General features: G+C 62.0%; 60 protein-coding genes (2 of these 60 cut by a window edge). 26 read left to right on the top strand and 34 right to left on the bottom strand.

What is annotated here, in order from left to right:
* The 3 genes from AB7813_RS10020 to rpe form a co-directional block, all read right to left on the bottom strand.
* Positions 1-182: the beginning of a response regulator gene (locus tag AB7813_RS10020; protein WP_439064364.1), read on the bottom strand. It extends 568 nt beyond the left edge of the window; only the first 182 of its 750 coding nucleotides appear in the window; it begins with the start codon at positions 180-182; its stop codon lies beyond the left edge, outside the window.
* A 229-nt stretch (positions 183-411) separates the two neighbouring features.
* Positions 412-1200 (bottom strand): DUF2259 domain-containing protein, encoded by a 789-nt coding sequence (locus AB7813_RS10015; RefSeq protein ID WP_439064363.1) that lies wholly within the window; start codon positions 1198-1200, stop codon positions 412-414.
* Positions 1201-1774: 574 nt separating this feature from the next.
* A complete protein-coding gene (rpe, locus tag AB7813_RS10010; RefSeq protein ID WP_175365829.1) occupies positions 1775-2476 on the bottom strand; it encodes a ribulose-phosphate 3-epimerase in 702 nt (233 codons plus the stop codon).
* Between the two features lie 289 nt (positions 2477-2765).
* Here rpe and AB7813_RS10005 point away from each other — a divergent pair, with 289 nt between their 5' ends.
* A complete protein-coding gene (locus AB7813_RS10005; RefSeq protein WP_439083169.1) occupies positions 2766-3515 on the top strand; it encodes an EF-hand domain-containing protein in 750 nt (249 codons plus the stop codon).
* On the opposite strand, the gene AB7813_RS10000 is transcribed toward AB7813_RS10005, so the two are convergent.
* Together AB7813_RS10000 and AB7813_RS09995 are read right to left on the bottom strand one after the other, a co-directional pair.
* A complete protein-coding gene (locus AB7813_RS10000; protein WP_441228081.1) occupies positions 3480-3731 on the bottom strand; it encodes a KTSC domain-containing protein in 252 nt (83 codons plus the stop codon). The genes AB7813_RS10005 and AB7813_RS10000 overlap by 36 nt on opposite strands.
* Before the next feature lie 65 nt (positions 3732-3796).
* Complete coding sequence (locus AB7813_RS09995) at positions 3797-4789, bottom strand: P1 family peptidase (RefSeq protein WP_439064361.1); 993 nt, start codon at positions 4787-4789, stop codon at positions 3797-3799.
* A gap of 138 nt (positions 4790-4927) precedes the next feature.
* Between AB7813_RS09995 and AB7813_RS09990 the strand changes: the two genes are divergently transcribed.
* Positions 4928-5662: a cytochrome c biogenesis CcdA family protein gene (locus tag AB7813_RS09990; RefSeq protein WP_176454598.1), complete on the top strand. Its 735-nt coding sequence runs from the start codon at positions 4928-4930 to the stop codon at positions 5660-5662.
* Between the two features lie 60 nt (positions 5663-5722).
* Here the strand turns inward: AB7813_RS09990 and AB7813_RS09985 are convergent, their stop codons facing one another.
* On the bottom strand, positions 5723-5857 hold the full coding sequence (locus tag AB7813_RS09985; protein WP_439064360.1) for a hypothetical protein: 135 nt from the start codon (positions 5855-5857) through the stop codon (positions 5723-5725).
* A 201-nt stretch (positions 5858-6058) separates the two neighbouring features.
* Here AB7813_RS09985 and AB7813_RS09980 point away from each other — a divergent pair, with 201 nt between their 5' ends.
* Positions 6059-6724: an outer membrane protein gene (locus AB7813_RS09980; protein ID WP_439064359.1), complete on the top strand. Its 666-nt coding sequence runs from the start codon at positions 6059-6061 to the stop codon at positions 6722-6724.
* A 204-nt stretch (positions 6725-6928) separates the two neighbouring features.
* Here the strand turns inward: AB7813_RS09980 and AB7813_RS09975 are convergent, their stop codons facing one another.
* Together AB7813_RS09975 and AB7813_RS09970 are read right to left on the bottom strand one after the other, a co-directional pair.
* The gene (locus AB7813_RS09975; RefSeq protein ID WP_439064358.1) at positions 6929-7591 is read right to left on the bottom strand and encodes a DUF3313 domain-containing protein; all 663 of its coding nucleotides are present in this window, start codon (positions 7589-7591) and stop codon (positions 6929-6931) included.
* Between the two features lie 84 nt (positions 7592-7675).
* Positions 7676-8254 carry a DUF2147 domain-containing protein gene (locus tag AB7813_RS09970; RefSeq protein WP_439083170.1) on the bottom strand — a complete coding sequence of 193 codons (579 nt, stop codon included), beginning with the start codon at positions 8252-8254 and terminating at the stop codon, positions 7676-7678.
* A gap of 221 nt (positions 8255-8475) precedes the next feature.
* Between AB7813_RS09970 and AB7813_RS09965 the strand changes: the two genes are divergently transcribed.
* Positions 8476-9150 (top strand): TetR/AcrR family transcriptional regulator, encoded by a 675-nt coding sequence (locus AB7813_RS09965; RefSeq protein ID WP_068736006.1) that lies wholly within the window; start codon positions 8476-8478, stop codon positions 9148-9150.
* 154 nt (positions 9151-9304) lie between these two features.
* On the opposite strand, the gene AB7813_RS09960 is transcribed toward AB7813_RS09965, so the two are convergent.
* The 6 genes from AB7813_RS09960 to AB7813_RS09935 all read right to left on the bottom strand — a co-directional run bounded on the left by AB7813_RS09960 (position 9305) and on the right by AB7813_RS09935 (position 15699).
* Positions 9305-10420: a branched-chain amino acid ABC transporter substrate-binding protein gene (locus tag AB7813_RS09960; protein ID WP_439064356.1), complete on the bottom strand. Its 1116-nt coding sequence runs from the start codon at positions 10418-10420 to the stop codon at positions 9305-9307.
* 210 nt (positions 10421-10630) lie between these two features.
* Positions 10631-11740, bottom strand: a complete 1110-nt coding sequence (locus AB7813_RS09955) for a branched-chain amino acid ABC transporter substrate-binding protein (RefSeq protein WP_089264999.1) — start codon at positions 11738-11740, stop codon at positions 10631-10633.
* 147 nt (positions 11741-11887) lie between these two features.
* The gene (locus tag AB7813_RS09950) at positions 11888-12610 is read right to left on the bottom strand and encodes an ABC transporter ATP-binding protein (RefSeq protein WP_439064656.1); all 723 of its coding nucleotides are present in this window, start codon (positions 12608-12610) and stop codon (positions 11888-11890) included.
* 11 nt (positions 12611-12621) lie between these two features.
* Positions 12622-13452 carry an ABC transporter ATP-binding protein gene (locus AB7813_RS09945; RefSeq protein ID WP_089264997.1) on the bottom strand — a complete coding sequence of 277 codons (831 nt, stop codon included), beginning with the start codon at positions 13450-13452 and terminating at the stop codon, positions 12622-12624.
* Entirely contained in the window at positions 13449-14771 is a 1323-nt protein-coding gene (livM, locus tag AB7813_RS09940; RefSeq protein ID WP_175365824.1) for a high-affinity branched-chain amino acid ABC transporter permease LivM, read from the bottom strand. Before livM ends, AB7813_RS09945 begins: the two co-directional genes overlap by 4 nt.
* 10 nt (positions 14772-14781) lie before the next feature.
* Positions 14782-15699, bottom strand: coding sequence for an ABC transporter permease subunit (locus AB7813_RS09935; protein WP_089264995.1), 918 nt, complete (start codon positions 15697-15699; stop codon positions 14782-14784).
* 318 nt (positions 15700-16017) lie between these two features.
* Between AB7813_RS09935 and AB7813_RS09930 the strand changes: the two genes are divergently transcribed.
* Complete coding sequence (locus AB7813_RS09930) at positions 16018-16170, top strand: hypothetical protein (protein ID WP_170849538.1); 153 nt, start codon at positions 16018-16020, stop codon at positions 16168-16170.
* Positions 16171-16407: 237 nt separating this feature from the next.
* The gene (locus AB7813_RS09925) at positions 16408-17019 is read left to right on the top strand and encodes a hypothetical protein (RefSeq protein ID WP_439064354.1); all 612 of its coding nucleotides are present in this window, start codon (positions 16408-16410) and stop codon (positions 17017-17019) included.
* A gap of 12 nt (positions 17020-17031) precedes the next feature.
* Here AB7813_RS09925 and AB7813_RS09920 read toward each other — a convergent pair whose 3' ends face one another.
* From AB7813_RS09920 to AB7813_RS09910, 3 genes are read right to left on the bottom strand one after another with little or no spacing between them, the layout of a single operon-like run.
* Entirely contained in the window at positions 17032-17421 is a 390-nt protein-coding gene (locus AB7813_RS09920; protein WP_439064353.1) for a carboxymuconolactone decarboxylase family protein, read from the bottom strand.
* A 13-nt stretch (positions 17422-17434) separates the two neighbouring features.
* Positions 17435-18214 carry a 3-oxoadipate enol-lactonase gene (gene pcaD / locus AB7813_RS09915; RefSeq protein ID WP_439064352.1) on the bottom strand — a complete coding sequence of 260 codons (780 nt, stop codon included), beginning with the start codon at positions 18212-18214 and terminating at the stop codon, positions 17435-17437.
* A 22-nt stretch (positions 18215-18236) separates the two neighbouring features.
* On the bottom strand, positions 18237-19586 hold the full coding sequence (locus tag AB7813_RS09910; RefSeq protein ID WP_231080066.1) for a 3-carboxy-cis,cis-muconate cycloisomerase: 1350 nt from the start codon (positions 19584-19586) through the stop codon (positions 18237-18239).
* A 209-nt stretch (positions 19587-19795) separates the two neighbouring features.
* Here AB7813_RS09910 and AB7813_RS09905 point away from each other — a divergent pair, with 209 nt between their 5' ends.
* From AB7813_RS09905 to AB7813_RS09860, 10 genes are all read left to right on the top strand, one after another.
* Positions 19796-20242 carry an SRPBCC family protein gene (locus tag AB7813_RS09905; RefSeq protein WP_089264991.1) on the top strand — a complete coding sequence of 149 codons (447 nt, stop codon included), beginning with the start codon at positions 19796-19798 and terminating at the stop codon, positions 20240-20242.
* Positions 20243-20413: 171 nt separating this feature from the next.
* The gene (locus tag AB7813_RS09900; RefSeq protein ID WP_089264990.1) at positions 20414-20899 is read left to right on the top strand and encodes a (2Fe-2S)-binding protein; all 486 of its coding nucleotides are present in this window, start codon (positions 20414-20416) and stop codon (positions 20897-20899) included.
* Between the two features lie 46 nt (positions 20900-20945).
* A complete protein-coding gene (locus AB7813_RS09895; RefSeq protein WP_439059060.1) occupies positions 20946-21752 on the top strand; it encodes an FAD binding domain-containing protein in 807 nt (268 codons plus the stop codon).
* A 38-nt stretch (positions 21753-21790) separates the two neighbouring features.
* Complete coding sequence (locus AB7813_RS09890) at positions 21791-22699, top strand: AAA family ATPase (RefSeq protein ID WP_439059059.1); 909 nt, start codon at positions 21791-21793, stop codon at positions 22697-22699.
* A gap of 190 nt (positions 22700-22889) precedes the next feature.
* Positions 22890-24056 carry a vWA domain-containing protein gene (locus AB7813_RS09885; RefSeq protein WP_120292714.1) on the top strand — a complete coding sequence of 389 codons (1167 nt, stop codon included), beginning with the start codon at positions 22890-22892 and terminating at the stop codon, positions 24054-24056.
* Positions 24057-24067: 11 nt separating this feature from the next.
* Positions 24068-24397: an XdhC family protein gene (locus AB7813_RS09880; RefSeq protein WP_068736040.1), complete on the top strand. Its 330-nt coding sequence runs from the start codon at positions 24068-24070 to the stop codon at positions 24395-24397.
* The gene (locus tag AB7813_RS09875; RefSeq protein ID WP_439059057.1) at positions 24394-25110 is read left to right on the top strand and encodes an XdhC family protein; all 717 of its coding nucleotides are present in this window, start codon (positions 24394-24396) and stop codon (positions 25108-25110) included. Before AB7813_RS09880 ends, AB7813_RS09875 begins: the two co-directional genes overlap by 4 nt.
* Positions 25107-26711 carry an NTP transferase domain-containing protein gene (locus AB7813_RS09870; RefSeq protein ID WP_439059056.1) on the top strand — a complete coding sequence of 535 codons (1605 nt, stop codon included), beginning with the start codon at positions 25107-25109 and terminating at the stop codon, positions 26709-26711. Before AB7813_RS09875 ends, AB7813_RS09870 begins: the two co-directional genes overlap by 4 nt.
* A gap of 155 nt (positions 26712-26866) precedes the next feature.
* Positions 26867-27193 (top strand): DUF4189 domain-containing protein, encoded by a 327-nt coding sequence (locus AB7813_RS09865; RefSeq protein ID WP_315844185.1) that lies wholly within the window; start codon positions 26867-26869, stop codon positions 27191-27193.
* A 53-nt stretch (positions 27194-27246) separates the two neighbouring features.
* The gene (locus AB7813_RS09860) at positions 27247-28569 is read left to right on the top strand and encodes an adenylate/guanylate cyclase domain-containing protein (RefSeq protein ID WP_439064351.1); all 1323 of its coding nucleotides are present in this window, start codon (positions 27247-27249) and stop codon (positions 28567-28569) included.
* A gap of 8 nt (positions 28570-28577) precedes the next feature.
* On the opposite strand, the gene bcsS is transcribed toward AB7813_RS09860, so the two are convergent.
* Together bcsS and AB7813_RS09850 are read right to left on the bottom strand one after the other, a co-directional pair.
* The gene (bcsS, locus tag AB7813_RS09855; RefSeq protein ID WP_439083171.1) at positions 28578-29360 is read right to left on the bottom strand and encodes a cellulose biosynthesis protein BcsS; all 783 of its coding nucleotides are present in this window, start codon (positions 29358-29360) and stop codon (positions 28578-28580) included.
* A 193-nt stretch (positions 29361-29553) separates the two neighbouring features.
* Entirely contained in the window at positions 29554-30018 is a 465-nt protein-coding gene (locus AB7813_RS09850; protein WP_439083172.1) for a DUF488 domain-containing protein, read from the bottom strand.
* Positions 30019-30162: 144 nt separating this feature from the next.
* Between AB7813_RS09850 and AB7813_RS09845 the strand changes: the two genes are divergently transcribed.
* Positions 30163-31125 carry a Bug family tripartite tricarboxylate transporter substrate binding protein gene (locus AB7813_RS09845; protein ID WP_170849536.1) on the top strand — a complete coding sequence of 321 codons (963 nt, stop codon included), beginning with the start codon at positions 30163-30165 and terminating at the stop codon, positions 31123-31125.
* 16 nt (positions 31126-31141) lie between these two features.
* Here the strand turns inward: AB7813_RS09845 and AB7813_RS09840 are convergent, their stop codons facing one another.
* Genes AB7813_RS09840 through AB7813_RS09830 form a run of 3 tightly spaced genes read right to left on the bottom strand, consistent with a single transcriptional unit; the run spans position 31142 to position 33277 of the window.
* A complete protein-coding gene (locus AB7813_RS09840) occupies positions 31142-31945 on the bottom strand; it encodes a DUF72 domain-containing protein (protein WP_439083173.1) in 804 nt (267 codons plus the stop codon).
* Between the two features lie 35 nt (positions 31946-31980).
* Positions 31981-32394, bottom strand: a complete 414-nt coding sequence (locus AB7813_RS09835) for a M20/M25/M40 family metallo-hydrolase (RefSeq protein WP_439083174.1) — start codon at positions 32392-32394, stop codon at positions 31981-31983.
* Positions 32345-33277: a M20/M25/M40 family metallo-hydrolase gene (locus AB7813_RS09830; RefSeq protein ID WP_439083175.1), complete on the bottom strand. Its 933-nt coding sequence runs from the start codon at positions 33275-33277 to the stop codon at positions 32345-32347. The genes AB7813_RS09835 and AB7813_RS09830 overlap by 50 nt, the downstream gene beginning before the upstream one ends.
* Before the next feature lie 456 nt (positions 33278-33733).
* Between AB7813_RS09830 and AB7813_RS09825 the strand changes: the two genes are divergently transcribed.
* Positions 33734-34867 (top strand): glycosyltransferase family 2 protein, encoded by a 1134-nt coding sequence (locus AB7813_RS09825; protein WP_120292693.1) that lies wholly within the window; start codon positions 33734-33736, stop codon positions 34865-34867.
* Between the two features lie 7 nt (positions 34868-34874).
* Positions 34875-36383: a glycosyltransferase family 39 protein gene (locus AB7813_RS09820; protein ID WP_439089124.1), complete on the top strand. Its 1509-nt coding sequence runs from the start codon at positions 34875-34877 to the stop codon at positions 36381-36383.
* Positions 36384-36434: 51 nt separating this feature from the next.
* On the opposite strand, the gene AB7813_RS09815 is transcribed toward AB7813_RS09820, so the two are convergent.
* Positions 36435-37811 carry an outer membrane beta-barrel protein gene (locus AB7813_RS09815; RefSeq protein WP_120292689.1) on the bottom strand — a complete coding sequence of 459 codons (1377 nt, stop codon included), beginning with the start codon at positions 37809-37811 and terminating at the stop codon, positions 36435-36437.
* Between the two features lie 370 nt (positions 37812-38181).
* Here AB7813_RS09815 and AB7813_RS09810 point away from each other — a divergent pair, with 370 nt between their 5' ends.
* On the top strand, positions 38182-38631 hold the full coding sequence (locus AB7813_RS09810; protein WP_068736063.1) for a helix-turn-helix transcriptional regulator: 450 nt from the start codon (positions 38182-38184) through the stop codon (positions 38629-38631).
* Here the strand turns inward: AB7813_RS09810 and phhA are convergent.
* A complete protein-coding gene (phhA, locus tag AB7813_RS09805; RefSeq protein WP_439064344.1) occupies positions 38617-39504 on the bottom strand; it encodes a phenylalanine 4-monooxygenase in 888 nt (295 codons plus the stop codon). The genes AB7813_RS09810 and phhA overlap by 15 nt on opposite strands.
* 294 nt (positions 39505-39798) lie before the next feature.
* Between phhA and AB7813_RS09800 the strand changes: the two genes are divergently transcribed.
* Entirely contained in the window at positions 39799-40773 is a 975-nt protein-coding gene (locus tag AB7813_RS09800) for a Bug family tripartite tricarboxylate transporter substrate binding protein (RefSeq protein WP_439064343.1), read from the top strand.
* 110 nt (positions 40774-40883) lie between these two features.
* On the opposite strand, the gene AB7813_RS09795 is transcribed toward AB7813_RS09800, so the two are convergent.
* Both AB7813_RS09795 and AB7813_RS09790 read right to left on the bottom strand, forming a co-directional pair.
* Positions 40884-41348 carry a carboxymuconolactone decarboxylase family protein gene (locus AB7813_RS09795; protein WP_149531031.1) on the bottom strand — a complete coding sequence of 155 codons (465 nt, stop codon included), beginning with the start codon at positions 41346-41348 and terminating at the stop codon, positions 40884-40886.
* 38 nt (positions 41349-41386) lie between these two features.
* Entirely contained in the window at positions 41387-41890 is a 504-nt protein-coding gene (locus AB7813_RS09790) for an RrF2 family transcriptional regulator (protein ID WP_089264972.1), read from the bottom strand.
* Between the two features lie 181 nt (positions 41891-42071).
* Here AB7813_RS09790 and AB7813_RS09785 point away from each other — a divergent pair, with 181 nt between their 5' ends.
* Positions 42072-44621 (top strand): diguanylate cyclase, encoded by a 2550-nt coding sequence (locus tag AB7813_RS09785; RefSeq protein ID WP_439064341.1) that lies wholly within the window; start codon positions 42072-42074, stop codon positions 44619-44621.
* A 167-nt stretch (positions 44622-44788) separates the two neighbouring features.
* On the opposite strand, the gene AB7813_RS09780 is transcribed toward AB7813_RS09785, so the two are convergent.
* Positions 44789-45310 carry a DUF6886 family protein gene (locus tag AB7813_RS09780; protein ID WP_439064654.1) on the bottom strand — a complete coding sequence of 174 codons (522 nt, stop codon included), beginning with the start codon at positions 45308-45310 and terminating at the stop codon, positions 44789-44791.
* A 166-nt stretch (positions 45311-45476) separates the two neighbouring features.
* Here AB7813_RS09780 and AB7813_RS09775 point away from each other — a divergent pair, with 166 nt between their 5' ends.
* Both AB7813_RS09775 and AB7813_RS09770 read left to right on the top strand, forming a co-directional pair.
* The gene (locus AB7813_RS09775) at positions 45477-46178 is read left to right on the top strand and encodes a DUF899 family protein (protein WP_439064340.1); all 702 of its coding nucleotides are present in this window, start codon (positions 45477-45479) and stop codon (positions 46176-46178) included.
* Between the two features lie 476 nt (positions 46179-46654).
* Positions 46655-47791, top strand: a complete 1137-nt coding sequence (locus AB7813_RS09770) for a tlde1 domain-containing protein (RefSeq protein ID WP_439064339.1) — start codon at positions 46655-46657, stop codon at positions 47789-47791.
* A gap of 47 nt (positions 47792-47838) precedes the next feature.
* Here the strand turns inward: AB7813_RS09770 and AB7813_RS09765 are convergent, their stop codons facing one another.
* The 4 genes from AB7813_RS09765 to AB7813_RS09750 all read right to left on the bottom strand — a co-directional run bounded on the left by AB7813_RS09765 (position 47839) and on the right by AB7813_RS09750 (position 49912).
* Positions 47839-48753 carry a tetratricopeptide repeat protein gene (locus AB7813_RS09765; protein ID WP_439059030.1) on the bottom strand — a complete coding sequence of 305 codons (915 nt, stop codon included), beginning with the start codon at positions 48751-48753 and terminating at the stop codon, positions 47839-47841.
* 69 nt (positions 48754-48822) lie between these two features.
* Positions 48823-49098, bottom strand: coding sequence for a DUF1488 domain-containing protein (locus AB7813_RS09760; RefSeq protein ID WP_089264967.1), 276 nt, complete (start codon positions 49096-49098; stop codon positions 48823-48825).
* A 257-nt stretch (positions 49099-49355) separates the two neighbouring features.
* Complete coding sequence (locus AB7813_RS09755; protein WP_068736086.1) at positions 49356-49652, bottom strand: hypothetical protein; 297 nt, start codon at positions 49650-49652, stop codon at positions 49356-49358.
* A complete protein-coding gene (locus tag AB7813_RS09750; protein ID WP_068736091.1) occupies positions 49649-49912 on the bottom strand; it encodes a hypothetical protein in 264 nt (87 codons plus the stop codon). The genes AB7813_RS09755 and AB7813_RS09750 overlap by 4 nt, the downstream gene beginning before the upstream one ends.
* Positions 49913-50189: 277 nt before the next feature.
* Here AB7813_RS09750 and AB7813_RS09745 point away from each other — a divergent pair, with 277 nt between their 5' ends.
* Positions 50190-51017, top strand: a complete 828-nt coding sequence (locus AB7813_RS09745; protein ID WP_120292670.1) for a transglutaminase domain-containing protein — start codon at positions 50190-50192, stop codon at positions 51015-51017.
* Positions 51018-51592: 575 nt separating this feature from the next.
* Here AB7813_RS09745 and AB7813_RS09740 read toward each other — a convergent pair.
* Positions 51593-52345, bottom strand: coding sequence for an SDR family NAD(P)-dependent oxidoreductase (locus tag AB7813_RS09740; RefSeq protein WP_439064335.1), 753 nt, complete (start codon positions 52343-52345; stop codon positions 51593-51595).
* A gap of 83 nt (positions 52346-52428) precedes the next feature.
* Between AB7813_RS09740 and AB7813_RS09735 the strand changes: the two genes are divergently transcribed.
* Complete coding sequence (locus AB7813_RS09735) at positions 52429-52764, top strand: ArsR/SmtB family transcription factor (RefSeq protein ID WP_089264963.1); 336 nt, start codon at positions 52429-52431, stop codon at positions 52762-52764.
* A 291-nt stretch (positions 52765-53055) separates the two neighbouring features.
* Here AB7813_RS09735 and AB7813_RS09730 read toward each other — a convergent pair whose 3' ends face one another.
* Together AB7813_RS09730 and groL are read right to left on the bottom strand one after the other, a co-directional pair.
* The gene (locus AB7813_RS09730; protein ID WP_439064334.1) at positions 53056-53547 is read right to left on the bottom strand and encodes a hypothetical protein; all 492 of its coding nucleotides are present in this window, start codon (positions 53545-53547) and stop codon (positions 53056-53058) included.
* Positions 53548-53699: 152 nt separating this feature from the next.
* A protein-coding gene (gene groL, locus AB7813_RS09725; RefSeq protein ID WP_093756421.1) for a chaperonin GroEL crosses the window boundary here: on the bottom strand, positions 53700-54378 show its end. The gene runs 965 nt beyond the window's last position; 679 of the gene's 1644 nt are visible here — the last part of the coding sequence; its start codon lies off the right edge, out of view; its stop codon occupies positions 53700-53702.

The raw sequence follows: 54378 nt of genomic DNA, 5'->3' as shown, positions 1-54378 counted from the left end.
GCTTTTCGCTTAGCCACTCCTTCAAAGCCGAATAATTTGAACGAGCCCTCTGACATATTGGCAATGAATTCGCGCAGGGCATCTTTGAACCACCAAACGCAAACAATGAAAACCATCGGCCAAGCAAGCGCTCCCGCGAGCTTTGACAAGACATCAACTACTTTGACAAAGCTATCGATCATGGCGCCCCACAAACAAAAAGGCCCTGCATGTCGGGGCAGCTCAATTTTAGGTGGCGTTACGAACGATATCAAGGCTCCTTGCGCAACGGCTATCCACTCGTGAATCCGCCATCGGATAGCTCTGAGAATAATAGGCTCATGGGCGAATTAGCGCAGCGCAATCCGCCAAGGTTTTGCAGCCTCCCACGGACTACGCCTGGGGCCAATCCGCGATCTGTGTTTGCTATAATTACAGCTTCGCCAGCCGCGCCGTGACTGCCGTGAACCTTCTGTTCGGTCCAGCGTGAAAGCCATCAGCGTCCACGGTCTCCACCAGCACCGCCAGCGTCTGCGTGCCGTCCTTGGCCTGGTGATGATAGGCCTCGGCGATCCCGTAGGCGGTGACGCAGCGGCGTCGCTTCGGCAATTGCTTGTCCTGCTGCAGGGTGACCGGTGCGGCGCCGTCGATGCTCAGTTGTAGTGTCATGCCGGTGACGATGACGCTGCCAAAGGTGCCGCGGCCGCCGGCGCCGTAGCATGATGCCTTGCCGAGTGCTTGATCGGAGATCGTCAGAAGCAACTTGCGGCCGTCGGGCAAAGTGATGACCTGCGTGGTGGCGAGCGGCTTCGGGTCCATCTGATAGATGCCGATTTCGTCCAGATCCATCGATGGTTGGCCGGCGAAGCGCGTGCCGGGCTCGGTGATACCAAGCTTGCCCAGCAGCGGCTTGGCCCTGGCCATCAGCTCGGCGCGCACGGCGTCCACCTCGCGCTCGTCATCGTCTTTGGTGCGAAGGGAGAAGGGCGTACCCTTCGCAAAGTCGTCGGTGCGCGTGTCGATCACCTGGATCTCGGCGACGATCTCGGTCGCATCATAGAGCTGCGTATACTGCTCGAAGGCGAAATGCGCGCCGTCCGGCGAGAAGCCGATCACTTTGCGCGCGGCAGCGTCGCCGGCCTGCGCTGTGCCGAGCAAGGCGAGCGACAGCAGGGGAACGAGCAGGAGGCGGCGAAAGCCGGCGATTGAATGCTGTGTCATCCCGGTTGGTCGCGCGACGCGGAGCAAAGTTCATGCGCCTATTGGTCTTCGCAGGTGTTGACAATATTCCTTGAGGGATTATTATCCGAATTGTCCGGTTCGCGAGGGGCGCTTCTAGAGGCGTCTTGAGGTGGAACAGGGATGCGGCGCCTGCGGGCGGGAGGGAGACGTTCCCTCACGCACTCGGGAGGCCTTGGGTCACCGTCCGGCCCCACTACGGGGGTCTGCCACTCATGCTGGCTGGACGTGGCATTGGTGAACGGCGGGAAACCGTCGGGATCAGCGGAGTGCGGAGCTCTGCGCCTTTGCCCGGAAGAACGGTCCCGGGGACAGAAATCGCCCATAGCAGTCGCAGACTGCGTAAACTTGTCTGCGGTGTGGCGCGCCGTGAGGCGTTGCGCGGTTGCAGCTTGCCGGCGTTCCGGTGGAGCGGATCGCGACAGAAACCACCCCTTGCGCCTCACGGCGCGCTGCCACCCCTCATCGTTTGAGGGGGACTGCTCACACCTCGGACGCGCAAGCGCCGCGAGAATGCGAGAGCGTGGCTGTTTGATATGTGAATCGGGAGAAGCGACTACACCATCTCCCCGCGCGCATTCGCGGCCGCCGCGCGGATGCCGTCGATATTGGCCTTGTAGCTTTCCACCGTGCCGCCCTTGAACACGGCCGAGCCGGCGACGAAGGCATTGGCCCCTGCTGCGGCGAGTTGCCCGGCGACTGCAGCGGACACGCCACCGTCAACTTCGATGTCGATCGGACGGCCCGCGGTCATCGCGCGCAGGTCCGAGATCTTGCCGAGCGCGGACGGAATGAAGGCCTGACCGCCGAAGCCGGGATTGACCGACATCACCAGCACGAGGTCGACGAGATCGATCACATATTCGATGGCCGAGAGCGGCGTGCCGGGATTGAGCGAGACGCCGGCCTTCTTGCCGAGATTGCGGATCGCCTGCAGCGTGCGATGCAGATGCGGGCCCGCCTCGGCATGGACGGTGATGTGATCGCAGCCGGCCTTGGCGAAGGCTTCGAGATAGGGATCGCATGGTGCGATCATCAGATGCGCGTCGAAGATCTTTGTCGTGTGCGGGCGCATCGCCTTGATGACGTCGGGGCCGTAGGAAATGTTCGGCACGAAATGGCCGTCCATCACGTCGAGATGCATCCAGTCGGCGCCGGCGGTATCCACGGCGCGGACCTCTTCGCCAAGCCTCGCGAAATCAGCCGCCAGGATGGACGGGGCGATCACCAGCGGGCGGGGCGTGAAGCTCTGGGACATCGGGTTTTCCTGGGGTTTCCTGAACATTTTTGGGCGGCGGCGAATGGACCGCCTCGCGTAACATGGGGCCGGGGGACGGGCAACGCGCCAGCCACGGCCGCGCCATCGACGCGCTGCAGCAGGATAGTCCCGGCACATTCTGCCGCAAGGGCACGATTTGCCGGGAAACGCGCGCGGCCCGCGCGACCAAGCCCGTTGTTTTATCGAACTTTTTTCGCTGGCATGGGGCTTGCTCCGTATTCCCCAGGGAATTCACGCCGCACGCTGCGGCATGATCAGGAATTTGACGATGCTGCCAGCCCTTGCTGCTGCCACCACCGCGATCGATGCGCTGCAGGCACTCACCAGGTCGAAGTCGAAGGCCGCGGCCACCACGACCGGTGTCACCCAGAAGACCGCCAGCCCGTTCGATGTCGCCAGCACGTCGACGGCGGCGAGCGCCACGTCGTCGACGGCAACCTCCGCCACCAGCAGCACGAACAGTTCCTACAAGCTGGCCCCGGGCACCATGAGCACGCTGCTCGATGCCCAGAGCCAGCCCGCGACGGCGGCCTCTTCGGCGAAACGAGCCGACTCGCTGAAAAGACTGATGGGGATGCTCGACAGCGACGGCAGTGGCGGCATCAGCAAGGCGGAGTTCGAGAAGAAACTTGGCGCCGGCGGCACCAACACCGCCAATGCCGACAAGGTATTCGCCGAACTCGACAAGAACGGTGACGGCTCGGTCAATATCGATGAACTGAGCCCGGCGCTGAATGGCGGCAAGGCACATCACGCTGGCGGCGGCGGTATGGGCGGTGGATCTGGTAGTGGCTCTGACACTGCTGGTTCGACCACAACGACCACGGTGAATGCTGATGGCAGCACCACGACGTCTATCGCATATGCGGACGGATCGACGGTGAGTTCGACCACAGCCGTCCCGGCGTCGTCCACGTCATCAACCGCAAGCTCGTCCTATAACGCGATCGAAAAGATGATCGCGCGTCAGGCGCAGCAGATCTCAAACGCGAAGTCGACGCTGGCGATCAGCGCCTGATCTGCGCTCTGATCCCGAACGCGGCAGTTCGCGATAGGCGAAGCGATCACGAATACGGTGATTGAAGAACGCGCCGCGTGACGCCGCGCTGCTGAAGGCCGCGTGAACTTCCGGCGGCACCTGCGCATAAGCATACCGGCGGCCGCTCGTGAAGGTGATGCGTAGTTCGCGGCTCACCGGATCATAAGTGACATATCGAATCGCAGTCGACGGCATCGCAATCCTCCGAATGTCTCCTGAGTAGAAACGATTACCGGAGCGATTGGTTGCGGAACGATGACCTAGTTCCGGTCGCGAAACGCTGGAAGCGCGCCCGGAAACGGCAGTGCTGTCGCTTCATACACGCCGCGCGCGATGGAGCGGGCGATCACATTACCCGCGATCATGCCGAGTTCAGTGAGTCCGACCAGTGGATCGATCGGCTTCTCGCCCGTCGCGGCCGCAAACACGATGTCGCCATCGAGCGGCGCATGCACCGGATAGATTGCGCGCGCAAATCCGGTCTGCGCCATCATGGCGAGACGCCGGGCCTGCGCCTTGGTCAGGATCGCATCGGTAATAACGACGGCAAGCGTCGTGTTCTCGATCGCGGTTGCCGCCGGTCCGCCCTTGATACGCATCGCCAGCACCTCGGGTTTCAACTTGTTCGGCATGCCGTGTCCGCCGAACTCGTTGCCGACTTCGAATGGCGCCGCCCAGAAGTGTGGACCATCGCCGATCGTGACGCTGCCGACCGCATTGACTGCCGCGAGTGCGGCGACGCGCACGCCCGATGGCGTGACGGCGGAGGCCGAGCCGAGGCCGCCCTTGTAGTTGACTGTCGTGGCGCCGAGCCCTGCGCCGACGCTGCCGAGCTTGAAGCCATCGCTGGCCGCCGCTGCGGCGGCATAGCCGAGATCGCGATAGGGCGGGAAGCGGCCCCAGTTCTTGTCGCCGCCATTGAGCAGGTCGAACAAGATCGCGCCCGGCACGATGGGGATGACGGCATTGCCGATCTGGTAGCCGCGGCCTTGTTCGGCGAGCCAGGCCTGCACGCCGCCGCCGGCTTCGAGCCCGAAGGCCGAGCCGCCGGCCAGCGCGAGGCCGTGGATGGCATCCACGGTGTTCACAGGATCGAGCAGGGCGCTTTCGCGCGTGCCCGGTCCGCCGCCGCGGATGTCCACGGAGGCCACGGCCGGTTGGTCGAACAGGATGGCGGTGACGCCGGAGGCCAGTTGGGCGTCGTCCGCGTGGCCGACGCGAACGCCGGCGATATCGGTGAGCAGGTTCTTCATGGCGGTTCCCTCTTGGCCCGACCAGACCGCAGCAAGGCTGCCCGGTCAACCGATCACGCGTGATCACAACAGCCGGAAGTGGCGGGCATTTGATCCATCCCGCTTGCATCCCGTCATGTCAGCGGTGCATCTAGCCGCATGATCTCCGATGTCACGATCCCTGCCGCATTGATTGCCGGCATTGTCTCATTCCTGTCGCCCTGCGTGCTGCCGCTGGTGCCGCCCTATCTCATCTATCTCACGGGCGCGACCATCGAGCACGTCGCCAATGACGAGCAGGAAGCGGCCTCCAGGCGCGCGGTGATGATCTCGGCTGGCATGTTTGTGCTGGGCTTCTCCACGGTGTTCGTGGCGCTCGGCGCCAGCGCCAGCCTGGTCGGCAGCGTGGTCCGCTCCTATGCGGCGGAGCTATCAATCGTTGCCGGCATCCTGATCATCCTGATGGGCCTGCATTTTCTCGGGCTCACGCGCATCGGGCTGCTGATGCGCGAGGGACGTCTGAGCATGCCCAGGCCGGTCGGCCTGTGGGGCGCCTATGTGATGGGTCTGGCTTTCGCGTTTGGCTGGACACCGTGCATCGGACCTATTCTTGCGGCGATCCTGTCGGTGGCGGCGGCAGAAGCAACGGTGACCAAGGGCGCGGGATTGCTCGCGGTTTATTCCCTCGGCCTCGGCATCCCGTTCCTGATCGCGGCTTTCATGGTCGAGCAATTCTCCAGCATGTTCGCGCGCATGAAGAAGCATCTCGTCCATGTCGAGCGCGCCATGGGCGTGTTGATGGTGATCACCGGTATCGCGTTTCTCACCGGCGCCGTGTCGAATGCCAGCATCTGGCTGCTTGAGACGTTTCCCGCGCTGCAGAATTTCGGCTAGGCACATCAATCGCCGAGCCTGTCATCGGTCCCTCGCCATCACGGCGTCCTGCGCACCGTTCTAGACCAGATCCCCGATATCGAATGCCGACAGCGTGCCGAGCTTCGGCGTGGCCGTGCCGTCGGCGTCAGCCTTCCGTCGCGCGTGGGTGCGCGGTGATCGGGAAGCGACGTCTCGTCCGCTGCGGAATGTCATCCATCACGATGCATCGGACGGCTTCGGCGCCAGGCAGGGCTGACGACGCGACCTCCGACCGAATTGAGCTTCGATCATCCGATGCCTTGCATTTCGGCTTGCAGTCTCAGACGGCAGAGATTAATAGTACGATGTAGTTTGATTAATGGCCGGCGGTCATTTTCGAGCTTGGGTGATCAGCAATGTGGGGAGACCGGGTCCATGACCCTCGAAAATTCGATAAACAACTGGAAGACGACTTCTGCTTTGGTCTTGGCGGTTACCATTGCTGCGGGCGCCGTGCATGCGGCGGATCTGCCGTATCGCAAGGCCGATCCGGTTTATGCGCCGGCGCTGCCACCAGCCTTTTCGTGGACCGGCTTCTATGCCGGTGCCAGCGTAGGCGGCGGTTTCAGCGGTACTGACGCTTTCAACAGCTATCTGGGAACGAACGGCAGCAAGGCCGATGGCATCGTTGGCGGCCTTCAGGTCGGCTACAATTATCAGGTCTCGTCGCGGTTCGTGGTCGGCATCGAAAACGACTTCATGGCTTCGGGTCTCAAGACGAGCCGCAATGGCATCAACGAAGTGAGTTTGCCATTCTACGGGACGGGCCGCGGTCGTGCGGGCGTCACGTTCATGGATTCACATCTGCTCGTCTACGGCACCGGCGGCATGGCTTTCGGAGAGGTGAAGGACTCCGGGATCGACAAGATGCGCATTGGCTGGACCGCGGGCGGCGGCGTTGAATGGGCTTTTCGGCAGAACTGGTCGGCCAAGGTCGAATATCTTTACACCGATCTCTACAGGGACCTCAAAAAGGATGACTTGCCGGATCGCACCCAGAAATTCCAAACGATCACCGTCGGTGTGAACTATCATTTCTGATCTGTTCAAGCTGATCCATGGCTGATCGCTGTCAATCTGCATCGAGCCGTGATCTGACCAAGAGCCTGGCTGCGAGGCGGGCTCTTGGTCATCGGCATGTCGTCGTTATCGGGACCCGACGGTTTGTTGGTAACAGATGAGATCGTACGCTCGTTCAACGTTGTTCTGATCACGCGATAGCGACGAAGTCGATACGATGTGGCATCATCTCATTTGTGCGATCAGCGCATCCGCGCCCTGGTCGATCCCGGTTTCTGCCGCGGTCAATGGTCCGACGGTTGCCTTGATGTTGGTCGGCTTCGGATATTGCTTGGTGACGAACGCGCTAAGCAGGCGGGAAGTGGCGGCATCGAAGATCTCGACGGCATAGATGACAGAGCCCGTCATCGATCCCTCGCCATCGCGGGCCGCCTGTACGCCGTTGTAGACGAGGCCTCCGACGTCGATCCGCGACAGGGTGCCGAGCACCGGCGTGGTCTTGACAGCGCCAGTCAGGGTCAGCCTCACACGTAGTGTATTTGGGCCCCGCTGATTTGCGAGCGCGAAGCGGTTGCCCAGCTTCTCCGCGAACCGCGCCTGCATGGTGCGCGCGAGCGACGCCTTGTCTTCTTCGGTCATGTCACCGAATTGCTGGTCCGGACCCCGGTAGATCACGATCGGTTCGATAATAACTTTGTTATAGGAGCGCCAGTCCACAGTGGTGGAGTAGCGATACGGAATACGACCGGACGTATCGGACGGATTCGGTGCCAGTTGGGATGACGAAGCGACATCCGAATAGGGCATCGGCGCTATGCTCGCGCATCCCGCCAAGGCAGCGCAGAACGCGAGGACCGCCAGACGGTCCACCCGCGAGAGTGTGTACATCTCAAGCTCCAGTTTAGATATTTTGGGTGAATGTGATGAAGGCGGCCGCGCCGATGCGACGTGGTATCGGAAGCTCCGCAGCCGCTATTTGCTGGGTCGTGTCGTGGTTGGCGGCTTCGCCTGGGCTGTCTGCATCCACTCTCTATCGGCCTTGGGGCCGTTCGGATCGCCTGTCATGCCCACCAACTGTCCGGGCACGGCATTCGTGGTTTGAGTCCAGGTCTGCGTGGCGCAGAAAATCGACATCATGCAGCCCTTGACCTTCAGGTCGATCGCCTCACGCCTCAGCGAGATCTCGTAGGATTTGCCGTTCTCTGCATTGTAGATCTGGCCTTCAAAGCGCCCCGCCGGGTTGAGCTTCAGGCCCATGATCAATTGGTGACCGAGAACGGGTCGGGATTGCTTCGTCTTGTCCGGATTGTTCAGGTCTTTGAGTGGTTGCCCATTCGCGTCGTTGGGCTCTTTGGCCCAGACGATATAGCCGCAAATCTGCTCCAGCTTCGATCCGCAGCGTTCAATGCGTATGCGCGCGCGGCCATCTTCTGTGAGCCATGTGCCGCTCGGATCGGCTGGTGCTGCCGCGACGGGGCTGACGAGAGCCATCTGGCATATGGCGAGAGCGGTACGCACGACTATTCGGGAAACCAATGTCATCTGTCTCATATCTGGTCCTCGGATCACGAAAAGCGCTGGAGCCCGTATTCCCGCGAGGGCTGCCGCTCTTTCGTTACCTCTACAAGATTAATCAAACGGTACCGTACTATTTATACTCTACCGTGCGCCGTCGCAAGCCTATATGCGGTGAAATCGAATGATCGATTGCGCGGGCCGGGTGGTAAAAGCAGTCGGGAAGCGTGCAGAGAATGCCCGGAGAGAAAGCCAAGATGACTGTTGCCAAGGCCAAGCCGAGCAAAGCCGCGCCACGAAGCAGCGGGCGGCCGACGAAGGAACAGGCCGGGCGCATTACCGACCACATCGTCGAGGTGGCGAGAGGGCTCTTCCTGGAGTCGAGTTTCGAGGCGATCAGCGTCGATCTGATCGCGGCGACAGCGCGGATCTCGAAGCAGACCTTCTATGCCCGCTTTGCCTCCAAGGAGGCGCTGTATGCGGCGGTGATCCGGAAGGGAACGAATGATCTTCTCAAGCCGGCGGTCACCGACTCCAATCGCGACGGTCCGATCGAAGCGACCTTGGTCAAACTCGGACTGGAGCTTTCAAAGCGTGCACTCGCGCCGGCGGCCATCGCGCTGGAACGGCTGGTGATGGCCGAAGCACATCAATTCCCGGAGTTGGCGTCTGCCTATCACGGGACTGGCCTTCACGTGCGAGAGCAGATCGCCGGCATTTTCACCAACGCCATGCGCGACGGACAGATACGATCAGGGGATGCCAGCTTCATCGCCGAGCAGTTCGTCTACGCGGTGGCCGATGGGCCTGTGCGAGCCATGGTCCTCAGCGGCAAGATCGTCAAATCGGAGAAGGAGTTGCGCGAGCGTGTCACCGCCGCCGTCAGGCTGTTTCTGGATGGATGTCGCGATCGTCCTGCGCGGCACAGCTAGATCAGTCCGGACTCCGGCCAGCATGGTGTCCAATGCAGGCATCTGGCTGCTGGAAACGTTTCCAGTGTTGCAGAATTTTGAGTGAGGCTTTCTTTACCTCGCCCCGCCTGGCGAAGCTTCACTTCGCCAGGCGGGGAGAGGTTAGAAAAGCGCCTCAGGTTCCCTTCGCGTCGATCTGGGTGTAGTTGCCCTTGGCGTCCCACTTATAGACGACGTAGTCGATCGCCTTGATGTCGCCCTTGGCGTCAAACGCCATCTTGCCGAGCACGGTGTCCCATTCGCCGGCCTTGATCACATCCATCACCTTCTTGGTGTCGGTGGAGCCGGCCTTGGCAACGGCCTGCGACCAGACCTGGAACGCTGCATAGGTGTAGAGCGTGTAGCCTTCGGGATCGATGTTCTTGGCCTTGAACTTCTCGACGATCGCCTTCGCGGTCGGCTTGTTGCGCGGGTCGGGGCCGAAGGTGAACAGCGTGCCTTCTGCCGCGGGGCCGGTGATGGAGGCGAATTCCTTGTCGTTCATGGCGTCGCCAGCCATCAGCACGGTCTTGAGGCCCTGGTCGCGCATCTGGCGCAAGATCAGACCGGCTTCCTGATGATAGCCGCCGACATAAACCAGATCGATATTGTCGCGCTTCAGACGTGAGACGATCGAGTTAAAATCCTTGTCGCCCTTGTTGTAGCTCTCGAACATCTTTTCGGTGAAGCCGGCCTTGTTGAGTGCCTTCTTGGTCTCGTCGGCGAGACCCTTCCCGTAAGTGGTCTTGTCGTTGAGGATCGCGACGTTCTTGCCCTTGAAGTTCTTGGCAATGTAATCGGCGGCAACGAGGCCCTGCTGGTCGTCACGGCCGCAGACGCGCAGCACATTGGCGAGCTTGCGTTCGGTGAACAGCGGGTTGGTCGAAGCCGGCGTGATCTGCAGCACATTGCCATCGGCATAGGCTTCGGAGGCCGGGATCGACGATGACGAGCAGAAGTGGCCGGCGACGAACGGCACCTTGGAGCTCGCGAACTTTTCGGCGATCGAGCGCGCCTGTTTGGGATCGCAGGCATCGTCACCAACCTGTAGCGCCAGCTTCTTGCCGAGCACGCCGCCAGCGGCGTTGAGATCGGCCACAGCCTGGTCGGCGCCGTTCTTCATCTGGCGGCCGAAGGCCGATTCGCCGCCCGTCATCGGGCCGGCGACCGCGACGTTGATGTCCTGCGCAAAAGCTGCGGTTGAGAGCAGCGACGCGGCAAAGGCCAGGCCGATTACATTCAATGGTTTCATGGGGATGATCCTCGCAAAGAGTTTTCGGCCACAAACGCAATCGGCCGCCCGAACGATAGGATCATTCTCAACTTATTTTGATGCCGAGTCATCGGCAATTTTCGGCCGCAGACAGCCTGCCTGTGACTCCGACTGCGGCAGGTCGTCGCAAGCGCTTTCGCGAGCCGAGCCGCACCTCTGGCTGTGCGCAGAGAGGTGCGGCCTGCAGGCTTATTGCTTCAGTTCGGCGTAGTCGCCCTTGGCGTCCCACTTGTAGACGACATAGTCGATCGCCTTGATGTCGCCCTTGGCGTCGAACGCCAGCTTGCCGAGTACGGTGTCCCATTCGCCGGCCTTGATCGTGTCCATCACCTTCTTGGTGTCTGTGGTGCCGGCCTTGGCGACGGCCTGCGACCAGACCTGGAACGCCGCATAGGTGTAGAGCGTGTAGCCCTCGGGATCGATGTTCTTGGCCTTGAAGCGGTCGACGATCGCCTTGGCGGTCGGCTTGTTGCGCGGGTCGGGGCCGAAGGTGAACAGCGTGCCTTCCGCAGCCGGGCCGGTGATCGAGGCGAACTCCTTGTCGTTGATGGCGTCGCCCGCCATCAGCACCGTCTTGAGGCCCTGATCGCGCATCTGGCGCACGATGAGGCCGGCTTCCTGGTGATAGCCGCCCACGTAAACCAGATCGATATTGTCGCGCTTCAGGCGCGAGACGATAGCATTAAAATCCTTGTCGCCCTTGTTGTAGCTCTCGAACATCTTCTCGGTAACGCCGGCCTTGTTCAGCGCCTTCCTGGTCTCGTCGGCGAGGCCTTTTCCATAGGTCGTCTTGTCGTTCAGGATCGCGATATTCTTGCCCTTGTAGTTCTTGGCAATGTACTCGCCGGCGACAAAACCCTGCTGGTCGTCGCGGCCGCAGACGCGTAGCACATTGGCGAGCTTGCGTTCGGTGAACAGCGGATTGGTCGAGCCCGGCGAGATCTGCAGCACATTGCCGTCGGCATAGGCCTCCGATGCCGGGATCGACGACGACGAACAATAGTGACCGGCGACGAACGGAATGCGCGCGCTGGCAAATTTCTCGGCAATCGAGCGCGCCTGCTTGGGATCGCACGCGTCATCGCCGACCTGTAGCGCCAGCTTCTTGTTCAACAGACCGCCGGCGGCGTTGATATCGGCGACGGCGAGTTCGGCGCCATTCTTGAACTGCCGGCCGAATGCCGATTCGCTGCCGGTCATCGATGATGCGACGGCGACAGGAATATCCTGTGCCAGTGCAACGGACGCCAGCGCAATCGAAGCACCCGCCGTCAGGCCGATGAGTTTGATGAATTTCATAGGAAGTCCCCGTGTTCCGTTCGAATGCAGACAAACGCGACGCCGTGACGGAATCGCGATTGGCGCATCATTCTACCTTCAAAATAGTGTCGATTGTTTGCATCGCTGTGCATGTTCGATCGTCATGCGATGAAGCATATCGATCCGTCAGCCGTGCCGGCCGCCTTCGAGATAGGCGGAGCGGATTTCCGGGGCCTTCAGCAATTCGGCGCCGGTGCCTGACAGGGTGATCAACCCGTTGACCATGACGTAGCCGCGATGGGCCAGACGCAGCGCGTGATTGGCGTTCTGTTCGACGATCAGCACGGTCAGGCCGTCCTGCTTGTTGAGCACGCGGATCGCATCGAAAATCTGCTTGGCGATCAGCGGTGCCAGACCCAGCGACGGCTCGTCGAGCAGCAGCAGGCGCGGGCGGCTCATCAGTGCGCGGCCGATGGCCAGCATCTGCTGCTCGCCGCCGGACAGCGTGCCGCCGCGCTGGGTCATGCGCTCCTTGAGGCGCGGAAACAGCGTCAACACCTTGTCGAGGCTGACGGCGCGCTCGGCAGGACTGCTCTCATTGACGTCGGCGCCCATCTGCAGATTTTCCGCCACGCTCATACGCGGGAAAATCCGGCGGCCTTCCGGCGACTGCGCGATGCGCATCCGCGCGATCTCGTGGGTCGGTAGGTCGGTAATGTCCGTCCCGTCATAGGTGATCACGCCCGAGCGCGCCCGCGGCTTGCCGAAGATGGTCATCATCAGCGTCGACTTGCCGGCGCCGTTGGCGCCGATCAGTGCAACGATCTCGCCGTGCTTGATATCGAGATCGACACCTTTCAGCGCTTCGATCTTGCCATAGGATGCGTGCAGGCCGGCGATGGCGAGCATGGGGGCAGCGCTCACGTCTCGCCCTCCATCACCGCAATGGCTTCCTCTTCATCCGCGCCGAGATAGGCGGCGATGACTTTGGGATTGTCGCGGATCTGCTGCGGCGTTCCGTCGGCGATCTTCACACCGTAATCGAGCACGTTGATATGGTCGGAGATTTGCATCACGACGGACATGTCATGCTCGATGAGCAGGATCGATGTGCCATGTTCGGCGCGGATCTTGAGCAATAGCTCATTGAGTGCCGCGCTCTCGCGGGCATTGAGGCCGGCGGCGGGTTCATCGAGGCAGAGCAGTGCGGGTTCGGTACACATCGCACGCGCGATTTCGAGGCGGCGCTGGTCGCCATAAGGCAGGTTGCCGGCGGCATCGTCGGCGCGCTCCAGCAGGCCGATCTGATCGAGCCAGTAGCGCGCGAGGTCGATCGCAGCCTTCTCGGCGGCGCGATAGCTGGGCACGCCGAACAGGCCGAGAAGAGTGAAGCCCGAAGCGCGCATCAGCGTGTTGTGCTGCGCCACCATCAGGTTTTCCAGCGCGGTCATGCCGGGAAACAGCCGGATATTCTGGAAGGTGCGCGCGACCTTGGCGATCTTCGAGATGCGGAAGTCGTTCAGCCGCTCCAGCCGCCATTCACCATCGCTGTGGCGCAGCTTGATGGTGCCGGATGTCGGCTTGTAGAAGCCGGTGATGCAATTGAAGACTGTGGTCTTGCCGGCACCGTTGGGGCCGATCAGCGCTGTGATCTTGCCACGCTCGGCGGTGAAGGAGAGATCGTTGACGGCCACGATGCCGCCGAACCGCATCGTCAGATTCTCGACGCTGAGGATGTCGTTGATGTTCATCCGTGCCCCTCTTTGACGAGGTCGGACGAGATCACCGTGTTGCGTTCGAGAAAGACGGTTGGCGCGCGGTGGCCGATCAGGCCGCGCGGGCGCCAGATCATTAGCAGCACCATGGCGCCGCCGAACACCAGCATGCGGAATTGCTCAAGGCCTCTGAACAGTTCGAAGCCGCCGATCATCGCGAGCGCTGCGAGGGCCACGCCGAGTTGTGAGCCCATGCCGCCGAGCACGACGATGGCCAGCACCAGTGCGGATTCGTGGAAAGTGAAGGATTCCGGGCTGATGAAACCCTGACGGGTCGCAAAGAACGCGCCGGCGAAGCCGCCGAACATGGCGCCGGTGGCGAAGGCGGTGAGCTTCGTCGTCGTCGTATTGATGCCGAGCGCGCGGCAGGCGACTTCGTCTTCGCGCAGCGCCTCCCAGGCCCGGCCAATGGGTAGGCGGCGCAGGCGGATGGTGACCCAGTTGGTGAGCAGTGCGAGCGCGAGGATCAGATAGAACAGGAAGACGATGCGGTGGGTCGGCGAGAACTCGATGCCAAGGCGGTCAGCGAGGCCGCCATCGCCCGGCGTCAGCGGAATGCCGAACATGGTTGGACGCGGAATGCCGGAGATGCCGTTGGGACCACCGGTGAGAGTCTGCCAGTTGATGATGACGAGGCGGATGATCTCGCCAAAGGCCAGTGTAACGATGGCGAGGTAGTCGCCGCGCAGCCGCAGGACTGGAAAGCCGAGCAGCACACCGAAGAACGCCGCGAGGATACCGGCGAGTGGCAGGCAGATCCAGAACGACAGGCCGAAATTGGTGGCCAGCAGCGCGTAGGAATAGGCGCCGACGGCATAGAAGGCGACATAGCCGAGATCGAGAAGACCGGCGAGGCCGACCACCACATTCAGACCCCAGCCAAGCATCACGTAGGTCAGCACGAGAATGCCGAGATCGAGGATGTAACGCTCGTCGTAGAAGATCACCGGGACGAGAAAGGTGAAGATCAACAGCGCCGGCACCAGCGCACGGCCGGCGAAGGAAAATACTTTCTGCGCCGATGGCGGCACGACGCGCACGGTGTCCACCGGTCCCCACCAGTGGCGCAGCAACTCCATGACGATACTGCCGCCGAACACCACGGCGACCATGGCGGCGAGATCGCCGAAGCGCGTCCACCAGGTCAGTTGCCCGTCGGAGCCGGCCTCGGTGCGGATGCCGATCATCAGCGAGAACAGCACCAGCGCGACCAGTGCGGAGATCACGGCCTTCTTCAGGATGAATGCGGCGTCCGGCCCGCGGGCAGTCTTAGCTTGTGATGCGTTTGCTGCCACTTGGATCCCGTCAGACTTTTTCGACTTCGGGACGGCCGAGCAGGCCGGTCGGCAGGAAGATCAGCACCACGATCAGAATCGAAAAGGCGGCGACATCTTTGTATTCGGTGGAGAAGTAGGCGGCCCACAATGTCTCGATCAGGCCGATCAGCAAGCCGCCGAGCATGGCGCCAGGTAGCGAGCCGATGCCGCCGAGCACGGCGGCCGTGAAGGCCTTGATGCCGGCGACGAAGCCCATGAAGAAATCCACGAGGCCGTAATAGAGCAGGTACATCATGCCCGCGACCGCAGCCAAGGCTGCGCCGATCACGAAGGTCATGGAGATGGTGCGGTCCACATCGACGCCGAGCAGCGAGGCCATGGTCTGGTCCTGCTCGCAGGCGCGCATGTCGCGGCCGAGGCGCGTGCGCGCGACCAGCCAGGTGAACAGCGCCAGCAGCACGATGGTGGTGATGACGACGATGATCTGGATGTTGGACAAGCGTACGGCGAAACCGTCGGCGCCTTCATGCAGTGTGTAGCCGCCGGTGATGATCGGTGGCACCGGCTTGACGCGGGCGCCCTGTGCGACCTGCGAGAAATTGGTCAGCACAAAAGACATGCCGATCGCTGACAGCATCGGCGCTAGGCGGAAGGAATGGCGCAGGGGACGGTAGGCGATGCGCTCGATGGTCCAGCCATAGAGCGAGGTGATGGCCATCGAGACCAGGAGCACCAGCAGCAGGATCACCGGCACCGCGGTAAGGCCGATCGACACCAGGATGAGAAAAGTGATCAGCGCGATGAATCCGCCGATCATGAAGATATCGCCATGGGCGAAATTGATCATGCCGACGATGCCGTAGACCATCGTGTAGCCGATCGCGATCAGGCCATAGATGGAGCCGAGCACGAGACCGTTGATCAGTTGCTGGGCGAAATAATCCATGCGCTGCCGAATTCGAGTGAGGCGCCACCATGATCCGGCAGCCGGATCATTGCGTCGTTGTATCGTTTTCTAACAGCGGCCATTGGAGGCGGCAACAGGGGCTGGTGCGGCTAAAGTAGCCTGTACATGCTGTTTTTCGCGGCGATTGGCGTCCGTTCGCTTGCGCCGCAGCGCACACAAATCCACGCCTTATTTGCGGCTGTTCCGGTGTCACAGTTGCGCCGCGCAACGGCCTTGCAATCATCACGCGGGAACCGAAACGAAGATCGGGGCTGCACGTTGTCGGGCGTTGAATGGTTCAACACAGGAGATTGAAGAATGTCCAATCAGAACCAGCAAAAGCCCGGTCAGCAGAAGCCAGGCCAGCAGAGCCAGAACCCCGGGCAGCAGGGCCAGAAGCCCGGTCAGCAGCAGGGCGGTGGAATGAAGCCCGACCACGAGCAGGACCCGGGCCGGCAGGGCCAGAGATAGGCCGTCAGGCAGACATCAATCGAGATTTGGGTCGTTCTCAGCGACCCATGTGGAAGGCCCCGCCGAAAGGCGGGGCTTTTCGTTTGGCAAGTCCTGATCGTATTCCCCCGCCGTTATCCCGGCAATTTTCGAATTAAGGTTACCAATTGGTTTACATTGTCCGTCTGATTGAACGGGCGTTACGTCGGCGCAGGCGTGCGACTCCTGCGAGTCGCCGGCAGAGCGGTGGACGACGTGATGGATCAGAGCAGCGCAGACCAGACCGGAGCCCATCAGGGTGGAACTCTCCAGGCTGGCACGTTTCAGACCGGTACGTTTCAGACTTGGCGGATCAGCACGTTCACGGGCGCGCTGATCGCCTGCTATTTCATCCCGACCTGGACGATCTTCGCGTTCCGCATCATGGTCTCGCCGATCCAGGGCTTCTATGAGCGGCCCAATATTTCGCTGGCGCTGTTTCTCAGCGACTACATGCAATTTTCCAGCATGGGCACGGTGCGCTATGCGTGGCTGCTCGCCGTCGGCAAGCTGACGGTGGTGGCTTTCTTCACGGTATTCCTGGTGTTCATCACACGCCCGAAAATCCGCAAGACGGGCGGCTGCGACGAGGCGTTGATGATGGCGCTTGGTATCGGTGGCGTGATCTCGTTCGCCAGCATGATCATGGCATCGAAGGTCGGCGAGATCGCCGCGATGCGGCTGCACATCACAGAATTGCTGTTGATGCTCGGCGCTGCAGTGCTGCTGGCGATCGAGCCACCGCTACGCCGCGCGGCGGGGCAGGAGCTTGATCCCGGGCAGCCGGGCAAGGCAGCCAACGACGCGGAGCTTTTACAGAAGGTTGCCTAAACAAAAGGTCGCCTAAATGGTCAGTCCGAGTTCTTTGATAATTGCGCCAGCTTCCTTGGTAGCATGATTGGCCGCCGGGACGCCGCAATAGATCGCCTGCTGCAACAGGATTTCTTTGATGTCGTCCGGTGTGAAGCCGCCTTCGGTGAGGGCGGCGCGCACATGCATGCGGAATTCGTCCCACTGGCCGAGCGCGAGCATAGTGCCGATCACCAATACGCGGCGCGTGCGGTCGTCGAAATGCGGCCGCGTCCAAATCTCGCCCCAGGCGTAGCGGCTGATCAGGTCGAGAAAATCCGCATTGAATGCGTTCTTGCCGGCGGCCGATTTGTCGACCCAGGCATTGCCGAGAACCTTGCGGCGTTTTGCGGTGCCTTCGGCGGCGCGCTGTTGCTCGTCCATCTTAGGTCTCCGTTCAGCGCTGTGTCAGGAAGCCGACTACGGCGTCGGTGAAGGCGTAAGGCTGTTCGACGTTCGAGATGTGTGCGGCATCCAGGAGCGTCATGCTGGCGCCGGGGATGTTGCTGCGGATCAGTTCACCAGCCGCAACCGGTGTTGCGTTGTCCTGACGGCCGGCGATCACCAGCGTTGGGCTTTTGATCTTGGGCAGCAGCGCGCGCTGATCGAGCGTGCTCAGCGCCTCGCAGGCAGCAAGATAGCCTTCGACCGGTGAGGCGATCAGCATCGCCTGCATCTTCGCGGTGGTCTCGGGCTCGCGCTCGCGGAAGTCGGCGGTGAGCCAGCCGCCGATGACGGCGTCGGCCACCGCTTTGAGCCCACCCTCGCGCACCGCCTTGATGCGGTTGTGCCAGTTGGTCGGATCCGGATAGTAGCAGCTGGTGTTGGCCAGGATGATCTTGTTGAAACGCTCAGGCGCGTTGGCGCCTAACCACTGGCCGACCATGCCGCCCATCGACAACCCGCACCAATGCACCTTATCGATGTTGAGGTCGTCGAGGATCGCCAGCACGTCCTTGCCATAGCGCTCCATCGAGGTCGGGCCGTTCATGCCGGACTTGCCGTGGCCGCGCCGATCGTAGCGGATCACGCGAAACAGCTTTGTCAGCGCCGGCATCTGCGGCTCCCACATCGCCATGGTGCAGCCAAGCGAGTTCGACATCATCAGCGTCGGCCCGCTGTCGCGGCCCTCCACGAAGACATTCAGCAGGCAGCCGTCGGCATCGATCATGGGCATGGTGTGTCTCCCGAGTTTCTTCTTAACGGAGTGAGGCGAGCTGGCGGTCGATCAGGGCTTGCGAGACGCCCTGATAATCCATCGGCTCGAACAGTTTGGCGATCGCGGCAGCGCTGAGCTGCGCGTTGACCTTGGGATCGGCCGTGAGAATATCGCGCAGATGTTTCTTCTCGGCGACGGCGCGCTTGGTGGCGGCCTCGATCAGATGATGGGCGTCGCTCTTGCCGAGCTTTTCGGCGAGCGCAAAGGTCACGGCTTCCGCCATGATGAGGCCGTGGGTTTCATCGAGATTGAGGCGCATCCGCTCAACGTCGACCTCGAGCCCTTCGGCGATATCGACGATGGCGGCAAGGGCGCCCGATGTCACCAGCAGCAGCGTCGGCAGCGTCGGCCATTCGGCGTGCCACGGTCCGGCACTGCGCTCGTGATCCTGGATCTGCGCGGCAAAGATCGTTGCAGCCAGATTCGGAGCCATGGTCGCGGCGCCAAGCGCGGAGGCTGATGCCACGGGATTGCGCTTATGCGGCATTGTCGAGGAGCCGCCGCGGCCTTCACCGGAGGGTTCGAACGCTTCGCCGACATCGGTCTGCATCATCAGCGAGACGTCGCGAGCGATCTTGCCGCAACTGCCGGACAGGATCGCCAACACGGAAGCCACTTCGGCGATCCGGTCGCGATGGGTGTGCCACGGCGCATCGGGTAGCGGCAGCTGCAATTCCTTGGCGAGTTGCTCTGCAACGACGAGCCCCTTGTCGCCGAGCGCAGCAAGCGTGCCGGCAGCGCCGCCGAATTGCAGTGCGACGCCTTCGGCGCGCAATCGTTTCAGCCGCAGGCGCGAGCGGTGCAGTGCTGAGGCATATTCGGCGAGCTTCAGCCCGAATGGCATCGGCAGCGCGTGCTGCAGCCAGGTGCGGGCGACCACAGCGGTGTTGCGGTGCTTGACCGCAAGGGCTGCAAAGCCGGCGATGGCGCGGTCGAGATCCGCGAGCAGAGCGTCAATGGCGGCGCGTAGGCCGAGCATGGTGGCGCTGTCGATGACGTCCTGACTGGTGGCGCCCCAATGCACGTAGCGCGCAGCCTCGGTATCGGCCTTCGCCACTTTGGCAGTGAGCGTCTTGACCAGCGGAATGGCGAGGTTGCCGGACCGCGTGGCCGCATCGGCAAGTGCAGCGAGATCGAACTGGTCGGCTTTGCAGGCGGCCTCGATGGCCGCCACCGCGCTGGCGGGAATCACCCCGACTGCGGCCTCGGCCCGCGCCAGTGCGGCTTCGAAGTCCAGCATATGCTGCAAATGGGCGGTATCATCGCAAACCGCACGCATCGCGCGGCTCGACAACAAGGGTGCCAGCAGGGGGGACAGGGATGTGCTCATTTGTGCGGGACCCTAACCATTCCGGCGAGAGTCTGCCAATCCCCCGCAATCTTCTTGTCGCCGTCGCCTGTTGCACTGCGAATAGGCATCGCCCCATCTCGCCAGGCGGTCTTTCCTTTGCGCCGTCCGTGCATTACTTGGGATTGGGGGCAATCCCTTGGGGATGACAGCCTCAATTCCGGACGGCGACAAATTCAGGAGACAGACCCATGGCCATGACGATGAGCGGTGAAGTTCAGCTTGCCGCGCCCCGCGAAGTGGTATGGGGAAAGCTCAACGACCCCGCGGTGCTGAAGGCCTGTATCCCGGGCTGCGAAGAGCTCGAGACCACAGAGGAAGGCGGCTTCCGCGCCACGGCCAAGATCAAGGTCGGCCCGGTCTCCGCGCGTTTCAAGGGCAAGGTCACGCTGAGTGATCTCGATCCGCCCAACGGCTACAAGATCACCGGTGAAGGCGAGGGCGGCGTGGCCGGCTTTGCCAAGGGCGGCGCTGTCGTCGGCCTGACCGACAAGGATGGTGGCACGCTGTTGACCTACAATGTGGAAGCCCAGATCGGTGGCAAGCTGGCCCAGCTCGGTCAGCGCCTGATCAACGGTTCGGCCAAGAAGATCGCCGACGAGTTCTTCGCGAACTTCGCCAAGGCTGTTCAGGGCTAAGGCCCGGAGCGTCTGATAGCGGCGATCAAGTGTGCTTGATACCGCAGAAAAACACACCAGAGACCGTCCCGACTTGAGGTTGCTCATTGCCGGGATGGGCCATATTATGCATTTGGAATGATTTTAATGACCGCGTCGCCACGCAATGGGACGCGGACCAAGAGAGTGCATATGGCCAAAATCTCGATGATCGTGAACGGCAATCCCGTCACCGGCAATATCGATCCGCGCACATTGCTGGTGCAGTTTCTACGTGAGAATCTGCGGCTCACCGGCACCCATGTGGGTTGCGACACGTCGCAATGCGGTGCCTGCGTTGTGCATCTCGACGGCAAGGCCGTGAAGTCCTGCACCACGCTCGCTGTCATGGCCGACGGTCACGAGGTGAAGACCATCGAAGGTCTCGCAGCCGATGGCGCGCCGCTGCATCCGATGCAGGAAGCGTTTCGCGAGCATCATGGCCTGCAGTGCGGCTTCTGCACTCCAGGCATGATCATGACCGCGGTGGACCTCGTGCATCGCAAGGGACATGATCTCAGCGATCACCTGATCCGCGAAGAACTCGAAGGCAATCTCTGTCGCTGCACCGGTTATCAGAACATCGTGGCGTCGATCGCAGCCGGCGCCAAGGCGATGGCGAAATCCGATCTCGCATAACGACGCACAACGATAATCGCGCACCGCGAATCAGGGATCCCCACCCATGTACGAATTCAAATATCATCGTCCGTCGACCGTGCGGCAGGCCGCGAATCTCCTCATCAAGAACGAGGACGCCAAGCTGATCGCCGGCGGTCATACGCTGGTGCCGGTCATGAAGCAGCGTTTGGCGGCGCCGCCGCATATCATCGATCTCTCGCATATCGAGGGTGTCGACGGCATCGAGATGAAGGGCCGCTCGCTGGCGATCGGCGCGCTCGCCAAGCATGCCGCTGTCGCGTCATCGCCGATCGTTGGCGAAGCCATTCCGGCACTGGCCGAACTCGCGGGCCTGATCGGCGATCCCGCTGTGCGCCACAAGGGCACTATTGGCGGTTCGCTCGCCAACAACGATCCCACCGCCGACTATCCAGCGGCTGTGATGGCGCTTGGCGCCACCATCACCACCAACAAGCGCAAGCTGAAGCCGGAAGAGTTCTTCCAGGGCTTGTTCACGACCGCGCTGGAGGCCGACGAGATCATTACCAAGGTCTCCTTCCCCGTGCCGAAGAAGGCCGCCTATATCAAGTTCCGCAACCAGGCCTCGCGCTACGCGCTGGTCGGGGTGTTCGTGGCGCGTCTGCCCTCGGGCGTGCGCGTCACCGTCACCGGTGCGGGCTCGGATGGTGTGTTCCGCGTCGAGGAGTTCGAGGCAGCATTGCAGAAGCGGTTCTCGCCAAAGGCGCTGGACGGGCTTACGGTGCCGGCCGAAGGCCTCAACAGCGATCTCCATGGCAGCGCCGAATATCGGGCGCATCTGATCGGCGTGCTGGCCAAGCGTGCGGTCGAAGCTGCCAACAACCGGGCCTGATATTTGTCAGGTCCGCACTTTCCCGGATTGGTTCTCTCATGACTAAGCCATCGGCGCTCCCCACCTCCGTCGATGGCATGCTGGAATTGCTGACATCGCGCGGCTATCTCGCCGAGCGATCGTTGGCGACAGTCACCTATCTCTCGCTGAAAATGGGGCGGCCGCTGTTTCTCGAAGGCGAGGCCGGCGTCGGCAAGACCGAGATCGCCAAGGTGCTGTCGGCCGCGCTTGGCCGCAAGCTGATCCGGCTGCAGTGCTACGAAGGCCTCGACGTCTCCTCCGCGGTCTATGAGTGGAACAGCGCCTCGCAGATGATCGCGATCCGGTTGGCGGAAGCCGCTGGCGATACCGACCGCGATCAGCTCTCCAGCGACATCTTCGCCGAGCGTTACCTGATCAAGCGCCCGCTCCTGCAGGCGCTCGAGCCAGATGTGAATGGTGCGCCTGTCTTGCTGATCGACGAACTCGATCGCGCCGACGAGGCATTTGAGGCCTATCTCCTTGAGATCCTCAGCGACTTCCAGGTGACGATTCCCGAACTGGGTACCGTGAAGGCGCCGGCGCCACCGATTGTCATCGTCACGTCGAACCGCACCCGCGAAATCCACGATGCGTTGAAGCGGCGCTGTCTGTATCACTGGGTGGACTATCCCAACGCCGAGCGCGAACTCGCCATCGTCAAGTCGCGCGTGCCGGGCATCTCAGCGAAGCTGTCGCAGCAGGTGGTGAAGTTCGTGCAGGCGCTGCGCGACCAGGATTTCTACAAATCGCCCGGCGTCGCCGAAACACTGGACTGGGCGACCGCGCTGACCGAACTCGACGCCCGCTCGCTGACGCCGCAGGTGGTGGGCGATACGCTGGGCGCGCTGTTGAAGTATCAGGACGACATCCAGCGCATGCAGGGCGATGCGCTGGCGAAGGTGATCAAGGAAGCGACGAGCGATTAACACTCGTCATTCCGGGGCGCGGGCGGCGATAGCCGAACGCGAACCCGGAATCCCGAAGTAGTTGAACACATCGAGGTTCCCCACCACTCCAATTGGAGTGGCTGAGGTTCGGTCGCGCAAGTGGCGCGCCCGCCCCGGAACGACGGAGTTAGGTTTGCCCATCGACCATCTCAACCCACCGACCGGCCAGATGGCAGACAATGTCATCGGCTTTGCGCGTGCGCTCCGCGCCGCCGGCCTGCCGGTTGGGCCGGGTGCGGTGATCGATGCGCTGAATGCCTTGCAGATGATCGAGATCGGCAAGCGCGCCGACGTTTTCACCACGCTGGAAGCGATCTTCGTCAAACGCCACGAGCATGCGTTGGTGTTTGCCCAGGCCTTCGATCTGTTTTTCCGTGCGGCCGACGAATGGAAGCAGATGCTGGATTCGGTGCCGCTGCCCGACGATGCCAAGCGCAAGCCGCCGCCGGCCTCGCGCCGCGTGCAGGAGGCCATGGCGCAGCCGGCGCAGGGCCAAGAGCGCGAGGCGCCGCAGGAGCAGGAAATCAGGCTGTCGGTCTCCGACCGCGAGGTTTTGCAGAAGAAGGATTTTGCGCAGATGAGCGCAGCGGAGATCGCCGAGGTCACGCGCGCCATCGCCAATATGCGGCTGCCGCAAGCTGAATTGCGCACGCGCCGCACCCAGCCGGACAAGCACGGCGCGCGGCTCGATCTGCGGCGCACGCTGCGCGGTAGCCTGCGCACGGGCGGCGACATCATCGATATCCGCAGGCTAGGCCTGATCGATAAGCCGGCGCCGATTGTCGCATTGCTCGATATCTCCGGCTCGATGAGTGAATATACCCGGCTGTTCCTGCACTTCCTTCATGCCATTACGGACGCCCGCAAGCGCGTCTCGGTCTTCCTGTTCGGCACAAGGCTGACCAATGTGACGCGGGCGCTGCGCTCGCGCGATCCCGACGAGGCGCTCGCCTCATGCTCGGCCTCGGTGGAAGACTGGGCCGGCGGCACGCGCATTTCCGCGTCGCTGCACAACTTCAATAAGCTCTGGGGACGCCGCGTGCTCGGCCAAGGGGCCATCGTGCTGCTAATTTCCGACGGTTTGGAGCGGGAGGCGGATTCCCAACTGGCCTTCGAGATGGACCGGCTGCATCGCTCCTGCCGGCGGCTGATCTGGCTCAACCCGCTATTGCGCTTCGACGGCTTCGAGCCGAAAGCGCAGGGCATCAAAATGATGCTCCCGCACGTTGACGAATTCCGCCCGGTGCATAATTTGAGTTCGATCGACGGACTGATTAAGGCGCTGTCATCGGCGCCCCCGGTCCATCACCGCAGCCTGATCCGGCCCGCAGCTTAAGAGAGGCTTCCATGCTCAATCGCGATGAAGACATCCTGCAGGCCGCGGAAGCGTGGCAGAAGGCCGGACACGGCGTGGCGCTGGCCACCGTGGTTGAGACCTGGGGTTCGGCGCCGCGTCCCGCAGGCTCGAATCTCGTCATCAATGACGATGGCACCTTCCTGGGCTCGGTCTCCGGCGGTTGCGTCGAGGGCGCCGTGGTCACCGAGGCGCTCGATGTGATTGCGAGTGGCGAGCCCAAATTGCTCGAATTCGGCGTGGCTGACGAGACCGCGTGGAATGTCGGCCTGTCCTGCGGCGGCACCATCCGCGTGTTCGTCGAGAAGGTCGGTCAGTCGTGAAAGCCGAGACGCTCGCCACCCTGAACACGGAACGCGCCGCTCGGCGCCCCGTTATTTTGATCACCGATATATCCGATGGAACACAACGCCTGATGAAGGCCGCCGATTTCGGCGCTGATCCGCTGCATGCCGAGCTGGAGAAGCAGCTGCGCATGGGCAAGAGCGCCATGATCGAGTCAAATGGCAAGAAGCTGTTCCTCAATGTCTACGCGCCGACCGCGCGCCTCGTGATCATCGGTGCCGTCCATATCAGCCAGGCGCTGGCGCCGCTGGCACGGTCGCTGGATTACGACGTCACCGTGGTCGATCCGCGCACGGCCTTTGCCAGCCCCGAGCGTTTCCCGGACGTGCAGCTGATCGCCGAATGGCCGGATGAGGCGCTGCCGGGCCTCCACATCGATCACTACACAGCCTTCGTCGCCGTGACCCATGATCCGAAGATTGACGATCCCGCGCTGCTGCATGCGTTCGAGAAGAACTGCTTCTATATCGGCGCGCTCGGCTCGCGGAAAACCCACGCGAAGCGCGGCGACCGGCTGAAGGCGCAGGGCGTCAGCGAGGCTGACTTCGCGCGGATCAAGGCGCCGATCGGTCTCAATATCGGTGCTGTTTCGCCGTCGGAGATCGCGGTCTCGATCATGGCCGAGATCACCGCCGAACTGCGCATGCCCAAGACGATACCCGCGGAATTGTCCAAAGTGAGCAACCCATGAAGTTCGGTCCCGCCAGTCCGGCGGATGCACTTGGCGGCGTGACCGTCCACACACTGCGTCAGGGTTCGCTCGTTCTCAAGAAGGGCACCACTATCGGTCCCGATGAAGTCGCCGCGCTGACCGGCGCGGGGGTCAAGGACGTGGTCGTCGTGCGTCTCGAGGACGGTGATGTGTCCGAAGACGTCGCTGCAGCTAGTATCGCGCAGTCAGTGGCGGGCGAGGGCGTCAATGTCGAGCGAGCCTTCACGGGCCGCGCCAATCTGTTTGCGGGGACTCCGGGCGTGCTGGTCGTCGATCGCGCCATCGTCGATCGCATCAATGCCGTCGATGAAGCGATCACCTTTGCAACGCTGGCGGCCTACAAGCCGGTGGTCGAAGGCGAGATGATCGCGACCGTCAAGCTGATCCCGTTCGGCGTCGCCGGTACGCTGCGCGACGCGGCCGTCCAGGCTGCCTCGGGCGGCGCGATGAGGATCGCGCCTTACACGGTCAAGAAAGTCGGCATCGTCTCGACGCTGTTACCGGGGCTGTCGCCGAAGGTGATCGACAAGACGCTGCGTGTGACCGAAGAGCGTCTCGCGCCTGCCGGTGCGAAGATCATCGCCGAGCGCCGCGTGCCACACGACGAGAAGGTGCTGGCAAAGACAATCAAGGAACTGCTCGGGCTGGGCGCCGAGCTGGTGATTGTGTTCGGCGCCTCGGCCATTGCCGACCGCCGTGATGTCATTCCGTCGGCGATCGAACAGATCGGCGGCGCCATCGAGCATTTCGGCATGCCGGTAGATCCCGGCAATCTGCTGCTGATCGGCAGGGCCGGCAACGTGCCGGTGCTGGGTGCGCCGGGCTGTGCGCGATCCCCAGTCGAGAACGGCTTCGATTGGGTGTTGATGCGGCTGCTGGCCGGTCTCAAGGTCACGCGTTCGGATCTCACAGGCATGGGCGTCGGCGGTTTGCTGATGGAAATCGTCACCCGGCCGCAACCGCGCGTGCCCGTCGGCAGCGATGGCAACAGCAACGTCGCCGCCGTTATTCTGGCCGCCGGTCGTTCGACCCGGATGGGGGGGCCGAACAAGTTGCTCGCCGAACTCAACGGCAAGGCATTGGTCCGGATAGTCGCCGAACAGGCGATCGCATCGAAAGCGTCGAGCGTAACGGTGGTGACAGGTCATCAGGCGCCAGAGGTCGAGAAGGCGCTGGCCGGACTCAAAGTCACGTTCGTCTACAACCCTGATTTTGCTGATGGCCTTGCCAGTTCGGTGAAAGCCGGCATCGCGGCGGTCCCGGCCGATGCCAATGGAGCCGTGATCTGTCTCGGCGACATGCCGCTGATCGATGCCCGCTTGATCGACCGGTTGATCGAAGCCTTCGCGCCGGATCGCGGCAACCTCATCGTCGTCCCTGTAAGCGAGGGCCGTCGCGGTAATCCCGTGTTGTGGTCTCGGCGCTTCTTCAATGAGTTGATGACGTTGGACGGCGATATCGGCGCTCGGCACCTGATCATGAAGCACGCCGAAGCCGTTGCCGATGTGGCGGTCGAAGGTCACGGCGCCTTCCTCGATATCGATACACCGCAGGCGCTGGAAGACGCGCGGAGCGGCTAACGCATGGCGTATGCGGCGGGCCGCCGCATTGCACTTTCGTTCACCAAGTTGAAACGCCCTTCCTTTAGCGTCTGCCTCGATCGACCTCGGGGGAGGGGAAATTGTCACTGTTTGTTGCCGCGCGTCGTCGCGCGATTCTCGCCGTTGCCTTATTGATGAGCGTCGGTGCCATGGACGTGGCTTCGGCCGCTGGTGCCCTCGCCGTGGGCAAGTGCGGTGCCTATGGCCAGGCCTTCGACTATCCGGCGCAGGGGGCGGCGCTGGCGGCCGCTAAAAAGCAGTGCAAGGGCGAATGCACGACCGTAACGATGAACCGTGCCTGTGCAGCCTTCGCCGTCGATATGAAGAATCCCTGCGGCGCACACGGCTATGCCGTGGCGCCCCGTATTTCGAGTTCGCTGAATCAGGCGACCAAGAAATGCTATGACTACGGCGGTAAGGAATGCGTCATCCGCGCATGGGCCTGCGACGCCAAGGGCTAGAGCTCCCCGACAAATATCTCGTTCAACGCGCCTGCGGCAGCTAGACTGCTGCAATGATTCAATTTTTCCGGACACTTCTGAAGTCTGCCGCCGACGCCGATCCGTCCGTTCGCGAATTTCGCAAGGCGCTGAGCCGCGAGATGCTGTTGACCGAACGGTTGCGGGTCAAGACGGTCATTGGCACCGTGGTGATCGTGACGCTGTCGCTGTCCATCGCCTATCTGCTGGCGCCGTCGAGCTTCGCGCGCATATCCAATGGCCAGTTCGATCTTAAATCGTCTTTTATGATCACGGGCCCGCTGCTGCTGTTCGAGTTCTTCGTTCTTTACAAGGTCAATCAGCGCATCGCTGCAGGGCAGGATATTGCGCAGGGGCGGCGCTATTTGAGCGCACTCATCGAGACCAGCATTCCGACGGCCGCACTGCATCTCCATATGGGCTGGATGGGGCCGGCGGCGGCGTTGGCATTTGCTGCGCCTTTGTCCTATTTCATCTTCATCATTCTATCCACGCTTCGGCTCGATTTCTGGCTGTCGACATTTACGGGCTTTGTCGCGGCCGCCCAGATGCTCGCGCTGGCCATGCTGTATCATCCGGTGCAATTCGCCTCGGAACCGGCACCGGATTTTGCGTTTCAGCTTATCCGCAGCGCCATGGTCCTGCTCTGCGGTATTCTTGCAGGCGCGGTCGGCTTGCAACTCCGTCGCCAGTTCGAGGCGAGCATCGCGGCAACTTCGGCGCGCGATCGTGTCACCAATCTGTTCGGTCAGCATGTCTCGCCGCAGGTTGTGGAGCAGTTGCTGGCGTCGGGAACGAGCTCTACGACCGAGATGCGTCAGGTCGCGGTGATGTTCGTCGATATCCGTAACTTTACCGCAGCGACCCGTGTGCATTCGCCCCGCGAGGTGGTGGATCGGCTCGACGAGACCTTTGCTCTATTGGTCGACGTGCTGGATCGACATTCCGGGATCGTGAACAAGTTTCTCGGTGACGGATTTCTCGCGCTGTTCGGAGCGCCCATTGAGGATCCGAATGCGGCGCATGGCGCCGTGCAGGCGGCACGCGAGATGCTCATAGCTGTCGAGAAAAGCAATCAGAACAGCGAATGGCCCCTGCGCATCGGCATAGGGCTTCATATTGGGGCCGTGATTGCCGGCAACGTTGGCTCCCCGCGCCGCAAGGAATACACCGTCATCGGCGATACCGTGAACTTCGCGGCTCGGCTTGAGGCGCTCAACAAACAGTTCGGCTCACAATTACTGATCTCTGCCTCCATACGTGATGCCTTGGGCGACACTTGCAGCGATGCGGAGCTGCTCGGCGATGTGCCGATCCGCGGCTATGACCTGCCGCAGGCTATCTGGCGCTTGGGCTGAGTGCTGCGTCAGTTCTCGAAGAATGGCGCGCGGGGCGGTCGCATGACCATGCCGAAGCGCGCATAGACGCCCTGGCGCTCGAAATTGTCTCGCACATGTCCCGCGGCGAATGACCATTCGTAGGGGCCGGTGCGCAAGCCAGTCAGATGGCCGCCGATCCGGGTCTGCTGGCTGAAATAGTCGTTCGACAGTGCGGCCTCCGGGCCGATCCAGAACAAATCGAACAGGCGCCAGCCGGCTGCAATGCGCGTGGTATAGCCAGTATCGATGGTCGTGCCTGAGATGGCATATTGCAGCATCAGCTCGCGTGTCGGCTCCCACCAGACGTCCATCGTGCCCCGCGCGCCGAGCATCGCGCGAAGCCGAGAGCGGCGCTGATCGTGGTAGAAATAGTCGGCTTCCATATCGAGGCCAGCCAAGAGCTGAACTTCCAGATTGCCGGTTCGGATGAGGTAGCCCGGCAGGATCGCCGCGCGGCTGATCTGGGTGTAGTCGGAGCGCGTGCCTGTCGTGTAGCGTTCGAGGTTTTCCGACAGAAAGAAACGCAGAATGAAACCGTCCTTGTTCAGGCCGGCGGGGGCCCATTGCAGGCCGCCATAGGCGCCGAGGCTCCAATGCGACGCATCGACACCGCCGAAATACATCAGACGGTCCGGCATGCCGCCGGAGAGAAAATCGAAGGCACGCCGTTTTTTGATACGCGTGTCGAACAGGGGCGACCAGAAGCTCGATGAGCCGGATGCCGGTTCGATCGTGGCGTCGATCTCACCGATATCCTGAGCCGAGGCCATGCCGCAGGAATATGCGGCCGCCGCAACGCATAAAGCGCGTAACGCCAGTCCCCAACGCATCGAGCCCCCACCCAACGCAACAGAAACACAACAAAATAATACAACTTAAGGTAGATTATCTTGGGGATAAGCCTACGTCCAGTGTGGATAAGTAATAATCTGAAAAAAACTGCTGTGAGATCGTCGCGCGGCTTCAAAGCTGCGACGGCAGCAGGTTCTGAACCTTGGCACCTTCGCGCCCCTCGATGATCTCGGCGATCCAGCGCCGATGACAGTGCTCGTGGTCGCGCTCGTAGCAGAGGATGCAGACCGGTCCGGACTTCGTCACCAGCGCCGCCAGCTCATCCATCTCCTCGCGTGCCTGCGGTGTCTTGAGATGAGCCATATAGATCTTCTCGAGCGCTGCGAGCTTGCCGCTACGTGCCGCTTCGCGGCCGTCCTTGGGCGTGCCCAATCCGCGCAGATGGATGTAGCCGATGCCGCGTTCGTCGAGGCCGGCAGCGAGCTGATTCTTGGAGAAGCCCGGTCGCCGCGATGCGGCGACGGCACGCACATCGACCAGCAGCTTGACGCCGGCATTTTGCAGTTCATCGAGCACGGCTTTCGCTGGCGTCTGCTCGTAACCGACGGTGAAGAGGCGAGGTATCTTGCGGGCCATGTGAGCACCCCGTGATCGACAGATGATTGGCACAATGTCGCGGCCAGCCGCGAGGCGTTGCTCCCATTTGCAACATGGCACATAGTCAACTCAACAAACTCCGCCAGTTCAATGGCCGATATCACCGGGGGAATGATGGCTCGCATGGTTGGTGCGTTAGGCGTAATCGCGCTCGCGCTTGTGTCGTTTCAGTCCACATCTCTGGCGCAAGGCGCATATCCGGATCGTCCGGTCAGAATTATCGTGCCGATCGCGCCCGGCGGCAGCTACGATCTGGTCGGGCGGCATCTCGCCGATGCGCTGGCGAAGCGAACGGGGCAGGCGTTCTTTGTCGAGAACAAGCCAGGAGCGGGCACCGTCGTGGGCACGCAGGCTGCAGCCCAGAGCGAGGCCGACGGCTATACGCTGATGGTCGGCGGCCTTTCTAACATGGCCTTCAACTCCGCGCTTTACGCCAAGCTCGCCTATGACCCGCTAAAGGATTTCGTGCCGGTCGCGCTGGTCTACAAGTTTGGCTACATCATGGTCGGCCGCAAGGATCTGCCGCAGCAAACGCCGAAGGAGATCGTTGCCGCTGCATTGGACAAGCCGGGGTCGATCACCGTGGCGACCGCGGGTGTCGGGACCGGACAGCAATTGGTGGCCGCTGCCTTCATGAGGTCCGCCGGCGTCAAGCTGCAGGAAGTGCCCTATCGGGGATCTCCGCCGGCCTTCGCCGATCTGCTGGCAGGCCGCATCGACCTGTTCTTCGACTCGATTGCTGCCGGGCTACCTTATGTGCAGACCGGGCAGGTGAGGGGCATCGCGGTGCTGTCGTCGAAGCGGAGCCCGCTGGCGCCTGACGTGCCGACCATGGCGGAAGCGGGCGTGCCCGGCCTCGATGTCGATTCATGGCTTGGCATCTTCGTGCCGGCGAAGACGCCGCCGGCGGTGATCGCAAAACTCCGTCAGGATATTCGAGCGGTGTTGCCCGATCTGAAGGAGCGCTTCGAGAAGAGCGGCGGTGAGCCCTGGGATATGCCCGACGACAAGCTCGACGGCTTCATCGCATCAGAACACGCCACCTGGACAAAACTGATCCGCGAGGCTGGCATCAAGCTCGATTGAGCAACGCGCGTGGGTGCTACGTCACCCGCTCGATCAGCGCCATGGCACCGTGCGGTGCGCGTACCTTGGCCTCGTGGATGACATAGGCGAACACGTCGCGTGGCTGTTTCTTGATCTTGGCATCATCGACGCGCGGAAGGTCGGTTGGCTCGCCGCCGCCGGCCCAGGTCTCGAAACGTTTGGCCCAGGCATCCAGCGCCTTCGGTGGATAGGCAGTCTTGATGCTGTCCTCACCCTTCTGCAAACGCAGATAGACGAAGTCGCCGGTGACATCGGCAATGGCCGGGTAGGTGGCGTGTTCGGAGAATACCACGGGGATCTTGAACTGTCGTAGCAGCGCAATGAAGGCCGGCACGCAGAAACTGTCGTGGCGGACCTCGACCACATGGCGCAGCTTGCGCCCACCGAGCTCTGTCGGCAACAATTCGAGAAACTTCCCGAAATCGGCTTCGTCGAATTTCTTGGTCGGCGCGAATTGCCACAGAACGGGGCCGAGCTTGTCGGCGAGTTCGAGCACGCCGGAATCGTAGAACCGGCTCACGCTCTCGCCGGCTTCGGCGAGCACCCGGCGATTGGTTGCGAAGCGGGGGCCCTTGAGCGAGAATACGAAATCTTCCGGCACTTCGCGCGCCCATTTGCGAAAGCTCTCCGGCTTCTGCGAGCCGTAGAAGGTCCCGTTGATCTCAATCGAGGTCAGTTTGGACGCGGCATAGCTGAGCTCCTTCGCTTGCGTGAGCTTCTCCGGATAGAACACCCCGCGCCACGGCGCGAAAGTCCAACCGCCGATGCCGATACGGATTTGTCCGGATTTCGCAACCATTGTGAGGCCCATCCTTTCAGTATTCGCCGTGTTACTCAGTGCCGTGCCGGCAGCACCGGCTTGGTTACGCCCTCCACGCCGGTCAGCACCAGCATCGTCAGCAGTGCATTTTGCGGCCCGATATAAGCGTCGACGGGCTTGTACCATTCATTGCGCGAATGCCAGTTGCCGCCCTGGCCCCCGCCGCCGATGGTCACCGCAGGGATGCCGAGCGACATCGCGAGATTGGAGTCCGTGCTGGAGCCGGCAAAGGTGACATGGCGCGCGCGGGTCAGCGCGGTCACGGCACGCGCGGTCGCCTGCACGAGGGGAGAGTCTTCTGCGACAACGCCCGCCGGGCGGTCGCCAATCAGTTTGATCTCGACAGTGATCTTGTCCGATCCCCAGCGTTTGTTTTCTTCACCGACTGCGTCCTTCACCTGATCGAGAAGCCTCGCTTCGAGTTTCAACAGTTCTTCGGTCGAATTCGATCGCCATGCGTGCTTCGGCAGCGATGGCGTTGACGGATGTGCCGCCACTTACCGTTCCGACTGTGAAAGTGGTTTTCGGATCCGAGGGTGTCTGCAGCTCCGAGATTTTCGCGACCGCGCGACCCAGCGCATGGGTCGCGCTCGGCAGGCCGAATTCCTGAAAACTGTGACCGCCCGGACCCTTGAAGATCATCTCGTAGCGGTGGCTTCCGGTTCCCTGGTTGACGATGCGCGTGACGCCGAGGCCGTCGATCGAGATGAAGCCGTCGATGTCCTTGTTGTCGCGAAACAGGGCTTTGACGCCGCGCAGATTGCCCAGCTCTTCTTCGCCGACGCTGGCGACGAACATGACGTCCCCGACCGTCGCGATCTGCTGGGTGTTGAGGGTCTGCATCAAAGACAGCAAGGCCGCGAGCCCACGGGCATCGTCACCGATCCCCGGCGCCAGATAGACGCCGTCCTTTTCCTTCACCGTGACGTCGGTCCCCTCGGGAAAGACAGTGTCCTGATGTGCGGAGATGACCAGCTTCGGCGTTCCGGCGGTGCCCTTGCGCCGGGCGGTCACATTGCCCTCGGCGTCCATCACGGCGTCCTTGAAGCCCAGTTCCTGAAACCGTGACAGAATATAGTTGCCGCGCAGATTCTCCTTGAACGGAGGCGCGGGAATTTCGGTGATCCGGATCTGCTCTTTCAGGGTGCGGGCATCGTCGGCCTTGATGGCATCGAGCGCAGCCATGACGCGCGAATCGGACAGCACCGTCGTCGTGACGGTATCAATTGTCTGCGCGGTGACATGGCTGGCGCCGAAGGATGCCAGCGTCAGCGATGCAGCGAATAGGCATGGTCCGAGCGAGCGTCGCATGGCGCCTCCGATTATCACGCGCGGAGACGATTGTGGTCGCGGTTCAGGCGGGGCTTCCGCCTCAGAAAACCGCGCGAACGCGCCGCTGTTGACCGAGGCAAGGTAGCGGGCACGGGCAAGACTGGCTATAGCTCGCCAGCAACAGAATGGTGCCAGGGTGCGGTGTTTGCGGCCGGAATGCGGCGTTGAAACCAGTGCCGGATACCCTTGCGGAACGGCTCCAGCATCCCTATCTTGTCTCCAACGGCGACGATGACGCTTAATAGCTCCGGCGCTGGAACGACCTTGAATAGCTCGGTGCGCCGGATGTACGCGCGCCTGTTGTTCGGGGTCGTTAGCATTTTTGGGCCACTTTTGGCTATTCCCCCTCTGATGGCTTGTTCCGGCACCTGTTAAGGCCCCGCCGTTCCCTGTCCGCCTTGGCATGGTCCGGCGCGGCAGATATATGCTGGCGCCATGAACGAAGCCATCAGACCGGGGCCCGGACAGATATTGCAGGCGGGCGCGCCGCTGCAGCTGTCCGTTGTCGTCCCCACTTTCAACGAGCGCGGCAATGTCGCCACCCTAGTGCAGCGGTTGGACGCGGCGCTGGTCGGCATTTCCTGGGAAGTCATTTTCGTCGACGACAATTCGCCGGACGGCACGGCCGACGCGGTACGCGAACTGGCGCGCGCCGACTCGCGCGTGCGCTGTATCCGGCGCATCGGCCGGCGCGGCCTGTCCGGCGCCTGCATCGAGGGCATGCTGGCCTCCAGCGCGCCCTGTGCAGCGGTGATCGACGGAGACTTGCAGCACGATGAGACCCAGCTCGGCAAGATGCTCGGTCTGATCGAAAGTGGCGCTGCCGAACTGGTGATCGGCAGCCGCTATATCGAGGGCGGCAGTGCCGACAGTTTCAACCAGCAGCGCCTCGGCGCCAGCAAGTTCGCGACCGCGGTCGCGCAGCGGGTGCTGAAGGTCGAGATCGCCGATCCGATGAGCGGCTTCTTCATGATCCGCCGCGATCGCTTCGAACAACTGGCGCCGAAACTCTCAACGCAGGGCTTCAAAATTTTGCTCGATGTCGTCGCGACGGCAGAAGGCGATCTTCGTGTCATCGAGGTGCCCTACACCTTCGGCTCACGCCTGCATGGTGAGAGCAAGCTCGACTCCATGGTGGCGCTGGATTTTCTGGGCCTGGTGCTGGCGAAGCTGACCAACGATACCGTGTCGCTGCGCTTCCTGCTGTTTGCTATGGTCGGCTCGATCGGCCTGTTCGTGCATTTCGCCGTGTTGTTCGTCACGCTGGAAGTTTTCGATCCGCCATTCGCAGAGGCGCAGGCCATTGCGGCGTTTTGCGCGATGACCGGCAACTTCCTGCTCAACAATTTCCTGACCTATCGCGACCAGCGTTTGAAAGGTTTCGGCATCCTGCGTGGTCTGGCGATCTTCTACGTGGTCTGCAGCGTGGGTCTGCTCGCCAATGTCGGCGTGGCTTGGTCGGTCTTCGACCAGGAGCCGATCTGGTGGCTGGCGGGTGCTTCCGGCGCGCTGATGGGCGTGGTCTGGAACTACGCGATGTCGGGCCTCTTCGTGTGGCGGAAACGGTGATCGCTGGATGACCACGCAGGAACTGCGGCTGGTTCGCGGCACCGCGGCCGTGGTCGTCGGTCTGGTGCTGCTGCGGCTGGCGGCGGCCGCATGGACGCCGCTGACCTTCGATGAAGCCTATTACTGGATGTGGTCGAAACATCTGGCTGGTGGCTATTACGACCACCCGCCGATGGTCGCAGTCGTGATCCGGCTCGGCACGATGATCGCGGGCGATACCGCCTTAGGTGTCAGGCTTGTCTCGGTGCTGCTGGCACTGCCGATGAGCTGGGCGGTGTATCGCACGGCCGAACTGCTGTTCGGCGGTCAGCGGATCGCGACGACGGCGGTGATCCTGCTCAATGCGACGATGATCACGTCGGTCGGGTTGATGATCGTCACGCCGGACGCGCCGGTGCTGGTCGCCTCGAGTTTCGTGTTGTTGACGCTGGCCCAGGTGCTGGCCACCGGGCAGGGCGCGTGGTGGCTCGCGGTGGGCGTGGCCGTCGGCGTAGCGCTACTGTCGAAATATACCGCGCTGTTTTTCGGGCCGGCGATCCTGATCTGGCTCATTGCCGTACCGAAGATGCGGCGTTGGCTGATCTCGCCATGGCCCTATCTCGGCGGCCTCGTCGCACTGGCGGTGTTCTCGCCGGTGCTGTTCTGGAATGCCGAACATGGCTGGGTGTCCTTTATCAAGCAACTCGGACGCGCCCGGATTGATCACTTCAATCCGGCTTTCATCGCCGAGTTGATCCCGACCCAATTCGCCTTCGCGACACCGCTGGTATTCATTCTCGGCGTGATGGGCCTCTATGCTCTAGCCGTCCGGAGGCCCGGAGCGTGGCCGGCGCGGGTGCTGCTGAATGCGATGTTCTGGGTCATCGTGCTGTATTTCGGCTGGCATGCGCTGCACAGCCGCGTCGAAGCCAACTGGTTCGCGCCAGTCTATCCGACGCTGGCCATCATTGCTGCCGTCGCGGCAACCATCGTGCAATGGAAGCCGCGCGAGCAGCGCACGGTGGATTTCTGCCTGCGCTGGGCGGGGCCGACCGGCGTCGTCATGTTCACGGCACTGGTGGTGCAGGCCAATACGGGTCTGCTGTCCGGCTACAAGCGTGATGCGACAGTACGCAGCATCGGCGTGGGTTTTGTCGAACTGGCGGCCGACGTCGAGGCGGTTCGCGTCCGTGTCGGGGCCACATGCGTGGTGGCGCCCGATTACGGCACCACGGGATGGCTGACCTTCTATCTGCCGAAGGGGACCTGTGTCTTCCAGCGCACCCAGCGGATTCGCTGGGTGAACATGCCGGAGCCGAGTGCAGAGCAGCTATCCGGCAAGCTTTTGCTGGTGGGTGAGCAAAATGCTGCGGCCAATCCGGAATGGCGGGCGGCTTTTGCGAATATCGAGAAAGTGGCTGACCTCAAACGCAAACGTGGCCCGCTGGTCGTGGAGAATGTCGAGCTGAATCTGCTGGAAGGCGCGAAAGGCGATGTACTGGACCGTTCGCCGCCACCCGAGATGTTACCGCGCTAGGAGGCGCGACCACCATGCGCTTGATAGCGCCATGGTGGTCGGCTGTCGCATTTATGGCGCAAAGTGATAGTTCACGCCGATCTTGCCGAGCTGCATGGTCTGGGCAATATCGGCATTCAGATAATAAGGGCCGACCATCGGAGGGGCATTGATCACGCCTTCGAGGCTCGCATTGTCGTGGCCGAAGCCGATGTAGTTGTACTCCGCCTTGACGGACCAGTTTGGTGCGAAGGCGTATTCCACGCCGGCACCGACCACGTAACCGGTGTGAAGGCGGGATCCGTCGAGATTTGCGTATTGCGGGCCCGACGACAGCGATATGGCGTGATGATCCCCAGCGACGGCGACACCGCCCTTGAGATAGGTCAGCCAGCGCTCGTTGGTCACCATACCGATACGTGCGGTGGCCATTGCGAGCCATTCGGTGCGCGAGCGCATCTCGAGATTGTTATCAAAGTTGGTGCGGGTGCCGCCGCCGATATTGCCGCCGACCAGTTCACCTTCAACACCCATGACGATCACCCCGAGCTGCACATTGGCGCCGATCTGGCCGCCGCCGAAGCCTCCGGTCATCGAGAACTTCCCATCGGGCGTGTAGTCGCGCCAGTCGCCGTGTCCCGATCCGTAGCCTGCCTGCGCACCGAGATAGAGCCCGGTCCAATTGAATCCTGACTGTGCGTATTGCAGCGGCGGAATCGGTTTGGCGGTATCGGGAGCGCCGAACTGGTAGTTCGCCCCGAGCTTGATGAGATGCAGCGTCTGCTTAGTCGAAGCCGTGGAGGCGATCGGCCCGGTGGAGGCCCGCGTGCCGCTGAAATCGAACTCGTGGTCGGGGAAGTTGACGAAGTTATACTCGCCGCGCAGCGACCAGTTGTTGGCAAGCGCATATTCCATGCCGGCGCCGACGATCCAACCCCGCCGTGTCTCGCTGCCGGACAGTGTAAGCCGGTCCGGCCCCGGCACCGAAACCTGAACGTCGTAGCCGTGATCTTCATTGGCCCAGGCGAAGCCGCCCTTGGCGTAAGTGAGCCAGCGGCCATTGGCGAAGCCAACGCGTCCGGTCACGGTCGACAGCCAGTTGATTTGCGACGTCTGGGACAGGGTGGCCTGGTTCAGAATGCTCACCGTACGATTGCCCTTGATGCCGCTAAAGCTGATGTCGGCCTCGATGCCGAGCAGCAGGTTGCCGATCTGTTGATTGTAGCCGGCCTGAATGCCGCCCAGCGCGCCGTCGGTCCGGATATTCAGGATCTGCCATTCGGTCCCGCCGAGGCCGTAACCGGCATGAACGCCGGCATAAAAGCCGGTCCAGTTATAGGCAGGATCGATGGCGGAGGCCTTGGTATAGGCGCGGGCCGGCACGTCTGCGGCGATGGCGGCATTGCCGAGGCTGAGGATGCCGATGGTGCCGAGGAGAAGCTGTTTCATGTCGTTTCCTTGCAGGTGCGCTGGCGGCCCTCGAGGAATCGGAGCTGCTTCGCGCGTCATTTCGGCAGCGACCATGTATAAAAATACCGCTCTCGTCGTGGTCGTAAGCGCGTGACTTGTGCTGGATCGCGCTCTTGGCGTCGCATTGTGAGCGGCTGTCGCCGCTCGGTCTCACCTGGAAGTACTACTGGGGAACGCGATCATGGGACCACACGACGACCACCGGCCAACGACTTATGGGTCACCATCGGGGCGCAGTGCGCCGCTATGGTTTCGAAAGACGATAAATTATCGTCGTCGACGTTGAACCAAAGTCAGGGGTCCGGACGACCTATCTCCGCACACATTGAAATGGGCGGTGATTGGGAACATGGAAAACACAAATCTCGCATTCAGCAGCCACTCCGACTTTGGATCCGACCGTGCCAAGGTGCACAGCATCGAAAAGCCGGACCCCGTGAACCTCACCGAGGTCGGCGGCCTGCGCGGAGCGCGGATCGCCAGCGTGATCAACCAGATCAATGAGAGCTTTGCCGACCAGCAGTTCTCGACCCGGGTGGTCGCCGAGAAGCTCGGCCTGTCCGTCCGCTACGTTCAGGATTTGCTGCAGGGTTCCGGCCTCAGCATCACCGATCGCATCATGGAGCTGAGGCTTGAAAAGGCCCGCAGCATGCTGACCGGCGATCGGCAGTGCAGCCTGAAGATCAGTGAAGTCGCGGCCGCCTGCGGCTTCAACGAACTATCCTATTTCCACCGCAGCTTCCGTCGTCGCTTCGGCGCGTCGCCGGCTAAATTCCGCATCCAGTCAATGAATGGCTGACGCGCGCTTGCGCTTGAAATAGTCCAGCGTCCCGCGGCTGATGACGTGATCCTCAGGGGTCACCTCGTCGGCCGCGATGTCGTCTGCTTTGGCCAGGCGGGTATAGAGTGCGCCAAAATCCTGATAGCTGTCCTGCAGCAGTTTCTCAAAGCTCTCAATGACGAAATAGCTCTGCTGGAAATCGTCGATGATGTAGTTCGTCCGCATCACGCGTTCGAGGTCGAACGTGATCCGGTTCGGCGAGGCGTCTTCCAGGGCGAAGACCGACTCTGTTGCTGACGACAGAATGCCGGCGCCGAAGATGCGCAATCCGTCCGCGCTCTTCATCAGGCCGAACTCCACCGTGTACCAGTACAGACGCGCCAGGTTCTTCAACTGGCCGAGCGCCATCGCGCGCTGGCCGCCTTTTCCATAGGCCTCCATGAAGTCGGCATAGACCGGGTTCGCCAATAGCGGAACGTGCCCGAAGACGTCGTGGAAGATGTCGGGCTCCTGCAGGTAGTCCATTTCGTGTTCGGGGCGGATGAAGGCGCCGGCCGGGAAGCGGCGATTGGCAAGATGATCGAAGAAGATCTCGTCGGGCACCAGTTCGGCGACCGGCACGACCTGCCAACCGGTCAGCGGCGTCAGACGGGCACTCAGTTTCTCCAGATCGGGAATGCCGGATTCGGACAGCCGTAGCGTGTTCAGTGCGGCGAGGAACTCATCGCAGGCGCGGACTTTGAGGACGGTTTGCGCGCGGGCGAACAGACGGTCCCAGCGATCGTGCTCGGCGGCGGAGTAGGAGCCCCAGTCCTGGTCCAGCGTGAAGTCAGGGCGTTTCGGGGCGCTGAGGTAGCGGCTCTTCTCGGTCGACTGGTTCAGCTCGGTCATGACGCTCTCCGACTCCGACGGTCCGATCAGAACATAAGGTTCCGCTGCCGAATAGTTCCGTCAAAAGAAGCAACTTCTCGCATCCGCCCGTCCGACGATAGCAATCCACCATCGTCCAGATCTTATTTGCAAAGGCGTTTCCTTGTCGGACACCCGTCTCGATGACATTTTCAGTGGTAACAAACGTGGTCCCACATCGCTGAAATGATTGCGAAATCTCGGCGAAACCTCGCGGGAATCACGGGCAAAACACTCTCATCATCGATCATAAGGAATACGACCGTGCGGCCCGTCATGTCTTCTCGACTCCTCTCAGGTGCTTTCGCGGCAGTGCTGCTGGTTTCCGGCGCGACGGGGGCGCTCGCTGACAGCTGGCCGAGCCGGACGATCAAGCTGATCGTTCCGTTCCCGCCGGGCGGCGCTGCGGACATCACGGCGCGGGTCTATGCCGACAAGCTCGGCGAGGCGCTGAAGCAGACAGTCGTGGTCGAGAACAAGGCTGGTGCCGGTACGGCTATTGCTGCCGATGCTGTCGCCAAGGCCGATCCGGATGGCTACACGCTGTCGCTGGCGCCTGCTGGACAGCTCACGATCCTGCCGCATATCAACAAGACCATCTCTTACGACCCCTTCAAGAGCTTCACGCCGGTGGCCATGCTGACGTCGGTGCCTTACGTGCTCGCGGCCAGCCCCGATACGCCGGTGTCATCAGTGAAGGAGCTCGTTGCTGCTGCGAAACGCGAGCCGGGGAAATTCACCTACTCGTCGTGCGGACCCGGCACGCTCTGCCATCTGAGCGGCGAGCTGTTCAAGAGCCTGACCGAGACGGATCTGCTGCATGTGCCGTTCAAGGGCAGCGCTCCCGCCGTGAATGCGCTGCTCGGAAACCAGGTGAACCTGTCTTTCGACACGCTGACGGTGCTGGCGCCGCAAATCCGCGACGGCAAGGTCAAGGGTCTCGTGATCACCAGCCGCGAGCGCTCGTCGCAGCTTCCCGATGTGCCAACGCCGGCGGAAGCAGGCGTGGCTGACTTTGTCGTCGACTCCTGGTTCGGCCTCGTCGTGCCTGCAGGGACGCCCGATGCCATCGTCGATCGCCTGAACGCCGAAGTGGTGCGCATCGGCGCGCTGCCGGATGTTCGCGAGCGTCTCGAAAAGCAGGGCCTCAGCATCACGACCTCGACGCCTCAGGCCTTCGCCAAGACGATCAAGGACGATTACGCCCGTTGGGGACGCGTCGTCGATGCGTCTGGCGCGAAGCTTTTCTGACCACTAGCCATATTGCCTGACACATTGGTCGGGCAAAGCAGAAGCCAAGAAAGGCCGGGTTGAGTTTCAACCCGGCCTTTTGCTTGTCGATTATCTGCTGAAGCCTGTGTTCAGGCAGCAGCCTTCGGCTTCTCGATCGGATGCGGAACGCGGAAGCCGACGGCAAGACGGTTCCAGACATTGATGGCACCGATCGCTACGGTGATCTTGAGGCATTCCTCTTCCGAGAAATGCGCGCGCAGGGCCTCATAATCGGCATCGGGTGCGCGAGTCTGCGCGATCAGCGTGACTGCATCGACCCAGCCGAGGAGAGCGCGCTCGCGTGGCGTATAGACCGTCGATTCGTGCCAGACCGACATCATGTTGATCCACTGCTCGCTGAGACCGTCGTGGCGGGATTCCTTCACATGCATGTCGACGCAGAAGGCGCAGCCATTGATGATCGACGAGCGGAGCTTGATGAGGTGGACGATCGCAGGCTCGAGGCCACTTTCCTTGACGACATATTGATCGAGCGCGGCGACGGCCTTGTAGGCGTCGGGGGCGGCCTTGGCGATGTTGAGGCGGGCTTGCATGGTCTTTCTCCTTGGTGTGCGGTTTCAGGTTTCAGGTTTCAGTTGGCGTTACGGCGTCGTTCGTTGAGTTCCAGAAAGGCGCAGCCGCGGGCGGCAATGGCGCCGTCGGTGTCCTTGGCGCGGAGATCGCCGAGCACATCGGCGATGCTCACCTTGGCCAGCTCATCGCGATAGACGCGCTCGGCACGCAACATCGCGGCATTGATGCCGCAGGGCGCCGTGGGTTTGCCGGGCAGGGGATTGGGGCCGCGCTGGCGGATTTCGCTGCAGCGGAAGGCGGGCGCATCGCCCTCAACGGCAAGGACGACATCGAGCAGGGTGATCTGGTCTGGCGTCCGGGCAAGGCGATAGCCGCCAGTCGGGCCAGGCTGTGCGATGAGCAAGCCGGCGCCCGAAAGCGCCTGCAGGTGTTTCAGGAGATAGCTGGTGGATACGCCATGAAATTCGGCGAGGGCGCCGGCGGACAACACGCCGTTCGATTGCAGGCCTGCGAGCATCGCCACGCTGTGGATCGCCTGCTCAACCCCGTCGCTCATCTTCATGGCTGTATTTCACCTCTATCATGGATAATTATTATCCGCGATTAAGGATGTCGTCAAGTGTCTGGTCCTGAGGTGGTTCGCTGGTGGGCAGCGCAACAGAATCTAAATCCCGATGCCGGTATCACCCGACCTAGGTACTGTGATCCGAAGCCGGGGGCCGGGTCAGTTCAGGGAACTCGACATGGCATTGCGTGACTTGCTGGCGCCGCAGGCGCGGCGGACGACTTTCGTTGCCGCAGCCATTCTCGGAGCCGGCCTCGCCGCGACATTCGCCATTCGCGAATTCTCGGAGCGTCTGATTGCGGCCGATATGCAGCGTCGCTTCGCAGTCGACGCGGTTGATATTTCCAATGCGATCAGCGAACGGCTGCGCACCCACGCCGAAGTACTGGTCAGCATGCAGGGGTTGTACGCCTCGATCGGCCGTGTCGATCGCGCCCAGTTCCGACGCTACATCGATGTGCTCGATCTCGGCCGCCGCTATCCCGGCTTCCAGGCCTTGCAGTCGCTGCGTCATGTGACGCCGGATCATCTAGATGCCTTCATTGCGGAAGTTCGTGCCGACAAGAGCATCGAGCATTCCGGACAGCCGGATTTCGCCGTGCGTCCGCCGGGGCCACGATCAATCTACAACGTAGTCGAATTCGTCGAGCCGATGCGTGGCAACGAAAATGCGCTGGGCTTCGATGCCGGTGCCAATCCTGCGCAACTGGACTCGCTGCGGCGTTCCGCGGAGACCGGCCGGATTGTCGCGACGCCGCCGGTCAAACTGGTGCAGGACACCTCGGGTGGCCTCGGTTTCATTATCCGTGCGCCGATCTACCGGGCCGGCGAGCCCACGCAGACCGTCTCGCAGCGAAACGCAGCGCTCCACGGTTTTGTTGCATCGGTCTATCGCACCAATGACCTGATGCGCGGCATCCTCGATCCGCGCACGCTGCAGCAGATGCATATCCAGGTGGTTGATCGCGGTTATGCCAAGCCGACGCAGGAAGGCGTCATGATTGGCGAGCCGGAAGATGCGACCGTCACTCCGACCCTCATGTATGACAGTCTTGAGCCCAATCTCGGTCTCGTGACGCAAATGGTGATGTCGGCCGGGATCTCGGCGGATCGTTCGCTGGTTGTCGGCGAGCGCGTCTGGCGCGTGCTGTTCACCACCAATCCCGGCTCGATCTACGAAGTCAGCCATACAGTGCCGAACGTCGTCCTCGCCAGCGGCACCGCCATCAGCCTCCTGATGATGCTGCTCGCCGTGATCACGATGAGATCGCGCCGGTTGTCCGGCAATCTCAGCACGCTCGATGCCGAGCAGCGCGCGCTGGTCGACAATCCGCTGGCAGGCATCCTGTTTACGGCCGGCCACCGGATCCTGCGCGGCAATCGCCGGATCGCTGAACTCTGCGGTCGCAGCTCCGCTGCGCTTCTCGGCAACATGATCGACGAGCTGGTTGCGACGAAGGAGGACGGGGAGGCGTTCGATGCCGCGTTGGATCGTATTCGTGACAGCGCCATGGCGACGGAAGTCGAACTGCATCTGCGCCGCAGCGACGGTTCCACGCTGCTGGTCGATGCCTATGGCAAGCCGCTGGCGACCGGCGATATCCTCTGGGTGATCCAGGACAAGACCGACGCACTCGCTGTCGAGGCGGAGCGGCGCGCGCATGCGCACGCTATGGAGGAGGCCAACGAACGGCTGACGACCTCGCTGCAACTGGCGGAAATCCGCGCCAAGGAAATCGTCCTGCTCACTGAACTCTCGGGCGTGCTGCAGTCGTGTCAGTCGCGCGAAGAGATTTTCGCGGCGGTTCAGACCTATGCAGGCTACCTGTTCACGGAGGAGGCGGGCGCGCTGTACTATCTGAATAAAGCGCGTAACGCAGTTCAGCGCGGCGCCCATTGGGGCGCACTACAGGCCGATGCGGTGTCGTTTCCGGTCGATGACTGCTGGGCGCTGCGTCGTGGCACGACATTCCCGATTTCCGAGGCGAGTCAGGGACTGGTCTGCAATCATGCCGGTCCCTGCGGTGTCACCGGTACAGGGTTCGTTTGTCAACCGCTGATCGCGCAGAACAACCTGCTTGGTCTGCTGTATCGCGAGCATACTTCTGTGTTCGGTGAGGGGGCGGATCAATTGGCGACGATGCTGGCCGAACAAGTGTCGCTGGCGATGGCCAATCTCGAACTCCGCGAGCTGCTGCGTCAGCAGGCGGTGCGCGATCCGCTGACGGATCTTCACAACCGCCGCTACCTCGAAGATGCCCTGGTGCGCGAGACCACGCGCAGCCAACAGGACGGCAAGCCGCTCGCGCTGGCGATGCTCGACATCGATCACTTCAAGGGTATCAATGACAGCCACGGCCACGAGGCCGGTGATGCCGTGCTGCGCGGCCTCGGCAGGATATTGCGCGAGACGACACGCGCCTCGGATATCATTGGCCGTTTCGGCGGCGAGGAGTTCCTGATGCTGATGCCGGGCGTCACGGTCGAGGTTGCAGCGCAGCGGGCGCAGCAGGTGCTCGATGCCGTGCATCGCATGCAGGTGACGCTGCCATCGGCCACGCTCGATGGCGTCACACTGTCGATCGGTCTGGCAGTGATGCCGGTGCACGTCGCCAAGGGCGACGACCTGCTCGCGGCCGCCGATGCCGCGCTTTACGAGGCCAAGCGAGAGGGCCGCAACCGCGTCGTGGTCAGTCATCGCCGTGCGAAGGCCGACACCGCGGCCTGAGCTCGTGGCTCATTACAGGATGGGTGGAACGTAGGCGCATCGCGCCGAAGCGATACCCCTCACACATCGTGACAACGAGCGATGAATGTCGCGAAGATGCTACGATCCTACGGCTTGTGAACGTCCAGGCATGCTTTGTCGGTCTAAGGCAGCTCGATCGGCCCGTCCTATGCATTGCGGAGGCGAATGCCGCTGACATGCAGCGATGTCTCCCACAAGGGCGCCAGTGTCTTCAGGGACGGCAGGACGCGCAATTCGACGCCGGCGGCTTCCAGTGCCTTTTCGATGTTGTCGATCCGCTCCATGTTCAGCGGCATGGACGGCGTGCGCGAAATCCACATACCCGCATCGTCCAGCGATTCAAACTCGTCCGGCGAAAGCTCGTAGCGATAGATGGTGGTGTGAGAGAGCCGGTCCAGCCAGGCAAGCTCGATATGCGCAACCATGCGGCAGGTGGTCATCTTCTTGTAGGCGGCGAGGTATTCCGGCGTCGTGCTCGCTGTCGGCCAGACAAAAATGCGCGGGCAGTCGCGCGGGAACAGATACATCGGCGCATGCCAGTCATCGATGGCCCAGACCAAGGGGCCATTGAGCCACTCCTGTCCCTGGGCGCGAGGTGTCGCAATCTCCGCCGGCCCCGGCATGAAGACTTCGATGTTGTTCTCTTCGCTAAAATGAAACAGGCGCATGGCGCACTCATGTGCGTCCGTGCTCAGCGCGTCAATGAACTCATGCGTGTTCTGGCCGTTCACGAAGCTGCGCATGATGAATTTGTGGATCGTCATGTCGGATTGGCCGCTCCCGGAACGTCTTTCAGACGGAACACGTTGAAATTCACCAAGGGAGGATCATGTCATGACCGGTTCCAGCCTGACGCCTGCGGCCGAACTCGTGAAGAAGGCCAGTTTTCGCTATCCCAATGAGAGCCGTGAATACCGCGATGCGCGTAATGCGTTGCTTGTCGAGGAGATCGAACTGCGGCGTCAGATCGAACGTGTCGCGGAGCTGCGTCGTGCGCTGCCAGATGGCGGCGAGGTGACCAAGGACTACGACTTCATCGGAGAGAAGGGCCCCGTGAATTTCGCGGGCCTGTTCGGCGACAAGCAGACGCTCGTCGTTTACTCCTACATGTATGGGCCGCAGCGCGAGAAGCCGTGCCCGATGTGCACATCGCTGCTGTCGGCCTGGGACGGCGAGGTACCTGACATTACTCAGCGCGTGGCGCTGGCCGTTGTGGCGCGCTCGCCGATCGAGCGGCTGGTCGCTTTCAAGAAGCAGCGTGGCTGGCATTACCTGCCGCTGTTCGCGGACACCTCCGGCGCGTTCAGCCGTGACTATCACGGGCTGACCAAGGACGGCGGCGACGATGCTGCCTTCAACGTCTTCACCCGCCGCAGTGGCAAGATTCGCCATTTCTGGAGCGGCGAGATGGATGGATCCACGGCCGATCCCGGCCAGGACCCGCGCGGGGCGCCGGATCTGATGCCGCTCTGGACGATTCTGGACGTTACGCCGGAAGGGCGGGGCACCGACTGGTATCCGAAGCTGAACTACTGAGGTCGTGATCATTTGACGCCTTAGCCGGCACAAATTGATCGTTGTGATTACCTAAATACCGCCAGCCCGACATGGTTCCCGGCGCAACAGCCCCACACTAGGCCAATGGCCTAATCACAGCGCGCCAATAGTTCGGGCCGGGCGTGACCCAAAACCCCAGCGCGCCTGAGACCGGCCTGCGAGAGCCCACAAAGCTCTCGCAGGTTCCCCGAATTCGTCCTGTCGGTTACTCAAAAAGGCCATGATTGGCAGGCCTTTAGGTAGGCAATCGGTGGGGGACCTCCAATTAATTCGCATTTAACTAAAACTCGCCTTAATGGCGTTTCGCATCCCTGCGCGGTGCTTTTCGAGACCTGTGTGTCTCGTCACGCACAACGGGCAGGGAGCTTAGTAAACGTGTGTTGGACGTCAGGCGTATGAGCAGCAGTAAACGTGCGTTGAACCATTCTGCACCCTCACGCCGAGGCCAGCATCAAGTGTCGAAATCCAGTTCACGCATGTTCGTGACCGGCGCTGCTCTTGCCGCCGTCGCATTGACCGGTGGATGGACGCTTGCCGGCAAGCTTTTCCAGAACGGCGTGCAGCCTGCTATGATCTCCGCCAATCTCGGCAATGATGCAGGCGTTGGCCAATCGTCCTTCGCCGAACGCTTCGACAGCCGTTTCTCGCGCACCGAATACCGCACATCCTTCTCCGAGCGTTTCGAGCCGGCCGTTAATGCGCCGCTCGCTGCCGCGCAGCCCGAGCCGAAGCGTCAGGTCGCCTGGTTCGACCCGACCTATTCGATGGGCGCCGCGCCCGAGCGCTTCGTCAAGCGCAACCCGGCTTCTGAAGCTGTGATCCCTGCACCAGCTGCGAAGCCGCAGGAGGTCGCGCTGATGCAGCCGGCGCCGACGGTGCGCCAGCTCGTCGACAGCATTCCGATGCCGGCCGCACGGCCCTCCGATGCCCGTGCGCCGTCCGCGCCGCAGCAGGCGACACAAGCGCCGTCGCAGCCGGTCGCACAGGCCAGCGCCGCCAGGGGCGGTGCCTATGGCCACGACTCGCTGGTTCAGAAGGCGCGGCTGGCGCTGGCTGCTCAGCCCAAGTCCGGCAATTTCAATGTCTTCGAGAAACTGTTCGGCGGTAGCGCTCCGCAGTCAGGCCCCGTGCTCGCTTATGCCGGCTCCGACGGTGGCGTGCTGAGCAACGGCACCGATGCGGCGGCCAGCAATGAGCCCACCCTGAGCGATCGCACCACCGCGGTCTACGATATCTCCGCGCGTAAAGTGTACATGCCCGACGGCACCAAGCTGGAAGCGCATTCCGGCCTCGGCAGCCGTCTCGACAATCCCGCTTATGCCCATGAGAAGATGCGCGGCGTGACGCCGCCGCACATCTATGATCTGAAGCCGCGCGAGGCTCTGTTCCACGGCGTGGCCGCGCTGCGCCTGACGCCGGTGGGCGGCGAGGGCGCGATCCATGGCCGCACGGGTCTGCTCGCGCATACCTACATGCTCGGCCCCAATGGCGATTCCAACGGCTGCGTCTCGTTCCGGGACTACAACAAGTTCCTGCAGGCCTATCGCAACGGTGAAGTGAAGCGCCTCATTGTGGTTGCCAAACTCGACTGATCGATATGACTGACGTGCCGCCCGTGACGGCGATGCGTGTTCAGTCATTATGAGCCGACCTTCGGATCGATCTTCCGTGCGCTGGCGACGTCTGCTGCGCCGCCCGTAATGTCGCCCATTTCAAGCCGTGTCATGCCGCGCAGATAGAGCGCCTTGGCGTATTTCGGATTGATGCGCAGCGCCGCATTGAAATCGGCCATCGCGCGGTCGTTGTCACCCTTGTCGGACCACACGCTGCCACGATTGGTCAGCGCCGCCACATAGGTCGGTGCGATGCGGATCGCCTCGTTGTAGTCGGCGATGGCACGATCGTTGTCCCCCTTCAGGCTGAAGGCGAAGCCGCGGTTGAACACCGGGCAGGGATCGTTCGGATTGATCCGGATTGCTTCGCCGAAATCGGCGATGGCGCGCGCATGATCGCCCTTCACCAGCCAGGCGCCGCCGCGATTGCTATAGGCGCCGCCTTCCTGCGGATTGAGACGGATCGCCATGTCGTAGTCGGCAATAGCGCGGTCGTTATCGTCCTTGGCGTACCAGGCGACACCGCGATTGACATAGGCATCGGTATTGTTGGGATCGAGACCGAGCGCCACGCTGAAGTCGCTGATGGCGCGGTCGTTATCGCCGCGGGCGAGCCAGAGATTTCCGCGCATGAAATAGGCGCGGGCATAATCCGGGTTCAGGCGGATGGCTTCATCGAAAGCGGCCATGGCAGGGCCGCTCTCGTGCCGCTCGTGATATTCGAAGGCGCGGTTGAAATGCAGCTCAGCAAGCTGGCGGCCGCTGTAATTGCCCGACGCGATGGCGCGGTCGCAGGCCGCGATCGCCAGGACGCCGGAGGCATCGGTACATTGCTGTGCATCGTCGGCGGCAGCTTGCGCGATCGGCATTGCTGCGCTCGCCAGCATGGCAGCGAACAGGACGCGGATGGCGCAACGGTTCAGGCTTGGAAAGTGGCGCATGGCTCGACCTCTCGCGTGTGACAGGCGTTGGTCACACCGCGAGGAGGAAGGGTTCAATGGTGGGAGAGGCTACCGGAAATCGATGCTGCGCAGCACGATACCGGGCGGCTTGCCCTCAAATTCGGCGTTCGCGAATTTGCGCGCTGCGCAGGCCTCGATGCGATCGCGCAGCCGGACGAACTGCTCCTCGCGTTGTTCGGGCTTGGTGCGTTTCGCCTTTTCAAGCTCGTCCATCGCGCTGGTGCTGATCGCGCAGGTGACTTCGGTCGCGTCGTTCATCATCGAGAACAGGACAACCATGCGATTATATTCGAAGCTTTGGAAAACACCGTGTGTAAGCGCCATCGTCGTCTTCCCGCGTTAGGCCTTGCGCTTTGGCACAACAGGGTTGAGTTCAGCGATCTTGCGCAAGCATTCGGCCTCGGTGGGATGTGGGCCCGTAACAAAGGTTCCGCTGATCTTGGTGCTGTACCAGCCGGACTCGACGCCGAGGCGGAGAGATTCTGCGACTTGAACGTGACGGTGCAAGAGGTTCTGCATGAGGATGCTTTCGGTTGAGCGCTGGCTGCTGCGGGATCGCTGCGACCTGCGTAATGATGGGATCAGTCGTTGGCGGCAAGCCGCGTAAAATCGTCCAGCACGATCGCGATCAGATCGCGGTGCTGGGTATCCTGTGCGCTGAGCGATGCGCCGTAGAGATTGAGGACGTAGCGCGCCTTCGCTGCAGCCTCAGGCCATGTGGTGGCCGGCGTGGTCAGTAACTGCTCTTCGAGTGCCAGCTGCCGCTCACGCAGTGCTGCGGCATTGGATTCGACTTCGGCGAGACTGCGCCGGATATCGGTGGCTTTCTGTGCCGCCATGCCGCGGCGGCTATCCAGCTCGACGGGAGTGTCGGTCATGGTGCGCTCGCATCAATGCGCTGCACATCCGCCAGCTCAAGCGACCCAATGGAGATCATCTCCATGGAACTTGTATGGGGTGGTGCACCGGGCACGATCATCATGGTCGCCGTGCGCCGATAGCTGGCGAAGGACAGTCCCTCGATCATCTCCTCATCGGTGATGACGTCATACGACCCTGCCGGGATCAAACGACCAAGGCCCTTCAACTGGAAAGGATGCTTGAAAGTAACGGTCTCACGGCGCGATCTCGTGGTCACGCGCGCATGTCGCTGCTGAGATCCGGCATGCGTTCAGCGTGCGCCTATTCACAGACATTAGCCACCGATTTCTTTTAGCGATCCGGTGTTTCGTCGAATTTCGCTATGATTGTCTTGTTATTGGACGTTTTGTCGCCATTTCGAGGATGTATCTGACATCGATGACATTCTGGCCGACGCTTGCGCTGGGTTTTTCTCGCAAGATCGTCGCGCAATGTGCAACGCTTGCGATGTCTCGCTTTTGAAATCAACGATTTGCCGGGATGAGGTGTTTTGCATGAAGATCCGTGTTGGCTACGAGATGATCTATGATTTCCCGCAGCCGACGCCTGTCATGATCGTGATGGGCATGCACTTCACGCGTGCCTCCGACGTGGTGGTGCCGGACTATCTCACGATAAATCCCTCAGTTCCGATCACGCCCTATCGGGATGGCTTTGGCAACTGGTGCAGCCGCATTGTTGCGCCGACGGGCCGCATCACGTTCAAAGCCGACGGGATCGTCAACGATAGCGGCAAGCCGGACATTATCGTGCCGTCAGCCATCCAGCACGCGGTAGAGGATCTGCCGGCCGAGACGATCGTCTATCTGCTCGGTAGCCGTTACTGCGAGACGGATCGGCTGTCGGACGTCGCCTGGCAGTTGTTCGAGAAGACTGTGCCTGGCTGGGCACGCGTGCAGGCAATCTGCGATTTCGTGCATAACCATATCCAGTTCGGTTACGAGCACGCACGCGCGACCAAGACCGCCTGGGACGCTTACAACGAGGGGAAGGGCGTCTGCCGCGACTATGCACATCTGGCCATCACCTTCTGCCGCTGCATGAATATTCCAGCGCGCTACTGCACCGGCTATCTCGGTGACATCGGTATGCCGAAGCCATGGGCCGACGGCGATTTCGCCGGCTGGTTCGAAGCCTATATCGGCGGCCGCTGGTATACATTTGACGCCCGCAACAACATCCCGCGCATCGGACGTGTGTTGATCGCGCAGGGCCGCGATGCCGCGGATGTGCCGATCACGCAAACTTTTGGGCCGAACACGCTGGTGAGTTTCAAGGTGTGGACCGACGAGATCGACGAAAGCACGCAGGCGGTCAACTGACTCGCTTTGTGGGCTCTGTCGTTACACTCGCTTAAGCCTGCATTTTCAGCAGCATGTGAGCGGCCAGGAAGGAACCGGGCGCGCCGCTGAGAATTTCACCTGTCATAACTTCGTAAGGACAGGACCGATGGCAAACACTCTGACAAGCCTGACGACCGCCGTGGCATTGATTGCGGGTTCCAGCGCCGCGGCTTTGGGCAGCGGCACGGAGGCACAGCGCGAAGCCTGCACGCCCGATGCGTTTCGCCTCTGTACATCGGCAATGCCGGATGAGGGGCGGGTAGAAAATTGCTTGCGCAGCGCAGGACCGCGCTTGAGCCGCGCTTGCTATGATGTGTTCTTTCCGCAGATTGAGCACGATCAGGCTCAGATGATGCGTGGGCAAGCTCCGTCACGCGAACGCATGAAGCCATCAGCGGCGGATCGCATGCAGACACCGTCTATGCCGCAGATGCCGCCGGCCGGCGGTGATGATTGAGGCAAGGCGAGATCTGGCCTCGCGATAACAAGCAAGGGCGGTGCTGATTGCACCGCCCTTGGCTATGTCGGATAGACTGTTGAGCAGAGCGCGTGGGTTACCTGAAGCCGCCGGTAGCGTGCAGTGTTTCGCCCGTCACGTAAGATGCAGCATCGGAAGCGAGGAATGCGACGACGGAAGCGATTTCCTCGACCTTGCCGATGCGGCCCATCGGCGTGACGGATTCGATCCACTTGCGCATGTCGCCTTCATGGAATCCGGCTGACACCACGCCCTCGGTTGCGATCATGCCAGGATTGACGGCGTTGACGCGGATCTTGCGCGGCGCGAGCTCCTTCGCCAGTACCGACGTGATCGCATCGACCGAGGCCTTGGTCGCGGTGTAGACCGCCGAGCCCGGTGGGGTGATGGTCGAGACGCCCGATGAGATGTTGACGATGCTGCCGCCATTGGCGTTGAAGTGTCTGGCCGCTTCCTGCGAGACGAGCAGCAGCCCGAGCACGTTCAGATCGAAATGTTTGTGGAAGTGCTCCGGCGTAATGCTGTCGAGAGGGGCGAATTCGTAGACGCCCGCATTGTTGACGAGAACGTCGATCGGCCCGAACGCCTTGACGGTCTCGGCCACCACGGATTTGGCGCCGTCCGGCTCGGCGAGATTACCGTGCACCGCGATGGCCTTGCCTCCCTTGGCGGTGATCTTCGCGACGACCTCGTCGGCGCCCTTCTTGCTGGATGCGTAATTGACGGCGACGGCAGCGCCCCCGGCGGCGAGCTGGATGGCGATTTCAGCGCCGATGCCCTTTGAGCCGCCGGTCACCAGCGCAACTTTGCCTTCGAATGTCTTGGTCATGGTCGTGATCCCTCTTGGATGCTTCAATAGTTCGGAAGTATGGGACTATTGAACGAGCGCAAGGGGGCGCCTATATCTTTTTCATGGTTCAGTTCGTTCACCCCGCGACCAAGGACATCACGCTGGCCGGCGTGCTCTCGGCGCTGGCTGATCCCATTCGGCTGCAGATCGTCCGGGGCTTGCTGCAGGAGAGCGGCTGCCTGTCCTGCACGGCGGCGTCGCCATGCCCGACCATCGCCAAGTCCACTTTGTCGAACCATTTTCGCGTGTTGCGCGAGGCCGGCCTGATCCAGACCAGCAAAAAGGGCGTCGAGCATCAAAACGCAGTGCGGGCGGCCGATATCGAAGCGCGGTTTCCCGGGCTGTTGATGGCGATCCTGGCGTGCTCCGTCGAGCCGTCCGCGGCGGCAGTTGCCTGACGCAGCCACCAAAAATGCCCGGCATCACTGCCAGGCTTTGAATGCCATGATCGAGCTGAAGTCCTCAGACTGCGGACGGAGATCGCGTCTTAACGGTAAACCCGCGTCTTGGTCACGACGCAGCGGCCCATTGGCCCGTGACGGACAACCGTGCGCATGGTGCAGACAGGTCCACGGCATATGACAGTGCGGCGGGACACATAGCGCTGCGATGAGAAATCGGTGATTGGTGCTACGACTTTTGTCGTCTGCACAGAACACACAGCAAGCGTTGCCCAAGGGATGCGGTCGCTATGGCTTCCATGCGTTAATCACGCGGACATCGGCTGGCCATTCATCCTCGGGAAGACCCATGATCTGGTTGTGCTGCGCCTTGGCGGCGTTGGATCGCGGGCGGTTATCGGGATCGATGATGTAGCTGCATTTCTGCATGAATTGCGCGCGGTGCTGCGGCTGAAGCTGAAAATTCAGATTGCGCCGCGATTCACTTTCCGACCATTTTGCGATGACCCCTATGCTCTGCTCCGGCGGAGTCGATGGCACTTCGGCGACGATAAGCTGTCGCACCTTTTCGCTCAGCACCTTGGTCTGCTGTCGGTAGCGGGTAGTCTCGGCGTTGTATTTGCCCGTGTTCGCCGGATCCTGTTTTGCGCATTCACTCAAAAGATTCTGTCGCAAATCCATCACCGCATACACGTGCTTGGCACTCTCAAAGACGCTGCGTGCAGCTGAATGCGCGGCGGTGCTGAGGCCGATGAAAGAAAGAGCGATGAGTATGCGCATGATTATTTCCCTGATGCTTCCACCAAGTAGACGGTCCGTAGCCACGCAACCCGCAATGGCTTCCGCGATTGTCTGCGATGACCAGCCCTAAACAAAAACCCCGGCATCGCTGCCGGGGTTCTGCATTCTGATAGTTGCTTGAAGCGTTGGACTTAGAAGTCCATGCCGCCCATGCCGCCGCCCGGAGGCATGCCGCCTGCGCCTGCGCCGCCCTTCTTGGGCAGCTCGGCAACCATGGCTTCCGTGGTGATCAGCAGGCCGGCAACCGAAGCTGCGTTCTGGATCGCTGCACGGACAACCTTGGTCGGATCGATGATGCCCTTCTTGAGCATGTCGCCGTAGGTGCCGGTCTGCGAGTCGAAGCCGTAGCTGTAGGTCGCGGTCTCGAGGACCTTGCCGACGATGACCGAACCGTCTTCGCCTGCGTTGATGGCGATCTGGCGAGCCGGAGCCGACAGGGCCTTGCGGACGATCTCGACGCCGGTCTTCTGGTCGTCGTTCGCGGTCTTGATCTTCTTCAGCTGTTCCGAAGCGCGGAGCAGAGCGACGCCGCCGCCGGGGACGATGCCTTCTTCAACCGCAGCGCGGGTCGCATGCATCGCGTCATCAACGCGGTCCTTGCGCTCCTTCACTTCGACTTCGGTCGCGCCGCCGACGCGGATGACGGCAACGCCGCCAGCCAGCTTGGCGAGACGCTCCTGCAGCTTCTCACGGTCGTAGTCCGAAGTGGTTTCTTCGATCTGCGCCTTGATCTGCGCCACGCGTGCTTCGATGTCGGCCTTCTTGCCGGCGCCGTTCACGATGGTGGAGTTTTCCTTGTCGATCATCACC

The sequence above is a fragment of the Tardiphaga sp. 20_F10_N6_6 genome (genome assembly GCF_052076045.1).
Taxonomy (GTDB): Bacteria; Pseudomonadota; Alphaproteobacteria; order Rhizobiales; family Xanthobacteraceae; genus Tardiphaga; species Tardiphaga robiniae.
Note: the sequence above shows the minus strand (reverse complement) of the source record. Positions and strands in the feature narration are given on the sequence as shown.

Excerpts from the sequence above, each read along its gene's own strand:
- AB7813_RS10015 (WP_439064363.1), bottom strand. The coding sequence starts at position 1,200 with ATGACACAGCATTCAATCGCCGGCTTTCGCCGCCTCCTGCTCGTTCCC.
- rpe (WP_175365829.1), bottom strand. The coding sequence starts at position 2,476 with ATGTCCCAGAGCTTCACGCCCCGCCCGCTGGTGATCGCCCCGTCCATC.
- AB7813_RS10005 (WP_439083169.1), top strand. The coding sequence starts at position 2,766 with ATGCTGCCAGCCCTTGCTGCTGCCACCACCGCGATCGATGCGCTGCAG.
- AB7813_RS10000 (WP_441228081.1), bottom strand. The coding sequence starts at position 3,731 with ATGCCGTCGACTGCGATTCGATATGTCACTTATGATCCGGTGAGCCGC.
- AB7813_RS09995 (WP_439064361.1), bottom strand. The coding sequence starts at position 4,789 with ATGAAGAACCTGCTCACCGATATCGCCGGCGTTCGCGTCGGCCACGCG.
- AB7813_RS09990 (WP_176454598.1), top strand. The coding sequence starts at position 4,928 with ATGATCTCCGATGTCACGATCCCTGCCGCATTGATTGCCGGCATTGTC.
- AB7813_RS09985 (WP_439064360.1), bottom strand. The coding sequence starts at position 5,857 with ATGACATTCCGCAGCGGACGAGACGTCGCTTCCCGATCACCGCGCACC.
- AB7813_RS09980 (WP_439064359.1), top strand. The coding sequence starts at position 6,059 with ATGACCCTCGAAAATTCGATAAACAACTGGAAGACGACTTCTGCTTTG.
- AB7813_RS09975 (WP_439064358.1), bottom strand. The coding sequence starts at position 7,591 with ATGTACACACTCTCGCGGGTGGACCGTCTGGCGGTCCTCGCGTTCTGC.
- AB7813_RS09970 (WP_439083170.1), bottom strand. The coding sequence starts at position 8,254 with ATGAGACAGATGACATTGGTTTCCCGAATAGTCGTGCGTACCGCTCTC.
- AB7813_RS09965 (WP_068736006.1), top strand. The coding sequence starts at position 8,476 with ATGACTGTTGCCAAGGCCAAGCCGAGCAAAGCCGCGCCACGAAGCAGC.
- AB7813_RS09960 (WP_439064356.1), bottom strand. The coding sequence starts at position 10,420 with ATGAAACCATTGAATGTAATCGGCCTGGCCTTTGCCGCGTCGCTGCTC.
- AB7813_RS09955 (WP_089264999.1), bottom strand. The coding sequence starts at position 11,740 with ATGAAATTCATCAAACTCATCGGCCTGACGGCGGGTGCTTCGATTGCG.
- AB7813_RS09950 (WP_439064656.1), bottom strand. The coding sequence starts at position 12,610 with ATGCTCGCCATCGCCGGCCTGCACGCATCCTATGGCAAGATCGAAGCG.
- AB7813_RS09945 (WP_089264997.1), bottom strand. The coding sequence starts at position 13,452 with ATGAACATCAACGACATCCTCAGCGTCGAGAATCTGACGATGCGGTTC.
- AB7813_RS09935 (WP_089264995.1), bottom strand. The coding sequence starts at position 15,699 with ATGGATTATTTCGCCCAGCAACTGATCAACGGTCTCGTGCTCGGCTCC.
- AB7813_RS09930 (WP_170849538.1), top strand. The coding sequence starts at position 16,018 with ATGTCCAATCAGAACCAGCAAAAGCCCGGTCAGCAGAAGCCAGGCCAG.
- AB7813_RS09925 (WP_439064354.1), top strand. The coding sequence starts at position 16,408 with ATGGATCAGAGCAGCGCAGACCAGACCGGAGCCCATCAGGGTGGAACT.
- AB7813_RS09920 (WP_439064353.1), bottom strand. The coding sequence starts at position 17,421 with ATGGACGAGCAACAGCGCGCCGCCGAAGGCACCGCAAAACGCCGCAAG.
- pcaD (WP_439064352.1), bottom strand. The coding sequence starts at position 18,214 with ATGCCCATGATCGATGCCGACGGCTGCCTGCTGAATGTCTTCGTGGAG.
- AB7813_RS09910 (WP_231080066.1), bottom strand. The coding sequence starts at position 19,586 with ATGAGCACATCCCTGTCCCCCCTGCTGGCACCCTTGTTGTCGAGCCGC.
- AB7813_RS09905 (WP_089264991.1), top strand. The coding sequence starts at position 19,796 with ATGGCCATGACGATGAGCGGTGAAGTTCAGCTTGCCGCGCCCCGCGAA.
- AB7813_RS09900 (WP_089264990.1), top strand. The coding sequence starts at position 20,414 with ATGGCCAAAATCTCGATGATCGTGAACGGCAATCCCGTCACCGGCAAT.
- AB7813_RS09895 (WP_439059060.1), top strand. The coding sequence starts at position 20,946 with ATGTACGAATTCAAATATCATCGTCCGTCGACCGTGCGGCAGGCCGCG.
- AB7813_RS09890 (WP_439059059.1), top strand. The coding sequence starts at position 21,791 with ATGACTAAGCCATCGGCGCTCCCCACCTCCGTCGATGGCATGCTGGAA.
- AB7813_RS09885 (WP_120292714.1), top strand. The coding sequence starts at position 22,890 with ATGGCAGACAATGTCATCGGCTTTGCGCGTGCGCTCCGCGCCGCCGGC.
- AB7813_RS09880 (WP_068736040.1), top strand. The coding sequence starts at position 24,068 with ATGCTCAATCGCGATGAAGACATCCTGCAGGCCGCGGAAGCGTGGCAG.
- AB7813_RS09870 (WP_439059056.1), top strand. The coding sequence starts at position 25,107 with ATGAAGTTCGGTCCCGCCAGTCCGGCGGATGCACTTGGCGGCGTGACC.
- AB7813_RS09865 (WP_315844185.1), top strand. The coding sequence starts at position 26,867 with ATGAGCGTCGGTGCCATGGACGTGGCTTCGGCCGCTGGTGCCCTCGCC.
- AB7813_RS09860 (WP_439064351.1), top strand. The coding sequence starts at position 27,247 with ATGATTCAATTTTTCCGGACACTTCTGAAGTCTGCCGCCGACGCCGAT.
- bcsS (WP_439083171.1), bottom strand. The coding sequence starts at position 29,360 with ATGGCCTCGGCTCAGGATATCGGTGAGATCGACGCCACGATCGAACCG.
- AB7813_RS09850 (WP_439083172.1), bottom strand. The coding sequence starts at position 30,018 with ATGGCCCGCAAGATACCTCGCCTCTTCACCGTCGGTTACGAGCAGACG.
- AB7813_RS09845 (WP_170849536.1), top strand. The coding sequence starts at position 30,163 with ATGGTTGGTGCGTTAGGCGTAATCGCGCTCGCGCTTGTGTCGTTTCAG.
- AB7813_RS09840 (WP_439083173.1), bottom strand. The coding sequence starts at position 31,945 with ATGGTTGCGAAATCCGGACAAATCCGTATCGGCATCGGCGGTTGGACT.
- AB7813_RS09830 (WP_439083175.1), bottom strand. The coding sequence starts at position 33,277 with ATGCGACGCTCGCTCGGACCATGCCTATTCGCTGCATCGCTGACGCTG.
- AB7813_RS09825 (WP_120292693.1), top strand. The coding sequence starts at position 33,734 with ATGAACGAAGCCATCAGACCGGGGCCCGGACAGATATTGCAGGCGGGC.
- AB7813_RS09820 (WP_439089124.1), top strand. The coding sequence starts at position 34,875 with ATGACCACGCAGGAACTGCGGCTGGTTCGCGGCACCGCGGCCGTGGTC.
- AB7813_RS09815 (WP_120292689.1), bottom strand. The coding sequence starts at position 37,811 with ATGAAACAGCTTCTCCTCGGCACCATCGGCATCCTCAGCCTCGGCAAT.
- AB7813_RS09810 (WP_068736063.1), top strand. The coding sequence starts at position 38,182 with ATGGAAAACACAAATCTCGCATTCAGCAGCCACTCCGACTTTGGATCC.
- phhA (WP_439064344.1), bottom strand. The coding sequence starts at position 39,504 with ATGACCGAGCTGAACCAGTCGACCGAGAAGAGCCGCTACCTCAGCGCC.
- AB7813_RS09800 (WP_439064343.1), top strand. The coding sequence starts at position 39,799 with ATGTCTTCTCGACTCCTCTCAGGTGCTTTCGCGGCAGTGCTGCTGGTT.
- AB7813_RS09795 (WP_149531031.1), bottom strand. The coding sequence starts at position 41,348 with ATGCAAGCCCGCCTCAACATCGCCAAGGCCGCCCCCGACGCCTACAAG.
- AB7813_RS09790 (WP_089264972.1), bottom strand. The coding sequence starts at position 41,890 with ATGAAGATGAGCGACGGGGTTGAGCAGGCGATCCACAGCGTGGCGATG.
- AB7813_RS09785 (WP_439064341.1), top strand. The coding sequence starts at position 42,072 with ATGGCATTGCGTGACTTGCTGGCGCCGCAGGCGCGGCGGACGACTTTC.
- AB7813_RS09780 (WP_439064654.1), bottom strand. The coding sequence starts at position 45,310 with ATGCGCCTGTTTCATTTTAGCGAAGAGAACAACATCGAAGTCTTCATG.
- AB7813_RS09775 (WP_439064340.1), top strand. The coding sequence starts at position 45,477 with ATGACCGGTTCCAGCCTGACGCCTGCGGCCGAACTCGTGAAGAAGGCC.
- AB7813_RS09765 (WP_439059030.1), bottom strand. The coding sequence starts at position 48,753 with ATGCGCCACTTTCCAAGCCTGAACCGTTGCGCCATCCGCGTCCTGTTC.
- AB7813_RS09760 (WP_089264967.1), bottom strand. The coding sequence starts at position 49,098 with ATGGCGCTTACACACGGTGTTTTCCAAAGCTTCGAATATAATCGCATG.
- AB7813_RS09755 (WP_068736086.1), bottom strand. The coding sequence starts at position 49,652 with ATGACCGACACTCCCGTCGAGCTGGATAGCCGCCGCGGCATGGCGGCA.
- AB7813_RS09745 (WP_120292670.1), top strand. The coding sequence starts at position 50,190 with ATGAAGATCCGTGTTGGCTACGAGATGATCTATGATTTCCCGCAGCCG.
- AB7813_RS09740 (WP_439064335.1), bottom strand. The coding sequence starts at position 52,345 with ATGACCAAGACATTCGAAGGCAAAGTTGCGCTGGTGACCGGCGGCTCA.
- AB7813_RS09735 (WP_089264963.1), top strand. The coding sequence starts at position 52,429 with ATGGTTCAGTTCGTTCACCCCGCGACCAAGGACATCACGCTGGCCGGC.
- AB7813_RS09730 (WP_439064334.1), bottom strand. The coding sequence starts at position 53,547 with ATGCGCATACTCATCGCTCTTTCTTTCATCGGCCTCAGCACCGCCGCG.